Source organism: Proteus sp. G2675 (genome assembly GCF_963886535.1).
In the GTDB taxonomy this organism is placed as follows: domain Bacteria; phylum Pseudomonadota; class Gammaproteobacteria; order Enterobacterales; family Enterobacteriaceae; genus Proteus; species Proteus mirabilis.
In genome coordinates this window covers 1-57671 of record NZ_CAWPCB010000039.1, presented here as the reverse complement: position 1 = coordinate 57671, position 57671 = coordinate 1, and the positions used below count along the sequence as shown (strand labels likewise).

The window sequence follows — 57671 nt, the reverse complement described above, 5'->3', positions numbered from 1 at the left end:
TGCGGATGTAAACTTTGATATGAGCTTTAGCTTTATCTATTCAGCCCGTCCAGGAACCCCTGCGGCTGATTTACCTGATGATGTGAGCGAAGAAGAGAAGAAACAGCGTTTATATCTGTTACAACAGCGCATTAATCAGCAAGCAATGAACTACAGCCGTGCCATGCTTAACAGCGTACAACGTATTCTTGTGGAAGGCCCTTCACGTAAAAATGTGATGGAACTTTCAGGTCGTACCGAAAATAACCGCGTGGTTAACTTCGAAGGTACACCGGATATGATTGGTAAATTCGTTGATGTCGAAATTGTTGACGTTTACGCTAACTCATTGCGTGGTAAAGTGGTCAGAACGGAAGATCAAATGGATTTACGTATCCATGAATCACCAGAATCCGTTATTGCCCGTACTCGTAAAGAAGATGAATTAGGTGTAGGTGTTTACCAACCTTAATTGATCAGACTTAACAAAAGGATACTCAGTGACAGTAATAGCCCATACACAGGTAGCGACCCAAGAGATTTTCTTAGAGCCCGCAGATAATGACCGTTTAATGAGTTTATGTGGCCCATTTGACGACAATATTAAGCAACTTGAACGCCGTTTAGGTATCGAGATCAATCACCGTGATAACCGTTTTAAACTAACGGGTAAATCACTGAATGTGAATGCAGCTGCAGGAATTTTGCGACATCTGTATGTGGAAACCTCACCTATTAAAGGTGTGATACCCGACATCGACCCTGAGCAAATTCACCTTGCCATCAAAGAGAGCCGAGTGCTTGAGCAAAGTGATGAGCATGTGCCTGAATTTGGGAAATCGACCAATATTCGCACTAAACGCGGCGTGATAAAACCACGTACGCCTAACCAAGCGCAATATATTGCCAATATCCAAACTCACGATATTACTTTTGGTATCGGGCCTGCAGGTACAGGGAAAACCTATCTGGCTGTTGCTGCCGCTGTCGATGCCCTTGAGCGTCAAGAAGTACGCCGTATTTTACTGACTCGCCCTGCGGTAGAGGCGGGTGAAAAGCTCGGTTTTTTACCCGGCGATTTAAGCCAAAAAGTCGATCCGTATTTACGACCACTTTATGATGCGTTATTCGAGATGTTAGGTTTTGAAAAAGTTGAGAAACTGATAGAGCGTAATGTGATTGAAGTGGCCCCTTTAGCTTATATGCGAGGTCGTACACTCAATGACGCATTTATTATTCTCGATGAAAGTCAAAACACCACAATCGAACAGATGAAGATGTTTTTAACGCGTATCGGTTTTAACTCTAAAGCGGTCATCACAGGTGATATCACGCAAATCGACCTTCCTCGAGGCCATAAATCCGGATTGCGTCATGCCATAGAAGTGCTATCTAATGTCGATGATTTAAGCTTTAACTTCTTCCATAGTGAAGACGTGGTTCGCCATCCTGTGGTTGCTAAGATTGTTGTCGCATATGAAGCTTGGGAAGTTGAAGATCAAAAACGCCGCCAAGCAATTAAAGCAGAAAAAGAGAGACTGCAGAGAGAAAATCATGAGTGAAGTGATTCTTGATTTACAAGTTGCCACTGAAAATACACAAGGGCTTCCGAGTGAAGCCCAATTTATCACTTGGCTGGAAGCCGTACTACCGCAATTTCAGCCTATTAGTGAAGTGACTATCCGTATCGTTGATGAAGCGGAAAGCCATGAGTTAAACCTAACTTATCGTGGAAAAGATAGGCCAACTAATGTACTTTCTTTTCCTTTTGAAGCACCGCCTGAAGTGGAATTACCTTTACTGGGTGATTTAATTATCTGTCGTCAGGTCGTTGAAAAAGAAGCCGATGAGCAAAATAAAACTGTTGAAGAGCACTGGGCACACATGGTTATCCATGGTTGTCTGCACCTTTTAGGCTATGATCATATTGAAGATGATGAAGCTGAAGAAATGGAAGGTTTAGAGACAGAAATCTTACAAAAATTAGGTTATGAAGATCCCTATTTGATTGAAAAAGAGTAACAGTTCTCTTTATTTTATGATAAATACTATATCTAATAACCATTCAATGAGGAAAAATAGTTAAAACGCCATGAGCGACGACCAATCTTCGAGTAACGATAACCCTGGTCCTAAAAAGGGGTTTCTCACATTGCTTAATCAGTTATTCCACGGTGAACCTAAAAATCGTGATGATCTGATGGAGCTTATCCGCGATTCTGAACAGAAAGAATTAATCGATCCTGATACCCGTGATATGTTAGAGGGGGTAATGGATATCGCTGAACAGCGTGTACGGGATATTATGATCCCCCGCTCGCAAATCGTCACATTAAAACGCAATCAAACCCTTGATGAGTGCCTTGATGTGATTATTGATTCAGCGCACTCTCGCTTTCCTGTCATCAGTGAAGACAAAGATCATATTGAAGGCTTATTAATGGCAAAAGATTTATTGCCATTTATGCGTACTGGTGCTGAGCCATTTAGTATAGACAAAGTTTTACGTTCTGCTGTCGTTGTACCAGAAAGTAAACGCGTTGACCGCTTACTAAAAGAGTTCCGTTCGCAACGCTATCATATGGCTATTGTCATTGATGAATTTGGTGGTGTTTCTGGTTTGGTCACGATTGAAGATATTCTTGAACTTATCGTCGGCGAAATTGAAGATGAGTATGATGATGAGGATGATATTGATATTCGTCCATTAAGTCGCCATACCTACTCAGTGAGAGCATTAACCCAAATAGAAGATTTTAATGAGGCATTTGGTACTCACTTTAGTGATGAAGAAGTCGATACGATTGGTGGTTTAGTTATGCAAGCCTTCGGTCATCTTCCTGCTAGAGGTGAAACTATTACCATTGATAATTACCAATTTAAAGTTGTTATGGCTGATAGCCGTAAAATTATTCAGGTTTATGTGCACATTCCTGACGATGCGCCTGTACCTGAACTAGGTAATGATGTGTAGGATATTAATGAATAATTTCTCTTTATTAAACCGCCAGTGGGTTCGCACCCTACTGGCGGTTTTTTTCGGTGCCAGTGGCACACTCGCGTTTTCTCCCTTTGATTTCTGGCCTGCAGCGTTAATTTCTTTATCAGGTTTGCTACTGATAATAACGCAACGAACCACACGACAAGGGGCATGGCTTGGTTTTGCCTGGGGATTTGGATTATTTGGTAGTGGTGTAAACTGGGTATATGTCAGCATTGCTGATTTTGGGGGAATGCCATTTGCTATCAATATTTTCTTAGTCATATTGTTAGCCCTTTACCTATCGCTTTATACCGCCCTATTTGCCGGATTATTAAACAAGTTCTTCCCTAAACCTACCTTTTGGCGTTTTGTCTTTGCGGCTCCCGCTGTATGGCAACTCACTGAATTTTTAAGGGGCTGGGTGTTATCAGGGTTTCCGTGGTTACAATTTGGTTATAGCCAAATTGATGGCCCATTAAAAGGTATTGCACCTATTTTTGGTGTCACCATGATAACCTTTTTGCTGACCATAATTAGTGGACTTATTGCTGTCGCTATCTATCGTAAATCACTATATAGTGCGGTGATCGGAGCAATATTATTACTCTTACCTATCAGCTTTAAATCTTATCAATGGTATCAACCTTTAACTGATGAAACACAAGAAATTGCCTTAATTCAAGGCAATATCGCGCAATCATTAAAATGGCAACCCGGTACTTTAGAAAGTACGTTAAACACCTATCTCACCTTAAGTCGCCCTTTTATCGGTAAAGCAAACTTAATTATTTGGCCTGAGTCAGCTATCCCTGATGTTGAAATTCAGCAACAAGGCTTTTTAGCGCAATTGGATAAACAATTAAGAGCACAAGACACGCATCTAATGACAGGAATTATTGATGCGCGTCCCACCTTAGAAGGCTATCGTTTTTATAATAGTGTTATTACATTAGGTGAACACTATGCTTACCAATATCCGGCAACAGATCGCTATAACAAACATCATCTTGTGCCTTTTGGTGAGTATGTCCCTTTAGAGTCCTTATTGCGCCCATTAGCGCCATTTTTTAATTTACCTATGTCATCATTAAGCCAAGGTGAATACATACAACCTCAACTGACGGTAAATGATGCTAAAATAACCGCCGCCATCTGTTATGAAATTATTCTTGGAGAACAAGTTCGCGCTAACTTTAAGCCGGATACACGTTTCTTATTAACTATTTCAAATGATGCTTGGTTTGGTAATTCAATTGGTCCATGGCAACATTTTCAAATGGCTAGAATGCGTTCATTAGAGTTAGGACGCCCATTATTACGTTCAACTAATAACGGCATTACCGCCTTTATTGCTGCTAATGGTGATGTTATTGCCCAGCTTCCACAATTTGAAGCCGGTGCATTAGCTGAAAAAATGACACCCACGACAGGATCAACACCTTATTATAAAATGGGGAGTTATCCAGTGTGGATTTTAGCAGGGGTATTTTTAATTCTTGCTTTTATTAAGCGTCGTTCTTAATGTTAAATAAAGCCCTGCTCAATTAATCTTAAAACAATTAATTAAGTAAGGGCTTTTCTAATAAAAGGACTTTTCAATGATCCATTACCCTGAATATATTCTTGATATTATTTGGCAAAGAGCGAAAAAAATATCTGCCGATAATGAAACAAAAGGATTTCGTAAAGATAAAGAAACTAAATGGATCAAGCGCCAACTGTTTAATCAACAAAATGAATTTGGCTGGGTATTATCAAAACAACCTAGTTCGATTCATCAACTTATTGAAGATGAAACAATTGTGCCTTTACATTGGCAAACAGCGAGAGCCTATGAGCAAAAACAAGAAGCAAGCTCTAAACGTCTCAATATGATCCCACTTGACCCACCAGCACTATCGCGACTCATTCAATCACCAACAGATGTTTTACCTTATTGGCAACATGCCCATCAGATTTCCAGCGATAATGAAGAAAAAGGTTTTCGTAAAGATTATTACGGTCGTATTATCCAGAAAAATGCGTTTGGAGATAAACAACATCAATATGGTTGGACATTAGCTCAATTAACACCGGCCAATAAGAATAATCAAATCGTTATTCCTATTAATATTGTACCAATACATATTAATACCTCAAAACGCACTTACAATGAAAAGGAATTAATTGTTCAAGGTAGCCAAGAAGCAAAAATAAAACGCAGACGTAAAAAACTTGTCTATGAGATAATAGATTTTATTATCAGCCTACCTGGCATTATTTTTTCTTCATTTAAACTCTGATAAACAAGTTAAATTGAAGCCCACCATAACCTAAGTTTTAATCCCCAAGAGGATGTCCAGCCACTTGTAAAGTGCACCATTTCACCTTTATAGAGAATAACAAAAGAAGGTGTAGCACTTATCCCCCAACGTTGAGAAATAGCCCCTCTATCATCATTAATAACCGGAAAAACTAGTTGCTTGGAGTTAATGCCACGTATTATTTTGGCATCATCACCAGAGCGGATAACTACAGACGTAACATTATAACCCTGTTGTGCTAAATCATTTACCGTCGGTGTAGTTAACTTACAAATGCCACACCAACTCGCCCAAAAATAGATCAGTAATGGTTTCTCTTGGCTAAGGGCAATCAATGAGACTGGTTTATCATCAACTGTATAAAGCGTAGATAAATCAGTAAGTTCTGGTGGCGTTGGTTGACGCCACCAGTCCATAGCAAATGAAATAGCCACAAAAATAAGGGCGAGAATAATTAATTCTTTACCCCATTTTCGTAAACGATTTGCCATTATTTTTTCACTTTCGCCAGTTGTTCTTTCACAATAATTTCTAACTGATCATAATCAACAGCACCCGGTAAAATAGTATCACCAATTACCGTCGCTGGCGTACCTTGAATACCCAGTTTACGAGAAAGCTCTAAGTTATTTTGCAACGTTTTTAAGCTGTCATCAGTTAACTTAATTTTGCTAGTATTAGTGCTCTTCATTGCATCTTCAATACTTGCATTATCTAGCATCGTTTTCTTCTGCATCAAACGTTGATGAAGTGCTAAGAATGCTTTTGGATCTTCTTTCCAGACAGAAAGCACCGCCTGAGAGGCTTTAGCAGAGCTTTCACCTTTAAATGGTAATGGTTTAATGATAACCGCCACATCAGGGTATTGTTCGGTGATCTTTTCTAATAATGGGTCAAAGCGTTTGCAATACGGGCAGTTATAATCAGTGAACGACACTAACACTAACTTAGCATCTTTAGCGCCAATACGTGGACTTGCCGCATCGTTGTATAATGCATCATGTTCAGAGGCCAATGCTTGACGGAACTGTGCTTGTTGCTCATCTGCCTTCTTAGTTTGCAATGCCATGATAGCTTCTTCCAAAATCTCAGGATTACTCACTAAAGTATCACGAACTAATGCACGTACTTCTTTTTCTTGAGCTGCATTCAAGGCAGCGGCTTGAACATTTGCACCAAAAAGTAACGAAGAGATAACCAGTACAGAAAGTGTTTTTTTCATTATTGGGCTCCTTTAGCCTCTGAAAGAATAGTTAACATTAGATCTTTATTTAAAAGAGGCGGTAGGATCTCCCCCTCCTTGTTACATGGTCCATAAATCTGGTTAAACGGCACGGCGACTTGACCGCGCTGTTTTAAAAATTGGGTGATCTGTTCTGACGGTTTCGTCCAATCCCCTCTTAATGCGACAACATCAGGCTCTGAAAGTGCCTTTTGCACATCATCGCGTAATAATACATTGTATTTATTTGCTTTGCAGGTAACACACCAATCTGCGGTAACATCAATAAACACCCGTTTATTTTCAGCTAACGCTTGATGAATAGCCTCTTCTGAGAGTGGTTGCCAATTCACATGATCTTGCCCCGCCAAGGTCTGAGTATCAGGCTGAGCAATAAATAGATAGCTTGTACCACCTAAAATAAGGGTGATCACCATTGAAGCAAATAGCGTTTTTTTGCCGTAATGTTTAGCAATAGCAAAAAGCAAGATCAGGGCGATAGCCACAAAAATAGCCGCAACAATGCCAATACCAAAATGGGGGATCAATAAAGTGATCAGCCAAATACAAGATAGCAACATCATAAAGCCTAAAACAACTCTTAGGCGATTCATCCATTTACCCGGTTTTGGCAATACTTTGGCAATTGATGGAAACATAGCAACCATGATCCATGGTAAACTCATTCCAAGACCTAATGTGGTGAAAATTAACCATAACTCACTTAATGGTGCTATCAATGCATAAGCAACCGCAGTCCCCAAGAAAGGGGCTGAACACGGTGTAGCAAGCAATGTAGCAAAAGCCCCTTCCCAGAAATGTCGACTATAACCTTGGCCTCCTGCTGTCGCTATTTTGGTATTCATATTACTTGATAAACGTAATTCAAATAGGCCAAATAAATTAGCGGTAAAAATAGCCGTGATCAGCACCATAAAGCCGATAAACCAAGGGCTTTGAAACTGTATGCCCCAACCTATTGCTTCTTGACTGTAGCGTAATACGGTCATAAACAGCGCTAAGGCCCAAAATGACACTAAAATTCCCACAACAGAAACAGAAAACTGTTTACGAATAGCCCCTGTATCACGTTTTTCGATATGAAGAATTGAGCCCAATTTCATTGCCAAAACAGGCAACACACAAGGCATTAAATTAAGAATTAAGCCCCCTAACAGCGCAAAGGCTAAAATACTCCATAATCCTACCCCCGAGTCAGCAGTAGGCAGAGATGCGCTATCGCCTTGGCCTATAGTGTCATTGACTTGACGTGAATAGCCATCGTCAGTCACAACAAAGGAGAGTGGTTTTCCTACAATGTCACCCGCAGCGTCTCCCCAATCATCGGTTACATCGACAGTAACAGATAAATGATCACCTTTTGCTGTTAACTGTGGAATGCCATATAGCATTCCTTGTGGTGGATCGAGATAAATATTAGGTTGATGCCAGTCACCTTGTTCTCGTTGTAATGAGAGGGTTAATTGACTATTTCGATAATCAGATGAAACAGCAGAAATTAATCCACTTGTCACAGGTACTTTGGCCATGGCTTGATTATATTGCCATTCAAAGTCAGCGGGAACAGGCTCGTTTAAATCCAGATTTAATGAGTAATCAGTTAAAATACAGACATTACTACAGGTTGAAAGTGTTAATACCCCATTTAAGTTATTGCTATCGACAGATTTTAGTTCAATGGGGAAGACGACTTCTTTATCGTAACCTTGGGTATGAATACCTGCGACATCAAAAGCGGAAGGTGATGGCCAATGCCATATCATATCAGACACAGATTGCGTCCAATTAATTTCAGGTGCTACGCCACCTTCTCCGGGAGAGCGCCAATATGTTTTCCAGCCCGGCGCTAATTGCACCTCAAGCAATATTTTAACATCGCCTGTCGATGACTTGTCAGCCGTAGCCCTAACCTGAGCATGATCATTGTCTGGCATAGTTAGCCAACCTGTATCGGCGGCTAATGAAGATAATGAAAATAGCATCAACATCAATGCTATTAAAAAAGAACGAACCATAGCAACTCCCTAAAAAATCCTCTAACGCTACACATAAAACAACGCCTCAATATAAGACGTATTATTGAGTTAAAGCGCTACTAATCCCTTAGAATACAGTAATGAAGGTGAAGCCTTATTCGTGGAGGTGGGTGATGTTGTTTTTTCTGGCTACGTTGACGAGAAACATAAATGGCAGCCATACCAAATAAAAGTAATACCGCCCAAGTATAAAAAAGCGGTTCAATCGCTAAAGGAGGAATCGATAAGAGTGATTTAGCACTTAATTCGCAGGTTGAAAGTGAATATTTCCCTTCACTTGCATTTTGTTGCTCTGCAATTGGCGTCGAGAATGAGGACTGTGTTTGCGAAACAGCAGATGCTAAGCGCTCACTAATCACATGAGCCCCCATAGAGCGCTGAACAATACAACACAAGATCAGCAATACTGTTATCAACACTAGCCAGCGACCTGACCGCCAATTATGCATAGATTTCCTCATTTGTTGACCTGCTATCTTAACGGTAATCTACAGACAAACAACTCCTTAAGATAAACTTTACAAATTCTTTTCTTTTTTAGATTAACGCCTTTTTCTTCTTTGTTCTTTTTAACCTTTAACTTCTCATGGTTATTACCATAATAATTTTAAATATTGAAAATCACTTCCAAAAAACATTGAACAATTTTTTATTTCATCCTTTTATTGAGAGATAGCTCTCGTATTTGGAATATTGCACTTCCCAACCGTATGTTATTTGTTCTATTTATTAACATTATCAAAACAAATTAAAACAAAAAAGTAACACAAAGCAACACATCAATATCACCACGACAGGAGTTATTATGCGCATGCGTAAACTAGCATTATCATTAATGATTTTAGGGGCTGCAGGAGCTGTGCAAGCAGAAGAACTCACTGGTACCTTAAAAAAAATCAACGATAACGATATTATTATTGTTGGTCATCGTGAATCCTCTGTCCCTTTTTCATACTACGATAATCAACAAAAAGTGGTCGGATACTCTCAAGACTATTCCAACCTGATTGTTGAGGCAGTAAAAGAAAAATTAGGCAAACCTAACCTACAAGTTCGCCTTATCCCTATCACTTCTCAGAATCGAATTCCACTATTACAAAATGGTACATTTGACTTTGAGTGTGGCTCAACGACCAATAATCTCGCTCGCCAACAACAAGCTGATTTCTCGAATACTATTTTTATTGTTGGTACACGTTTACTTGCGAAAAAAGACAGTGGAATTAAAGATTTTGCTGATCTTGCGGGCAAAAATGTGGTTGTCACGTCAGGCACCACATCTGAAATGTTACTTAACAAGCTCAATGATGAGAAAAAAATGAATATGCGCATTATTAGCGCAAAAGATCATGGCGACTCATTCCGTACACTTGAATCAGGGCGTGCTGTTGCTTTTATGATGGATGACGCCTTATTAGCGGGTGAACGTGCTAAAGCGAAAAAACCTGCGTTATGGGAAATTGTGGGAACACCTCAATCAGAAGAAGCTTATGGCTGTATGTTACGCAAAGGTGATACACAATTTAAGTCATTAATTGATGAAACCATTGCTAATGCGCAAAAATCTGGCGCAGCAGAAAAATCGTTCAATCGTTGGTTTAATGCCCCAATTCCACCGAAAAACCTCAATTTAGAATTCACTATCTCGGATGAAATGAAAGCACTCTTTGCATCACCAAATGATAAAGCATTGAACTAACAATGCATATAAGTAATTGATGCAAAATTAATAATTATAAAGTATCTGTTGGACAGACAGATCAGTGAAGTTTGGGGCAGCCGTTCCCTGCCCCATTTTTTTCACCGGAGGTGAAATCATGTCGATTGATTGGGATTGGGGGATATTCTTCCAAGAAGCCCCTTTTGGAAATACAACTTACTTAGGTTGGCTTATTTCAGGCTTTCAAGTTACTGTCGCTTTATCTCTTTGTGCTTGGATCATCGCTTTTATTGTCGGCTCTTTTTTTGGTATTTTACGAACCGTACCTAATCGCTTGCTCTCTAGTTTAGGGGCTATCTATGTTGAACTATTTCGTAACGTCCCCCTGATTGTACAATTCTTCACATGGTATTTAGTGATCCCTGAACTCTTACCACAAGCTATTGGTGATTGGTTCAAAATGGACTTAACGCCGAATATCCAATTCTTTGTCTCTTCAGCACTCTGTTTAGGTTTGTTTACCGCAGCGCGCATGTGTGAACAGGTGCGGGCGGCAATCAATTCATTACCAAGAGGACAAAAAGCAGCAGGCTTAGCACTAGGCTTAACACTGCCACAAACCTACCGCTATGTTTTATTACCTAATGCTTATCGCGTCATTATTCCGCCAATGACCTCTGAAATGCTGAACTTAGTCAAAAACTCTGCAATCGCCTCAACGATTGGCCTGATTGATATGGCTGCGCAAGCGAATAAATTATTAGATTATTCAGCTAAAGCTTATGAATCCTTTACCGCTATCACGCTAGCCTATGTCTTTATTAACGTCATTATTATGTTGATTATGCACTGGTTAGAAAAACGGGTGCGTTTACCTGGCACAGCAGGAGGTCAATAATGTACGAGTTTGACTGGAGTTCTGTTGTTCCTAGCCTACCTTTTTTAATGGATGGCATGGTGATTACCTTAAAAATTACCATAACAGCAATTGTTATCGGTATTTTATGGGGAACAATACTTGCAGTGATGCGCTTATCTACTTTTAAGCCCATCAGTTGGTTTGCGGCCGCTTACGTTAATACCTTTCGTTCTATTCCTTTAGTGATGGTATTACTGTGGTTCTATTTAATTGTGCCTAACATATTACAAAATGTTCTAGGCCTTTCACCAAAAAGTGATATCCGTTTAATTTCAGCAATGGTAGCGTTCTCTCTATTTGAAGCTGCTTATTACTCTGAAATCATCAGAGCAGGTATACAAAGCATCAGTAAAGGCCAGTTTTCAGCATCCTTAGCTTTAGGAATGACAAAATCACAAACGATGCGTTTAGTGATTTTACCTCAAGCATTTCGTGCCATGATCCCTTTATTGCTCACACAAGGTATCGTTTTATTTCAAGATACCTCACTCGTGTATGTATTAAGTCTGACCGACTTTTTCCGAACAGCGGCAAATATTGGTGAGCGTGATGGCACACAGGTTGAAATGATCCTTTTTGCTGGTTTTGTCTACTTTATAATTAGTTTCTCCGCTTCAATGTTAGTGAACTTTCTTAAAAAAAGGACTACTTAGATGATTTCCCTAAAAGATGTATCCAAATGGTATGGTCAGTTTCAAGTGCTGACAGATTGTTCCACTGAAGTGAAAAAGGGGGAAGTTGTTGTTGTCTGTGGACCTTCAGGCTCAGGTAAATCGACGCTTATCAAAACCGTTAATGGTTTAGAGCCTATACAACAAGGTGAAATCCTAGTAAATGATATAAAAGTCAATGATAAACGAACTGATTTAGCTAAGTTACGAGCCAAAGTTGGTATGGTGTTTCAACACTTTGAATTATTTCCTCACCTTTCCATTATTGAAAATCTTACACTAGCGCAAGTGAAAGTCCTTAATAGAGAGAAAGGTGCAGCAAAAGAGAAAGGGCTAAAATTATTAGAACGCGTAGGCTTAGCCAACCACGCTAATAAATACCCTGCTCAACTTTCTGGTGGTCAACAACAACGCGTTGCTATTGCTCGTGCTTTATGTATGGATCCTATTGCGATGCTATTTGATGAACCCACCTCCGCACTTGATCCTGAAATGATTAATGAAGTTCTTGATGTTATGGTTGAGCTGGCGAATGAAGGCATGACCATGATGGTGGTTACACACGAAATGGGCTTTGCTAAAAAAGTTGCTGACCGTATTATTTTTATGGATGAAGGTCGTATTGTCGAAGATAGCCCGAAAAATGACTTCTTTGATAATCCTAAATCAGAAAGGGCTAAAGATTTCCTAGCTAAAATCTTACATTAATCTTCAATTTTCTTTTTCATCCCACTCACTTTTCCCCTTTGCTGGCATGAATTATTACATGCCAGCAAAATATCGCTAAAAATAATCATCAACCTTTGATGACGCAACACAGTAGCAATTAATTCATTTTTATTGCAATAATTAGGCTAAACGCTTGAAAATCTCGCATTTATCATTAACAAAAAAATGCTGTTTTCGTGCTATCTCGCCATTATGGCAAAAAAGTTATGCAAACAATGGCTTTCATTGAGATCAATAGTTGTGGCTATTAGACAAAATCAGCTATGCTATGCAAGTCTTAATTCATCATAGCGGTTACCCTTCGGTAGCCATTAATTCACCATAGGATTATCGGTGCCATGCAAGAACAATATCGTCCCGAAGATATAGAGCAAACTATCCAGGAACACTGGGAAAAGAACAATACATTTAAAGTGACAGAAGATAATAACAAAGAAAAATATTACTGCCTGTCAATGCTACCTTATCCTTCTGGTCGACTACACATGGGACACGTCCGTAACTACACCATTGGTGACGTGATTTCCCGTTATCAACGTATGTTGGGTAAAAACGTCTTACAACCTATTGGTTGGGATGCGTTTGGTTTACCCGCAGAAGGTGCTGCCGTAAAAAATAACACCGCACCTGCACCGTGGACTTATGAAAATATCAATTATATGAAAGGCCAGTTAAAAAAACTGGGCTTTGGTTATGATTGGGATCGTGAAGTCACCACCTGTACACCAGAATATTATCGTTGGGAACAGTGGTTTTTCACTAAGCTGTATGAAAAAGGTTTAGTGTATAAAAAAACCTCTGCTGTAAACTGGTGCCCACACGACTTAACCGTACTGGCTAACGAACAAGTCATCGATGGTTGTTGCTGGCGTTGCGACACCCCTGTCGAGCGCAAAGAAATTCCACAGTGGTTTATTAAAATCACCGATTATGCTGAAGAGCTGTTAAACGACTTAGATACGTTAGATGAATGGCCAGAACAAGTTAAAACCATGCAACGTAACTGGATTGGCCGGTCTGAAGGTATTGAAATTACCTTTGATGTCGCAGATAGCGACGATACTATGACCGTATATACCACACGTCCAGATACCTTTATGGGTGTCACTTATGTTGCTGTGGCCGCCGGTCATCCATTAGCTCAAAAAGCCGCTCAAAATAATCCTGAAATTCAGCACTTCATTGATGAATGCCGTAACATGAAGATGGCAGAAGCTGAAATGGCAACCATGGAGAAAAAAGGTATTGCTACAGGTCTGTATGCTATTCATCCATTAACCCAAGAGAAAGTCGCTATTTGGGTCGCTAACTTTGTCTTAATGGAATACGGTACAGGTGCGGTTATGGCCGTTCCAGGTCACGATGAACGCGACTGGGAATTTGCCACTAAATATGGTTTGCCGATTAAAGCGGTTATTGCTGATGCAGAAGGTAACCAACCTGACTTATCAACAGGCGCTCTGACTGAGAAAAATAGCCTGATTAACTCTGGTGAATTCTCAGGACTTGATAACCAAGCTGGTTTTAATGCTATTGCAGATAAACTTACTGCAATGGGTGTGGGTGAACGTAAAGTGAATTACCGTTTACGTGACTGGGGTGTTTCTCGTCAACGTTATTGGGGTGCGCCAATTCCAATGGCAACCTTAGAAGATGGTAGCGTTGTTCCAGTTCCTGATGACCAATTACCGGTTATTTTACCAGAAGATGTGAAAATGGACGGCATTACCAGTCCAATTAAAGCGGATCCTGAGTGGGCTAAAACAACGATTAATGGTCAACCAGCGCTACGTGAAACAGATACTTTTGATACCTTTATGGAATCTTCTTGGTATTACGCACGTTATACCTGCCCTGATTACGACAAGGGAATGTTAGATCCAAAAGCTGCTAACTATTGGTTACCGGTTGACTGGTACATTGGTGGTATTGAACACGCTATCATGCACCTGATGTATTTCCGTTTCTTCCATAAATTGATGCGTGATGCTGGTTTAGTTAATTCTGATGAACCTGCTAAACGCTTACTGTGCCAAGGCATGGTATTAGCAGATGCATTTTATTATACCGGTGAAGATGGCGCTCGCCATTGGGTCTCTCCAGCAGAAGCGATTGTTGAACGCGATGAAAAAAATCGCATCATCAAAGCAACTGACAGTGCAGGCCATGAACTGACTTACGCTGGTATGAGCAAAATGTCTAAATCAAAAAATAACGGCATCGACCCACAAACCATGGTTGAGCGTTATGGTGCTGATACCGTACGTCTATTTATGATGTTTGCTGCACCACCAGAATTAACACTTGAGTGGCAAGAATCAAGTGTTGAAGGTGCGAACCGTTTCTTACGTCGTTTATGGCGTTTAGTTCATGAGCATACCGAAAAAGGAACGACTCAATCACTTGATTTGGCAACATTAACCACAGAGCAGAAAGACTTACGTCGCGATTTACACAAAACTATCGCCAAAGTTTCTGATGATGTAGGTCGCCGCTTAGCATTCAATACGGCTATTGCTGCGATTATGGAGTTAATGAATAAATTAACACGTGCACCACAAGAGACTGAGCAAGATCGTGCTTTAATGCAAGAAGCATTAGAAGCGGTGGTACGTATGCTTTCTCCTATCATTCCACATGCTTGTTTTGTTATGTGGCAAGCGTTAGGTGGTAAAGAAGATATTGATGTTGCACCATGGCCTGTTGCTGATGAAGAAGCGATGGTCGATGACACGAAACTTATTATTGTTCAAGTTAATGGTAAAGTACGTGGTCGTATCACTGTTCCTGCTAATTCAGAAAAAGATTATGTTCAGGAAATGGCAACAAAAGAGTACAGTGTTGCTAAATATTTAGAAAATGTCACCGTACGTAAAGTGATTTATGTACCGGGCAAATTACTGAACATCGTTGTTGGCTGATAAGGAGGCTTAGTGCGATATCTATTTTCGCTGTTTTTTGCGTTAGCGGTGTTGGTCACCGCTGGCTGCGGTTTTCACCTACAAGGTAAAACCCAAGTTCCAGCTGAATTAAAAACGCTTTACCTAAGCTCTGGTGACCCATACGGGCCACTGTCTCGTGTAATGCGTCAACAATTGAGATTAAGTGGAGTTCAACTGGTTGAAACGCCAAAAGCAGATATTCCTGTTCTCAAAATTGTTGGATCTTCAGAAAATAAAGAGACTGTCTCTGTGTATCAAGACGGTAAATCGGCTGAACGTCAGCTCACTTTTGTCCTAGATGCACAAGTGATTATGCCTGATGGAACCATCTACCCTATTTCATCACAGGTTTCACGTCCATTCTTTGATAACCCATTAGAAGCATTAGCTAAAGATGCCGAAAATGATATTATCAAACAGGAAATGCGTGAACAGGCTACCGCTATCTTAGTACGTAAATTATTGGTGGTTCACAATGCTGAACGCCAAAAAGCGTCAGAGGCAGCTAAAGCGAAACAGATAATCTCACCAGCCAAATGATCCGCCTTTATCCAGAACAACTTAATGCGCAACTCCAAGAGGGGTTGCGCCAAAGTTACCTACTTTGGGGTAATGAACCGCTATTACTCCAAGAATCTCAAGATGCCATTCAAACAGTGGCAAAATCACAAGGCTTTACGGAACATTATCAATTTACCCTTGATAACAGCACTGATTGGAATGAAATATATTCACTCTGTCAGTCACTGAGTCTTTTTTCACAAAAGCAATCTATCTTACTCCATCTTCCTGAAAATGGTCCTAATGCGACAATGTCAGAAAAGCTCTTACGCTTATCTCACGAATTGCATGAAGATCTCTTGTTAATTTTACGTGGACATAAATTAACCAAGGCACAGGAAAATAGCGAATGGTTTAAAACACTCAGCCAGCAAGGTATTTATGTGACTTGCTTAACCCCTGAGTTAGATAAATTACCAAATTGGGTAGCGAGACGCGCCAAGCAAAAAGGCCTTGAGCTTGATGAACAAGGTAATCAATTACTGTGTTACTGCTATGAAGGAAATTTACTCGCTTTAGCTCAAGCAATTGAACGCCTCTGTTTGCTCTATCCTGATGGTAAATTAACCCTGCCAAGAGTTGAAGCGGCTGTCAATGATGCCTCTCATTTTACTGCTTATCATTGGATTGATGCATTATTAGCAGGCAAAACCCAACGGGCATGGCATATCTTGCAGCAACTAAAAAGAGAGGATACTGAACCCGTTATTCTGCTTAGAACATTGCAACGCGAATTAATGCAATTAATTACCTTACATCGTAGCGCTAAAACGGCCTCCTTAAAATCCGTTTTCGATCAACATCGGATATGGCAAAACCGACGTCCGATATTTACCGCCGCGTTACAACGTTTGTCAGAGCATCAATTACTCACTGCCATGCGATTACTTACCCAGATTGAAATAACCCTTAAACAGGATCACGGACAAAACGTTTGGCCTGAACTTCATGCCCTTGGCTTATTATTATGTGGAAAAGCATTACCGGAAGGATTTATTCGCCATGGCTAGCACCAATAATAACCCCCCTTTAATTCATCAAGCCATTGCTCTATATGGTGGTACTTTTGATCCGATCCATTATGGGCATTTACGTCCTGTAGAAGCCCTTTCTGGCTTGATAGGGCTAAAAGAAGTGATTTGGTTGCCTAATAATATTCCCCCTCATCGCCCCCAACCAGAAGCCTCTTCACAACAGCGATTAGCCATGGTGCGGCTCGCATTACAACCTTTTAGTGCTTTCAAAGTCGACACTCGAGAGTTAGAGAAACCGACTCCCTCTTATACCATTGAGACATTAAAAGCGTTTAGACAAGAAATTGGTGAGAAACAGCCATTAGCCTTTATTATTGGACAAGATTCATTACTTTCAATTGATACTTGGCATAAATGGGAAGAGTTGTTAGATGTGTGTCACTTATTGGTTTGCGCTCGCCCAGGTTACCAAACCACATTTACATCACCACAAATGCAAACCTGGCTTGAACAACATCAAACCAAACAGCAAGCAGATATTCACTGTTTACCCGCCGGGAAAATTTTTCTTGCTGATACTCCTTTATACAATATTTCAGCTACCGATATTAGGGCTAGACATAAAGCAGGATTAGATTGTCATGATCTTCTGCCTGAGTCTGTTGAAAACTATATCAAACAGCATCAGTTGTATCGATAACAGATCTTAGAGATTAAAATTGCGCTCTTAAGTCATCAAATACAGCTGGATAAGGTGAAAAATAGCGTTGAGAAAGTAGATAATTATCAGGATAAAACGCCAAGTAGTTTTTCAACCGTGACAAAGGAGCCGAAAGACTCGTTTTTCCTTGCCGATAAGATAAAATCTCTTGTGTTAACAACTGTTTTTGCTCTGCGCTAAGTGCTCGCTTAAAATATCCCGCCATATGCATTAATGCATTGGTATGCCCTTCTCGAGTTGCTGGTATTGATAGTGCTTTCATTAAGGCCTTTTGATACTGCTCGGCAAATTGTAACAGCGGTAGCGAATTAGGGATATTGGCCATATAACGCCCCAATTCTCGATAAGCGACTTGAGAATAAGCCATTAACAAATATTTATATCGACTATGAAATTGGATCAGTGCTTTTTTGCTCAACTTAGCATTTACCTGCTGTTGATAATCAATTAAGGCAAAAAACTGTGTCAGAAAATGTTCCAATCCACTAGGTTGAGAAAATTGTTCAAGGGTTAATTGTAACTCTCCTCCCCCCAAAATCTGCGTGAATAAGGTTGATGAATAGTCCCCTTTCATTTTAACCCGACAAATCACTGCCTTATTTTGTCGTTTTTGATCATTATTTTGTTTAATTTCAATGCCTTCATAGCATAACAATTGACAAAATCGTTGCCAATCTGCCTGTAACAATGCGTTTTTGTTACTCGCTATTTCTGAAGTTTGCTCCAAATAATAATAATTTTCTTTCATTCGTCTGTTTCTCTTAGTCACTATCTCAACATTACACCGTATAATGATACAATCATTGACGTGATGATACCGTTATCAGGTATTTCACGAGCATTGACAGACATTGTTTTACTGTTATTCTCACCCTCGGCTCCCATTAAGGGAACTGTGGAGTAAAACTGTCGTCTAATTGGAAAGTTCTTATCTGCCGGCTTTTATTATTTATTATGGCGCAATAAATAGGCATATATGAATTTTTCTAAATCAAGCGTCGAATAGCAACCATACTTGATAGATGTTTTTGCTATCGACAACTGGAATAAATCATCGAGTAAAATAGATTTATTGGTATAAATTCCTTTAAAATAGCGCTTTGTTATTTTCTCGATTGAGTTAACTAAATAGAAAAAGGTGACCCTTTTGCAAGGCTCAGAATTACAGCAATTTATTATTGATAAACTTGAGGATTCTAAAGCTCAAGACATTATCGCATTAGATGTTCGTGGAAAATCAAGTGTCACTGATTACATGATCATCTGTACGGGAACTTCAAACAGACACTTAATGTCTGTCGCCGATAATCTGGTTGATGACTGTCGTGAAGCAGGATTACAACCTTTAGGCATCGAAGGACAAGGCGTTTCTGATTGGATTGTTGTTGACCTTGGTGAAGCCATGGTACACGTAATGCAAGAAGACAGTCGCCGTATGTACGAACTCGAAAAACTCTGGAGCTGAGTTTGAAATTACAGCTCATCGCCGTTGGTACAAAAATGCCGGACTGGATCCAGACCGGCTTTATGGATTATCTTAACCGCTTTCCCAAAGATATGCCCTTAGAACTCATCGAGATCCCCGCGGGTAAACGAGGGAAAAATGCTGATATTAAGCGTATTCTCGAAAAAGAAGGCGAACAGATGTTAGCAGCGGTAGGTAAAGGAAATCGTATCGTCACCCTTGATATTCCTGGCGCCCGTTGGGATACCCCAAAACTTGCCGAGCAACTCGATCGCTGGAAGTTAGATGGAAGAAATGTCAGCTTATTAATTGGTGGCCCTGAAGGTTTAGCCCCCGCTTGTAAAGCAGCTGCAGAACAAAGTTGGTCTTTATCTCCATTAACTATGCCACATCCGCTAGTACGTGTAGTGGTAGCAGAAAGCCTTTACCGTGCATGGAGTATTACCACAAACCATCCTTATCATCGGGAATAATAAATTGGCGGGTAAGTAAGTGAAATCAACTAATGGGATGAAGAAAAGAAAACGCACCCCGTTTCGAGATTATACAGCGGAGTCAAAACTCTTTATCCGCCGTGTTATTGTCGCATTTTCAGGGATCTTAGTTTTAACGGGCATCTTAGTTTTTAACTTGTATCACTTACAAGTCGCTCGCCACGATGATTATCAAACTCGCTCGAATGATAACCGGATCAAATTAGTTCCCATCCCACCGAGCCGAGGCATTATTTACGATCGTAATGGGGTTCCACTTGCCCTAAATCGTACTATCTATCAATTAGAAATCGTACCGGAGAAAGTGGCTAATATCCAAGAAACATTGGAGAGTTTACGAGAGGTCGTTGATTTAACTGACGACGATATTGCTGCATTTGAAAAAGAGCGAAAACGCTCTCGTCGTTTTAGTTCTATTCCGCTTAAAACGTCACTTGACCAAGTGCAAGTGGCACGTTTTGCCATTAATCAATATCGCTATCCCGGATTAGAAATCAAAGGCTATCAACGTCGCTATTACCCTTATGGTTCAGCCCTTACTCATGTTATTGGTTATGTTGCAAAAATTAACGATAAAGATGTAGAACGTCTTGAAAAAGAAGGGCTCTATCCTAATTACGCAGCAACCCGAGATATCGGTAAATTAGGTATTGAACGCTATTATGAATCTGTTTTGCATGGTAAAACCGGTTATGAAGAGGTCGAAGTTAATAGCCGTGGCCGTGTGATCCGCCAATTGCATGAGCAACCACCACAAGCCGGTAAAGATATCTACCTAACTATTGATCTTGAATTACAAACCTATATTGAAACGCTACTAACCACCAGCCGAGCGGCTGTGGTCGTCACAGATCCTCGTAACGGCGAGATATTAGCACTGGTTTCTAATCCAAGTTATGACCCTAACCTATTTGTTGGGGGAATATCTAATACAGACTATCAAGGCCTACTTAATAATCCCGATAGACCATTAATAAACCGGGCAACCCAAGGGCTCTATCCTCCTGCATCAACGGTTAAACCCTTTATGTCTGTTGCAGCCCTAAGTGAAGGGGTTATTACTCCTAACACAACTATCCATGATCCGGGCTGGTGGCAACTGCCCGGCTCTGAAAAACGCTATCGTGACTGGAAACGTTGGGGTCATGGAAAACTCAATGTTACTAAATCCATTATTGAGTCAGCAGATACTTTCTTCTATCAAGTTGCCTATGATATGGGTATTGATCGTATTTCCACATGGATGTCCCGCTTTGGCTATGGTGAATACACGGGGATTGACCTTTCTGAAGAGCGTAATGGCATTATGCCAACCCGAGAATGGAAACAAAAACGATATAAAAAACCTTGGTATCAAGGGGATACCATCCCTGTTGGTATAGGTCAAGGTTACTGGACGGCGACCCCAATCCAAATGTCAAAAGCGTTAATGACCTTAATTAACGATGGTCAGGTTAAAACCCCTCACTTACTTTATGGCACCAAGTTAGGTAATGAAATGCTACCTTACGTGGATAAAGAGACACGCCAAATTGGCGATATCAACTCCGGTTATTGGGAGTTAGCGAAGTACGGTATGTATGGTGTTGCCAATCTACCCAATGGTACAGGGCGACGTAGCTTTGCTGATGCTCCTTATAAGATTGCCGCAAAATCAGGTACAGCACAGGTATTTAGTTATGAAACCTATAATGCTAGCCAATTAGCAGAACATCTTCGTGATCATAAATTAATGATTGCTTTTGCGCCTTATGAAAACCCTACCGTTGCCGTCTCTATAATTTTAGAAAATGGTGGTGCTGGCCCATCTGTTGGGGATATTACTCGCCAAATACTTGATCACATTATACTTGGAGACAACAACACCGAGTTGCCTATTTCCCCGCCTTCACCGCGTGGCTCAGAGGAATAACCCAATGACAGAAAATAACAAGAAAAAATCACTCTGGACGCGTTTACATATCGATCCATTCTTTATGCTCTGTATTATTGCCTTATTATGCTATAGCGCATTTATTATGTGGACAGCAAGTGGGCAAGATCCCGATATGATGGAACGCAAGCTGGGACAAATTGCTACGGGTTTTATCGTTATGATTATCATGGCGCAGATCCCTCCACGGGTGTATGAAAATTGGGCTCCTCACCTTTACGTATTTTGTGTTGTATTACTTATTTTTGTTGATGTCTTTGGGCAAATTAGTAAAGGTGCACAACGCTGGCTTGATTTAGGTATCATACGTTTTCAGCCTTCTGAAATTGCCAAAATTGCCGTTCCTCTAATGGTCGCTCGCTTTATGAACCGTGATGTTTGCCCGCCAACATTACGTAACACAGCAATAGCCTTAGTGTTGATCTTCGTTCCAACCCTTTTAGTGGCAGCACAACCTGATTTGGGTACCTCTATTTTAATTGCTGCTTCAGGAATTTTTGTTATCTTCCTTGCCGGTATGAGTTGGCGTTTGATTACTGTCGCAACACTATTAATTGCTGGATTTATTCCGATACTCTGGTTTTTCTTGATGCATGATTACCAACGAACACGGGTCATGATGTTACTTGATCCTGAAATTGACCCCTTAGGAGCCGGATATCACATTATCCAATCTAAAATTGCTATCGGTTCTGGTGGATTACATGGCAAAGGTTGGTTACAAGGGACTCAGTCTCAACTTGAATTTTTACCAGAGCGCCATACCGACTTTATTTTTGCCGTACTCGCAGAAGAATTAGGACTGATTGGTGTTTTAATCCTACTAACGCTCTATATACTCTTAATTGCTCGAGGTCTTTATCTCGCGACAAAAGCACAAAATACATTTGGCAGAGTCATGATTGGTGGATTAATGCTGATCTTCTTTGTTTATGTTTTCGTCAATATTGGTATGGTGAGTGGGATCCTCCCAGTAGTCGGCGTGCCATTACCACTGGTAAGCTATGGGGGATCGGCATTAATTGTACTAATGGCAGGATTTGGCATTGTTATGTCAATTCATACACACCGAAAACTATTATCAAAAAGTTTATAATGAGGTTTCTATGCGTTTGCAATGGGTTTTGATGGGTGTCAGTGCATTGCTACTTGCAGGATGTGTTGCTGATAAACCTGTGAATAATAATCAGCCAACCACAAGGTTGCCAAATGTACCTACACAACCCGTATTAGGTATAGAGCCTCGTTATGAGCCTTATCACCCGACTGCGAATCAAGATTATCGTAAAAATGGGGTAATTTATCGCATAGTCAAAGATCCGGCGAACTTTAGTGAACGAGGACAAGCGATTGTTTACGACAGCTTAGCAATGAGTCGCTTAACAACCATAGGTGAACGAGTCAATCCTTATGAGTTTGCTGCGGCACACCCGACATTGCCTATTCCAAGTTATGCAAAAATAACAAACTTAATCAATGGACGCACAATGATTGTGCGAATTAACGATCGTGGTCCTTACGTTGAAGGCAAACAAATACAGGTTACACCTGCTGTTTATAACAGTTTGCAGTTAATGCCAACAACCCCTATTCAAATTGAAGGTATTGTCGTTGATCAAAATGGCCAAATAAGTGGTATTGGTACCCAAGGTGCACAAATAGAGAAAAGAGCCACTACATTACCTGAGCGTCCTAACTTTAATACTCAGTCATCGACAATGGCTCCCCAACCCTCTGTAACAGCACCGTCTCCCATAACTGTGACTCAACCAGCTCCAGCTCCAGCTCCAGCTCCAGCTCCAGCTCCAGCTCCAGCTCCAGCTCCAGCTCCAGCTCCAGCTCCAGCTCCACAGCCAGTATCTTCATCTAGCGCAATAGCGCAAGGCTACTATGTACAAGTAGGTGCTTTAAGTAATCAAACTAATGCACAAACATGGTTAACTGAATTAACCAATGCTTTAAATACCCAAGGTGTCATTAATACAACTGATGGACTACATAAAGTGCAATTAGGCCCCTACTCATCAAAAGCGCAAGCCGAAACAATAAAAAGTGCTTTGAAACAAAGTAAAAATATCGATGGGTTTATTGTTAGCCAATAAAGGGTAATAATTCGTAAAAACTCTTTTTCTAAAAGCAAATTCAGGCATAGAATCACCTGAGTTTGCTGATATTTTTCTTATCAACTTTTATTTATTTTCCCTGAATTTCCGGAACAGACAAACAGAATGAAACAGACACGCCCAGTGAAATTACTAAGAACACGTCTATTTAGTGCAACCTTTATATTATTAGCTATTAGCCATCATGCTATTGCTGATGACACATTAAAAACAATGATACCCGCTGTTCCTAATATCGAAGCCGAATCCTATATTCTTATCGACTATAATTCTGGGAAAGTCCTCGCGGAAAAAAACGCAGATGTCCGTCGTGATCCAGCCAGTTTAACCAAAATGATGACCAGTTATGTTATAGGTCAAGCCATTCGTGCAGGAAAAATATCGAACAACGATATTGTTCCTATTGGTGAAGAAGCATGGGCAACGGGCAACCCTGTATTTCGCGGCTCATCATTAATGTTTTTAAAACCCGGTGATAAAGTCACCGTTTCACAATTAACACGCGGTATCAATCTACAATCAGGTAATGATGCCTGTGTAGCAATGGCCTCTTATGTTGCGGGAAGCCAAGATACCTTTGTCACTATGATGAATGACTATGTTAAGCGTCTAGGTTTACAAAACACACAATTTCAAACTGTACATGGTTTAGATGCACCTGGGCAATACAGTAGTGCACGAGATATGGCATTGATTGGCGCCGCATTAATTCGTGATGTTCCAGAAGAATATGCCATTTATAAAGAAAAAGAGTTTACCTACAATAATATCCGTCAAACTAACCGTAATGGTTTACTTTGGGATACTAGCCTCAATGTTGATGGTATTAAAACAGGTCATACTGAAGCTGCGGGTTATAATCTTGTTGCCTCTGCAACAGAAGGAAATATGCGCTTGATTTCTGCTGTGATGGGGGGACACTCATCTAAAGGCCGTGATGCTGAAAGTAAAAAACTACTTACTTGGGGTTTTCGCTTCTTTGAAACGGTAAAACCGCTGCAAGTGGGTAAAGAATTTGCCGCTGAACCTATCTGGTATGGTGATACTGATAAAGTGCAATTAGGGGTTGATAAAGATGTTTATCTCACGATCCCCCGTGGCCGACTCAAAGATCTAAAGGCCAGTTATGTATTAGATAATGTTGAATTACATGCGCCAGTCAGTAAAAACCAAGTGGTTGGCACCATTAATTTCCAACTTGATGGGCAAGTCATTGAACAACGTCCACTTGTTGTTATGAATGAAGTGAAAGAAGGTGGCATTTTCAGCCGCTTGATTGATTACATCAAATTATTATTTTCACGTTGGTTTGGTTAAGGCTTGAAAAGGATAAATGTGTCCATATATAAAGATTATATCGATATTGGAATAAACACATTTACCCATTCTATATTTACCCTAACTATCAGTATCGCATTCCTCATCATAGGAGGAATGCGCTTTTTATTTGTGCTGATGAGGTGTAAAAGAGATTATTAAAACAACATCGCCTGTTGTCTTAAGGATTACATTATGATGAAAACAAAATTAAACGAACTATTAGAGTTCCCTTGCTCATTTACTTACAAAGTCATGGGTCATGCTAAACCCGAATTAGTTGACCAAGTCGTTGAAGTGATCCAGCGTCATGCACCCGGTGATTATACACCTTCAGTAAAACCAAGTAGCAAAGGTAACTATCACTCAGTCTCTGTGACTATCAACGCAACGCATATTGAACAAGTAGAAACCCTCTATAAAGAGTTAGGTGAATTAGAGCTTGTTCGCATGGTGTTATAATTGTTTTCTATTTGCCCCCTTACCCTATTAGGGGGCATTAGACGTACTTAAGAAGCAATATTACGCAGTATCTTCTCTTTATCTTTCTCTTTCTCTTTCTCTTTCACCTTACTTCTTATATTAATTCTTATTATTTCGTTATTGATTTGTCACCTAGATTTAGCAAGTCTCACTTAAATAAAAGCCTAATTGGGGTTAATCGCCAATTAAGCACTGCTTGGTTAATCACATCTATCTCCCCTTCCTCCCCTTCTCACTACGTCGTTTTTTTATCAATATTCCTTTATCAAACACAAACTGAAGCAATAATCTCATCTCATTCTGGTAGTTCATTTGTTGGAGCGTTATACTGCCTTTCACAATTACGCTACAAATGAAGATTTTCACGGTGCAAGATAAAACAATCATTATTCGCCAATTGGGTATGAAACCCTATTTACCGGTTTCTGATTCTATGCATCAGTTTACGGAAAAACGGGAAAGTCATACACCTGATGAAATTTGGCTGGTTCAACATGAACAGGTTTTTACCCAAGGTCAAGCGGGTAAAGCAGAACACCTTTTAAACACAGGCTCTATACCGGTGATCCAATCTGACCGCGGTGGACAAGTGACCTACCACGGCCCTGGCCAACAAGTGATGTATGTTTTGCTTGATCTAAAACGTAACCATATTGGCGTTCGCCAATTAGTCACTGTTTTAGAGAATACTGTGATCAACACACTCGCAGAATTTAATGTAGACGCATATGCTCGTGCAGATGCACCGGGCGTGTATGTTAATGGTGATAAAATTTGCTCTTTGGGATTACGTATACGCAAAGGTTGCTCTTTTCACGGTCTAGCACTTAATGTTGATATGGACTTATCTCCTTTTACGCGAATAAATCCTTGTGGTTATCCTGATCTAAAAATGACACAACTGGTTGATTTAGCGCCTAATGCAACATCGGAACAAGTGGCATCATTATTAATCAACCATTTTTGTACACAACTGGGATTCCAACCACAGCAATAAAAATGCTATAATTTTTTTAACATTTATCATTTTTTTTTAAAACCCTGATTACCTCAGTCACATCGTGTTAATCACCCTAGATAACTGGAACTGGCACAATTATGAGTAAACCTATTCAGATGGAACGCGGCGTAAAATATCGTGACGCCGATAAAATGGCACTTATTCCTGTTAAAACAATCGTTACAGAACGTGAAGAACTGCTACGCAAACCTGAGTGGATGAAAATAAAGTTGCCCGCAGATTCAAGTAAAATTCAAGGTATTAAAGCGGCCATGCGTAAAAATGGCCTGCATTCTGTTTGTGAAGAGGCTTCATGCCCTAATCTTGCAGAATGTTTTAACCACGGTACCGCAACCTTTATGATCTTAGGGGCAATCTGTACGCGTCGTTGCCCATTTTGCGACGTTGCTCATGGTCGTCCTAACGCACCCGATCCCCAAGAGCCAATTAAATTAGCCCAAACGATAAAAGATATGGGATTACGTTATGTTGTTATCACCTCAGTAGATCGCGATGACCTACGCGATGGTGGTGCACAACATTTTGCCGATTGTATTACCGCTATCCGTGAAAAAAATCCTAATATTCGCATCGAAACTTTAGTCCCTGATTTCCGTGGTCGTATGGATAAAGCATTAGAGATCCTCACTGACACACCACCAGACGTCTTTAACCACAATTTAGAAAACGTACCTCGTGTTTATCGTCAAGTGCGTCCTGGTGCGAACTATCAATGGTCTCTAACGTTACTAGAACGCTTTAAACAAGCCCACCCAAATATTCCAACTAAATCGGGGTTAATGGTCGGTTTAGGTGAAACAAATGAAGAAATTATTGACGTGATGCGCGATCTGCGTAAACATGGTGTAACGATGCTGACATTAGGGCAATATTTACAACCCAGTCGTCACCATCTTCCTGTTCAACGCTACGTCAGTCCTGACGAGTTTGAATATATGAAAGAGCAAGCATTAGCAATGGGCTTTACCCACGCCGCTTGTGGACCATTTGTTCGTTCGTCTTATCATGCTGATCTTCAAGCTCAAGGGATTGAGGTTAAATAACGATTAATCTCTCTTATGCTTAACATTGCAATAGCTGTATTTATCGGCGGTGGTTTAGGTAGCGTACTACGCTGGCTAATTAGCTACCGCCTCAATTCTCTTTTTCCCCATTTTGCAACGGGGACCTTGGTCGCTAACTGTATTGGTGCCTTTATTATCGCCTTTGGCATTGCTTGGTTTAGTAAGGCTCCCAATATTGATCCTATTTGGAAAATCATGCTTACCACAGGTTTTTGTGGTGGCTTAACCACCTTTTCTACTTTTTCCGTTGAGGTGGTCGCCTTATTTAATGAAGGACGAATAGGCTGGGCATTAGGCACCATGGGGGCAAACTTAGCGGGCTCGTTTCTGATGACGGCATTCGCATTCTGGCTACTCCGTGAAATGTAGTCTCTTTAACAAGATAAAAACCGTTAATCATAAAGTTGTACTCTTTTAGTTAAGCGATTTATAAGGCCTGAACTTAATATTCAACCAATGTCAGGCCTTTTAATTTGATTTTGTTCCCGGTGGTATTACTCAATAAATTAGCCAATTTTATCAATACATTCATTGATATTTTGAAATGATAGCTATGATGTATTCTTGATTTTAATAATTTAAAAAACTTTCAACCACGGTATTTATCCCGCAGCTAGATACGCAAGCTCCTCTTTAAATTTCTCAAGTCTTTTTTCATCATCAAAACGAGCGAGAGTTATGCAGTGTGGCAAGCATAGTCACCCTAAGTAGCAATGATGATGTTTAAATCCCCCCTGTATTTGACATAAAAAGACCCCCAATAATTGGTTGTCCAACTATTGGGGGTCATTTCAAAAACGTTTTTTACTTTTGGAGAAGTCGTTAATTAGATAGCGACAACGTTTGCAGCAGATGGCCCTTTCGCGCCGTCAGTAACTTCAAACTCTACCTTTTGACCTTCAGCAAGTGTTTTAAAACCTTCTGAAACAATAGCGGAAAAGTGGACGAACACATCTTTACTGCCATCTTCTGGAGTGATAAAACCAAAACCTTTAGTTTCGTTAAACCACTTAACGTTACCTTTTAATTTAGACATCAAGTTTACCTTTAAAATAGAAAATAAACGCAAGCGTTTTGCGTTGGCTATAGTAAAACAAAAATGATGATTCGCTGTCCACAGTCTAGATCACGAAACGCGTATTTTTTTTCTGTTAAACGATTATTATTCAGACAAATCCCATAACTTAAGCCATTAATCACTTAAGAAATAGTGCTTAATACTTACAATATGAACTATTCGTCAATATCCACTTTTTCATAGTGTAATAGCCAACGTTTGATATCAAGTCCCCCAGTATAGCCTACTAACTTACCATTATGACCAATGACGCGATGGCAAGGAATAATTAACGAGATTGGGTTACGTGAATTTGCCATTCCTACCGCTCTGCAATAGTTGACGGAACCTAATGTAAGTGCCAACTTTTTATAACTCCAAATTTCACCATAAGGAATAGACTGTAAAGTCTGCCAAACGCGTATTTGAAATTCGGTTCCTTTTGGCGCTAGTGGCACTGAAAATAGGGTTCGTTTACCCGAAAAATACTCTTTTAACTGTTTTATACACAGGTCAATTATGGCATTTGAATTAACTAACGCCTCTTTTTCACTAACAAAGTTAAGGCTGGTGATGCCATCATCATCTGCGGTAATGGATATATAAGGCTTTGGAAAACCTTTCGGCGTATTGAGATAATCTTGGTACATAATGTGTTCTCTATTGATTTGTCTGTATCATCAAGATTAAAACATGCTTTGTAAGTAAATCAATCATCTAATTTTCTACTATACCTAATAAAAATTGCTCAAATGAGCGATAAGAAAATAAAATAAATCTGCTAACTGCTTAATTTTAATAATAATCATTATCAAAAATAAAAAACACCATATCTAGTGTGGTTGAAAAAGAATAAACCTATATATAGTATTTAAGCACTTTTCATTGTGACTGTGAGCAGACACATTCACATTTTTATAAGGGTTATTCTATGTCTGTGATCCTCTATACCAAACCAAATTGTGTTCAATGCAGTGCAACCGAGCGCGCATTACAACAACAAAAAATTCCTTTCACTGCGGTTGATCTCACCCAAGACACTCAAGCATTAGCAAAAATAGTTTCTATGGGATATCGCCAAGTACCGGTTGTCGTTAATGGTGACGAACATTGGTCTGGCTTTTGCCCAGATAAAATTCGTCAAATAGCGCGCTAAAGGAGCAACTTATGCAATCGACTGCCCCTTTAATTTATTTCTCTAGTCGCTCAGAAAATTGTCACCGCTTCGTACAAAAACTTAATCTACAAGCGACAAGGATAAAAGAGGATGAACCACTACAAGCCACACAACCTTTTGTGTTGCTCTGCCCAACTTATGGTGGCGGTGGCGTTAAAGGCGCAGTGCCTAAAGCGGTGATCCAGTTTTTAAATATTCCTGAAAATCGCCAATTAATACGCGGTGTTATTGCTTCAGGAAATACCAATTTTGGCTCTGCTTACGGCTTAGCAGGTGACATTATTGCACAAAAATGCCAAGTCCCTTTTCTCTATCGTTTTGAGTTACTTGGTACGCCTGAAGATGTTAAACGTGTAAAAACCGGATTAAGCACATTTTGGTCAGCTAGCAAATAATGACTAAAAAGTGAATGAGATAAAAAATATGACCCACTCTATAGAACAACTCGATTATCACGCCTTAAATGCCATGCTCAATCTCTATGATGAGCAAGGCAATATCCAGTTTGATAAAGACAAATTAGCCACCCACCATTTTTTTCGTCAACACGTTAATCAAAATACGGTGTTTTTTCATGATCTAAAAGAAAAGCTCGATTTTCTGGTGCAACAACACTACTACGAAGCACAAGTATTAGAGCAATATGATTTCCCGTTTATCAAACAGCTTTTTAAGCATGCCTATAGCAAAAAATTTCGCTTTCAATCGTTCCTAGGTGCATTTAAATACTACACCAGTTACACCTTAAAAACCTTTGATGGTGAGCGTTATCTCGAACGCTATGAAGATCGTGTTTGTATGGTTGCCTTAACCCTAGCACAAGGGAATACCAAACTCGCCACTCACCTTGTCGATGAGATAATTAGTGGCCGTTTCCAGCCTGCAACCCCTACTTTCTTAAATTGTGGAAAAAAACAGCGTGGCGAATTGGTCTCTTGTTTTTTATTACGTATCGAAGACAACATGGAGTCCATTGGCCGAGCAGTCAATTCTGCGTTGCAATTGTCGAAACGTGGCGGAGGTGTTGCTTTCTTACTGACTAATTTACGAGAAGCAGGAGCTCCCATAAAACGCATTGAAAACCAATCGTCTGGCGTAGTACCGGTAATGAAAATGCTTGAAGATGCCTTCTCATATGCCAATCAATTAGGCGCAAGACAAGGAGCTGGAGCGGTTTATCTCCATGCTCATCATCCTGATATCTATCATTTTCTAGATACAAAACGAGAAAATGCTGATGAAAAAATACGTATTAAGACGCTTTCATTAGGTGTCGTTATTCCCGACATTACCTTTGAATTAGCTAAACGCAACGAAGATATGTATCTATTTTCACCTTATGATGTAGAACGAGTATATGGCGTTCCTATGTCAGAAATCAGTATTAGCGAAAAATATACTGAAATGGTCAACAATGCAGAGATACGTAAGAAAAAAATTAAAGCACGGGCATTTTTTCAAACTTTAGCTGAAATTCAATTTGAATCAGGTTATCCCTATATTATGTTTGAAGATACCGTCAATCGCGCAAATCCGATTGCGGGCCGAATTAATATGAGCAATTTATGCTCAGAAATCTTACAAGTAAATAGTGCCAGTGAATACAATCCTGATTTAAGTTATCGACAAATTGGTCATGATATTAGCTGTAATCTCGGATCAATGAATATCGCCATGGCGATGGACTCACCAGATTTTGCGCATACCGTAAATGTTGCCATCAGAGCACTGACGAGTGTGGCACAAATGACTAAAATAGAATCAGTACCTTCTATTGAAAAAGGCAACCAAGCATCTCATGCCATTGGTTTAGGGCAAATGAACTTACATGGTTATTTAGCCCGTGAAGGGATTTATTACGGTTCAGAAGAAGGGCTTGATTTTACCAATATCTATTTCTATACCGTAACATACTATGCCCTTTTGGCCTCTAACCAATTAGCGATAGAGACTAAACAGCGCTTTAAAGGGTTTGAACAGTCAAAATATGCCACTGGGGAGTATTTTGATAAATATTTATCAAAACAGTGGTTACCTAAAACCCAAAAAGTCCACCAGCTATTTAGCCAATCCAATATTCATATTCCAACCCAAGAAGATTGGCAAAAACTTAAGCTCTCGATTATGACTCACGGTATTTATAATCAAAACTTACAAGCAATACCGCCAACAGGATCAATCTCTTATATCAATCACTCTACATCGAGTATTCACCCCATTGTGGCACCGATTGAAATAAGAAAAGAAGGTAAAATTGGTCGGGTTTATTACCCCGCCCCTTTTATGACCAATGAAAACCGTCATTTTTATCAAGATGCTTATGAAATTGGCGCAGAAAAAATTATCGATACCTATGCACAAGCATCACAACATATCGACCAAGGATTGTCGCTAACATTATTCTTTTCTGATGAAGCAACCACAAGGGATGTTAATAAAGCACAAATTTATGCATGGCGTAAAGGTATAAAGACCTTGTATTACATTCGTATTAGACAAACAGCATTAGCCGGCACAGAAATAAAAGGCTGTGTTTCATGCGCCCTTTAATAATAATGATAAGGAAAGTGTTACTATGTCTGCATCTTATTTAAGTCGTGTTAATGCGATAAATTGGAATCGTATTGAAGATGAAAAAGATTTAGAAGTTTGGAACCGTTTAACCATGAATTTTTGGTTACCCGAAAAAATTCCACTTTCTAATGATATACCTTCATGGAATACCTTAACCCAAGCTGAAAAACAGTTGACTATCCGTGTATTTACAGGGCTTACACTGCTCGATACGATACAAAATACGGTCGGGGCACCAACCTTAATGCCTGATGCTCAGACTCCTCATGAAGAGGCGGTATTATCGAATATCTGTTTTATGGAAGCGGTACATGCTCGCTCTTATAGCTCGATATTTTCGACACTCTGCTTAACAACAGATGTTGATGATGCTTATCGTTGGAGTGAAGAAAATACCTATTTGCAAAAGAAATCAGATATTATTCTGCGTTATTATCAAGATAGTGATCCATTAAAGAAAAAAATTGCCAGTGTATTTTTAGAGTCTTTTTTATTCTATTCTGGATTTTATTTACCAATGTATTGGTCAAGTCGAGGGAAATTAACCAATACAGCTGACTTAATTCGTTTAATTATTCGTGACGAAGCTGTGCATGGTTATTATATTGGCTATAAATTCCAAAATCAGTTATTAAATAAATCATCATTAGAGAAACAAGATATTAAAGACTTTGCTTTCTCATTATTATTAGATTTATATGATAATGAAGTTAAATATACAGAAGATCTCTACGACTCTGTCGGTTGGACAGAAGATGTAAAAAAATTCCTTCATTATAATGCGAATAAAGCGCTGATGAATTTAGGTTATGAAGCACTATTTCCAGATGAAATAACTAATGTTAGTCCAGCAATACTTTCATCACTATCGCCAGATGCAAATGAAAATCATGATTTCTTTTCTGGCTCAGGCTCTTCTTATGTTATTGGTAAAACGATCAATACCGAAGATGATGACTGGGATTTCTAGCTAACCCTCTACAGCAAAAAACAGAATACATTCATATTAATTATGAATTAATCAATTAATATAATGCACTGAAAAATAAAACTTATTTTTTAGTGCCTTTTTATTTGTTTGAAAAATAACCTGATTGTGTAATTTTTACCGTCCCATTAACCAGAATTATCAATTTTTTACGAATGATTTTTATGACTAGTTATCGATAACTTAAGATCACCCCTCAAAAAACATAAGATTTTTTAATATTAATGCATTTTTTTCTATTTTTATTTTATCAGTATCTTTTTACATTTTTTTATTTTGTTGTTATTTCTATTGTGATGATAATTAAAATTAACATCTGAATAAAAATAATGTTATTTCATACAGTTAGTATGATTTTCTTGACTTCTTTCTTTTCTATAATTTTACTTTATTTAATTATTAATCATCAAAAAAAACCTGAAAAAATTACAAAATTATTTGTTTAATTATAATTAACATAGGGTTGTCAGGCTTGTTCATTATGATAGGGTAATTCCCCTACTAAAAATCTCAATTTAGGAAAAACAACAAACTAATTTATTAACATTTAATTTATTCCTTTCATATTTAAATAGGAAAATAGATATTGCATGGCAATTAAACTCGAAGTAAAAAACCTATATAAAATATTTGGTGAGCACCCTAAACGTGCCTTTGAATTATTAGGATCTGGTATGAACAAAGACCAGATCTTTGATAAAACAGGGTTAACCGTTGGTGTGCAAAATGCCAATCTGGCCATTGAAGAAGGCGAAATATTTGTCATCATGGGATTATCAGGCTCTGGTAAATCTACATTAGTGCGCCTTCTCAATCGTCTGATAGATCCCACTAAAGGCGAAGTCCTTATTGATGGTGAAAACATCACCACCATGTCTGATAAAGATTTACGACAAGTTCGACGTAAAAAAATCAGTATGGTGTTTCAATCATTCGCTTTAATGCCTCATATGAATGTACTCGATAATACAGCATTTGGTATGGAGCTTGCAGGCATTAGCAAAGAAGAGCGCTATGAAAAAGCCATGGCAGCATTAGAGCAAGTTAACTTAAGCTCTCATGCTCAATCTTGGCCGGATGAGTTATCCGGTGGGATGCGACAACGTATTGGGCTTGCTCGTGCACTGGCCAATGATCCTGATATCTTATTAATGGATGAGGCATTCTCCGCACTTGACCCATTAATCCGAACAGAAATGCAAGATGAGTTATTGAGCTTACAAGGTGATAAACAACGCACCATTGTGTTTATTTCTCATGATCTGGATGAAGCCATGCGTATTGGCGATCGTATCGCGATTATGCAAGGTGGTGTGGTGGTACAAATCGGTACCCCTGATGAAATTCTTAATAATCCAGCCAATGATTATGTACGTACCTTCTTCCGTGGCGTTGATATCAGTCATGTATTTAGCGCTAAAGATATTGCTAAACGTCGCCCAGAAACACTACTGCATATTGCGCCAGGTTTTGGTCCCCGTTCAGCATTAAAAGTACTGGAAGATGAAGATAGAAACTTTGGTTATTTAATTGAGCGAGGACGGAAATTTGCAGGTATTGTTTCTGTCACTTCTCTTGAAGAAGCATTAAAAGCGAACCAACCTATTGGATCCGCTATTTTAACTGAACCTTGTGCGATTAATGGTGATACACCATTAAATGAACTGATTTCTACTGTTGCGCAATCTCCCTGTGCGATCCCTGTTATTGATGAAAAAAACCGTTATATCGGCTTAATTTCGAAAGGAATGTTGTTACAAGCACTGGATAAGGAGACACCAAATGAGTAAGACAAATAACCAAGCCAATCCTTGGGAAACGGACACTCAAGAAGCGGCAACAGAAAACGCCAATACAACACAAAATTCAGCGCAAGAAACGCATAACAACACAGATACAGACAATGATCCTTGGGCAACCACGGATAGCAACACTACTGATACCGACCCTTGGAGTAGTAGCGCTGGCGGTGATACCGGTGGAGCTGATGCTGATCCTTGGGGTACAGGGAGTGGCGCTGAAGGCAGTGATCTCTCTTCTGGTACTGATTGGCTAGATGCCATGCCAACAGAAAGCACACCTGATCACTTTAATATTATGGATCCATTTAATCATACACTGATCCCGCTAGATTCTTGGGTGACGGAAGGTATTGACTGGGTTGTTCTGCATTTTCGTCCTATTTTCCAAGGGATACGCGTTCCAGTCGATTTAGTATTAGGTGGCTTTGAAAACTTTCTTACCTCAATGCCTGCACCTGTTGCGATTATTTTATTTTCACTGATTGCATGGCAACTTTCAGGTAAGGTGATGGGAATAAGCGCTTTTATTTCACTGATCTTAATCGGTGCTATTGGTGCATGGTCTGAAGCGATGATAACCCTTGCATTAGTGCTGACCTCATTACTATTCTGCCTGATTATTGGTCTCCCCTTAGGGATATGGCTTGCACATAGTGACAGAGCATCAAAAATTGTCAGACCACTTTTAGATGCCATGCAAACAACACCCGCTTTCGTTTACTTAGTACCTATCGTGATGTTATTCGGGATTGGTAACGTACCCGGTGTAGTTGTCACGATTATTTTCGCCTTACCACCGATAGTGCGATTAACTATTTTAGGTATCAAACAAGTACCGGAAGATCTCATTGAAGCGGCTCAATCATTTGGGGCAAATCCTCGACAAATGTTGTTTAAAGTACAATTACCGCTGGCAATGCCAACGATTATGGCTGGGGTAAACCAAACCTTAATGTTAGCACTGTCAATGGTTGTTATCGCATCAATGATAGCCGTTGGTGGTTTAGGTCAAATGGTATTACGTGGTATTGGTCGCCTAGATATGGGATTAGCGGCTGTAGGTGGTGCCGGTATTGTGATCCTCGCGATTATTCTTGACCGCTTAACTCAATCTTTAGGCCAAAATAGTCGCCTGAAAGGTAATAGACGCTGGTATATGACAGGCCCGATTGGTTTGATCTGCCGCCTGTTTGGTAAAAAAGCCGCATAACTCATACTGACAATAAGATTAACTAACAATCAAACATATTTATTCAATTAAGATAAGAGATAACAGTAGCACGACACAGCGACTATTATCTCTTACCCATCACAACAGAAGGAAAAACTATGCGTAATCCAGTTCTCTGGGCAACAGTATTGTCCGCCACACTGATAAGCACTCAGTTATCCGCTGCTGATTTACCCGGTAAAGGGGTTTCGGTTCAACCGGTACAAAGTACTATTTCTGAAGAAACTTTTCAGACACTCATTGTCAATAAAGCACTCGAAAAACTCGGCTACACAGTGCAACCCATTAAAGAAGTTGACTACAACGTAGCTTATTCTTCTATTGCTAATGGTGATGCCACTTTTATGGCGGTTAGTTGGGTACCTTTGCATAACTCACAATATGAAGCCGCAGGTGGCGATAACACATTTTATCGTAAAGGTGATTATGTGGTTAATGCAGCCCAAGGTTACTTAATCGATAAAAAAACGGCTGAAAAATATAACATCACTAATATAGAGCAATTTAAAGATCCGAAAATTGCCAAATTATTTGATGCCAATGGTGATGGAAAAGCAGATTTAACCGGTTGTAACCCTGGCTGGGGTTGTGAAGAAGCTATTAATAATCACTTAAAAGCCTATGATTTAGAGAAATCAGTCACCCATAATCAGGGTAACTATGCGGCAATGATGGCAGATACCATTACTCGTTACAAAGAAGGTAAACCTATCTTCTATTATACTTGGACACCGTACTGGATAAGTGATGTATTAAAGCCGGGTAAAGATGTCGTTTGGCTACAAGTTCCCTTCTCTTCATTACCGGGAGATGACAAAACCGATACAACCTTACCAAACGGTAAAAACTACGGTTTCCCACCGAGTACAATGCATATCGCAGCAAATAAAAAATGGGCCGAAGCCAACCCTGCTGCTGCTAAGTTATTTGAAATAATGAAAGTTTCAGTGGCTGATATCAACGCCCAAAACTTACGTATGCATAATGGTCAAAAATCACAAGCAGATATTGAACGTCATGCTAACGCGTGGATCAAAGCACATCAAAAAACCTTTGATGGCTGGGTAGAAGAAGCGCGTAAAGCGGCTAATTAATAGTGATAATCCTTAAATAACGTCAAAGCAGAGCATTATTAATATGCTCTGCTTTTTTTATCTTATGGCTGTTGTCCTGTTGTCTAACTAAAAACTTTTAACCACAGTAAAGCGATAATCTCGCCCAGTACCAGATACCGACTCACCTAAATAAGGGTAATAATCACGGTTAAATAAATTGGCGACAGTAAAACGTATCTCGGTATTATCGATAAAAGCAGGTTTCCAATTAGCGAATAGTCCATGAATGGCATAGCCTTTACTTTTTGGTAATGACCAATAAGTAGCAGCCGGATCAGCATCCATCGGTGAACGACGTTGAGCGCCAATAAAGTCCCCTGTCCACCCTGCAACCATATTTATTTGTGGGATTTTCATTCCAAGGGTGGCATGTAATGCATCCGGTTGAATTTCTGCAATCCATGTTTTTTGTCCAAACCACGGATCACGAGGAGATTGATCGCGTTTACCTTTCATTGTCGAATACGCTAAGCGACCAAAGAGATTAGCACTGTCATAAAATGCCTCTATTTCCATACCTTGAATATGGTAGCCAGGTAAATTGCGATAATTTCCAAGGGAAGGAGGACAACTTCCATTGTTTCCGGTTACTTTTCCGCTTTCACAATAGACACCGCGACGACGGAATATCTCATCTTTCCCACGGGTATCAAAAAATGTACTTCGAAGTTGCAGCTGATCTTCTTGTTGGAAAACATTTTCAAAATCAACAATGGCGCCAATCCGTGTTGCGGTAACGGTCTCTTTATCTAAATGGCGACTCGTGCCTGTCAAACTAGAGATACTGGCTTGCACTTCATATTGTTCATCAATTAACGGCGCACGCCATGTATGAGTTATATCACCAAAAAATCTAATATTGGGGCTCGCTTTCCATAAAATACCCAAATGAGGTGTAATGCCACGATAAGTTACATCACTATAATCATGACCGTAATAGGGATTAGGATCTTGATAAACCTTCGCTCGACTCCCTACTCCTTGATTTTTCACTATATCATAACGCACACCAGGCGTGAGGGTTAGTGTTCGATAACTAATTGAATCTTGAAGATAAAAACTCGTGGTTGTTTGCGTCCCTTCTGGCATATAAGGTGGTGCATAATAGCCATAATTATAATTTGGATTTTTCGCTTTATCCCGCGTAAACATTAACACATTACGATCATTACGGTGCCAACGCGCTCCTACTAAAATCACATGTTCGGTAGCTCCTTGCATCACGGTACTTTCATTTTTCACTTCAATTTGATGATTTTTATAGTTGACCCAACTTTGGTTACCCATACTACTACTTAGATAAGAACTCGCATTATCAGGGCGTTTATCATTCTGTTTGGTATTTGAATAACCATAAGTCAATGTGAAATTAATCAGGTCAGAATCAATTGGCTGAATATTCCATTTCACACTCACAGTGTCATCTTTTTGGTCACGATAAACTAACTTACGTTTCATCGCTCCATCAAAACCATATTTATCAACATCATATTGACTCGGTTTTGCCAGTTCATCTCGCTTCGCAGCCCAAGGCGTCCAGCCATCACTGACAGATCTTGATGCTGATAAAGTTAATGTTTGTGCGTCTGTTAAATAGACATTGGTTTTAATTAAAAACGAATCTTGATCTGATTGTGAATAACCAAATTTAGTGCCATCAGGACGACGTAAATCATCACTTTTACGACGATTAAAATAAAATAGACCGTCAGCCGTTCCATCCATTAACTTGCCATATATCGCACCACTATAACGATTTTGCCTATCATTAGTATGATGTCCATATTTTAAAAATATACCAATATGCTGATCAGGTAACAGTAAGTCATCCGGATCTTTCGTTTCAATCCGTACGGAGCCACCAAATCCTCCATTTCCTTGGGTGATATTATGTGGCCCTTTATCGACATCAAGGCGTTTAATTAATTCAGGATCGATAAATATGGAACCTTGACGATATTTTTCAAACGTCTTCGGTGTACCATCAAGAGTGATTTTCACATCTTCCGGATTGCCCATTCCCCAAATATTTAAAGTTTGCCCACCAGGTCTTGGCGAGCCAGATGAAGAAATCCCTGGTAATTTATCTACCAATTCAGCGATATTATTTGGCTGAATTCTATTGATATCTTTTAATGTCAAAGCCGTGCTTCCTGCTTCAACACTCGAATTTAATTTTCCGGAAACATAAATAGGATCAAGCACCACAGTTTCAGATTGTTGAGTTTGTGATGTTTTTTCTGTGCTTTGTGAAGCAACGCTATTAAACGAAGCAAGTGTAGTGAGTAATAAAAAAATCGCATGAGATGAAAATGAAACGGCCCCCATTCCCTGAAAATGAGGCTCATGCTTAATTAACAAAAAGTTCATAATAGTATCTTTTATATGGTTATTAATACGCAAATAAATAGCTAAAAATACATTTAACAACACAATCATGTTAATGATAATTATTATCATTACATAGCTTTTTTTGATCTAAACCATAAAAAAGTTAACTAAACTAAAAATGAGCTATATTTAAAACAGAATAACTAAATAATTTAATATTAATGATATAATTAACTAATAACATTGGTTACTATATGGATTAATACTTGTCTAATCAGGACAGTGAGGGAATGGGGCTATTCATCTATTTAGCATAATAAATAATGCAAATATTCGGTTATCTGCCGAGAATAAATCACATTTTACTTTTAATATTAATCTATTATAAAAATAGATTAAAAACTTTCATGCCCGATTGATTGAACATTGCTATCACAGTAATTCTTTCCGCAAAAAAATGACTCATGTTACTATCATTTACCTTACAAATAATTTGTGATCAGTATTATGGAAAACACAGCACCACAAACCTCTCTTAGTAAAGGCCTTATTTTACTTATGGCCGTTGCCACTGGCATGGTTGTCGCAAGTAACTATTATGCACAACCGCTACTTGATTCAATTGCAAATTATTTTCATATCTCTGCCACTTTAGCTGGCTTTATTGTCACTACAGCACAATTAAGTTATGCCTTAGGTTTAATGCTATTGGTTCCCCTTGGCGATATTTTTGAACGTCGTTCACTGATTGTTATCATGACGCTGATTTCAGCGAGCGGCTTATTAATTACGGCAATGGCACCTAATATTTGGCTTATGTTAATTGGTACTGCCCTATCAGGTATGTTCTCGGTCGTCGCCCAAATTCTGGTTCCTTTTGCCGCTACACTTGCTGCACCTCATCAACGAGGAAAAGCGGTAGGTACTATTATGAGTGGGCTTTTACTTGGTATTTTACTGGCAAGAACAGCGTCAGGGCTGATGGCTTCCTTTACTAATTGGCAGGGCATTTTCTGGCTAGCAAGTGTTTTTCTAGCTATTTTAGCTATTACACTATGGCGCTGTTTACCTACCTATAAAAGCCAAACAAATTTAAATTATTTTCAACTGCTCGGTTCTATTTTTAAATTGTTTGCCACGACCCCAGTATTACGTACCCGCTCACTGATTGGTGCGCTTATCTTTGCCCACTTTGGTTTACTGTGGACATCAATGGCTTTTTTACTCGCTTCTGATCCCTTTAATTATTCCGATGCAGTTATTGGCCTGTTTGGACTTGTCGGTGCTGCGGGAGCACTAATGGCGGGTAAAGCGGGTGTATGGGTTGATAAAGGCAAAGGTAAAAAAACGACTACTTCAGGTTTAATTCTTCTCTTCATTTGTTGGGGACTTATTGTTATCGCCCCTTATTATCAATGGATTGGACTGATTAGTTTTATTATTGGTGTGGTTTTATTAGATTTAGCCGTTCAAGGTGTTCATGTCACTAACCAAAGCACTATCTACCGTATTTTACCTGATGCCCGAAATCGGCTTACTGCCGCTTATATGACTAGCTATTTTATCGGGGGCGCCCTAGGCTCTTTATTATCGGGTTACGCTTATCACCAATATGGCTGGATTGGTGTTTCCAGCGCCGGCGCAATCATTGGCTTATTAGGTTTACTGGTTTGGTTATTTGGTTATAAAAATGATCCAGTGATCCAATCTGAATAATAAAACTTATCTCAAAAGGGGTATTTTATGTCAGCAATACCCCTCTAAACAGAACAAAACGTAAATGTTTTAACAGCGTGATTACTATTTATGTATATCATCATCTCATTCTTTATTAAGAAATACATATCAATTATATCAATATAGCATAAACGGCATAGTTTCTAAGTGGTATTATTAACAATAGAATCATTATAGTGTAAAATAAATTTATTACGTGTTTTATCGTAGAAATCGATCCATTTTTTCCTAAATAGACTATTATTCATAAGTAAATAAGGGATAAATTGATTTTTATAACTTATTGTAAATAGATAAGCACCTAGTGATTTTTTTATGTTATCATTCAAAAAATTTATGAATCAGGTAGCATAATCAAAAAAACATAGTGACTATAAATAATAAAAATTGCTAAATTGTGTGTTTAATATACCATTTAACATGTTGATAACAACGTTATCCTAATTATCGAAACTAACAAGGTGTCTAAAAATGGAAAGCTCATTTACGCCAACAGAAGAACTACTAAACACTCGCGCTACACAACAGAAATCGCTTAACAAAGATATTCCTTACCAAGAAATTTTGTTAACTCGCCTGTCTATGCACGTCCAGAGCAAACTTCTTGAAAGTCGTAATAATATGTTAAAGTCTCAGGGCATTAACGAGACATTATTTATGGCACTTATGATTTTAGATACAACGGAAAATCGTAGTATTCAACCATCAGAATTGAGTGCGGCGTTAGGCTCATCAAGAACAAATGCCACTCGTATTGCAGATGAATTAGAAAAACAAGGATGGATTGAGCGTCGTGAAAGTCATAATGACCGTCGCTGTCTACATCTTCATTTAACTGATGCTGGAGAAGAGTTTTTAAATAGCTTATTACCACCACAGCACGAATGTTTAAAGAAAATTTGGTCGGTATTAGATGAAGGTGAACAAAAACAACTGGAAACCCTAATGCGTAAATTATTACTACAACTTGATACATTAGCGGATAATCAGCAGGAATAACCATCACCATCAATAAACTTATTGATCTAATCTGTATTAGCTCAGATTTGACCTGACTAGCTATGGCACAGAGCTAACATAAATCTGACAGGTCGCTCTGTGCCAAAAGCCAATATTCCCCAGCCCTTGCACTCAATCATGTATGTCTGATATTTAATCTATCATACTACCGACAAGATCTATGTAACATTGGCTACTTAGGCTATTTATACCCAATATTTTGATATTTCAGATGAACTGGTTACAACAGCATGTTGAGACAAGATTTTCTCGAGTAAAAAAACATGTGTGTCATGATCAGGATCAGCACAACAATCACTTGCAATCACTAGACGATAATCTAGGTCAAATGCCTGACTAACTGTAGATAAGATCACGCCACTCGTCGTGACTCCTGCAAGGATCAAGGTTTCAATACCTTGTGTACGAAGAACCATCTCAAGCTCAGTAAATGAAAAAGCCCCCACTCTACGTTTAATAATAACGATTTCATTTTCCTGCGGAAAAATATCATCATGAATAGCGGAACTTTCACTATTGGTGATTAATATTCCATTGTCTTTAATCGATGAGAAAATTATGTTGTTTTCACTAACCTCAGGATACCCCTCACGAAACTCAACACTAACATAGATAATCGGTATGCCTGCTGCACGCGTAGCGGAAATTAATGATGATGTATTACGAATAACATCTTCAGCACGATCTTGTGGAAGGAAATTATTAAGAATGGTCGTCTGAAAATCCATTACCAGCAGAGCACTATTTTTATCGATATTATTATTGTTATTGTTGAATTGTGTTGTCATAAAATCTCCGAAATATACAGGTGAAGAAGAACGAAGTTCATCAGCGTATAACTGAATTACGATGTAATTTAAAATTCCAAGCGGCTCCCAACAATAAGACAACACTAGTTGCCAGAAAAACTGCGCGCATACCTATATGACCACCAATAACGCCACCTATTAACGGGCCGATGAACTGACCTGCAAACTGGGCTGCGACCGAATAGCCAAGGATACTGCCTATCATTCCTTCTGGAACGTGATGACGTATTACTGCCGCAATACAAGGCAACAATCCCCCCAATGCTAATCCCATAAGAAAACGTAAAATAATAAGTTGCCAACCAGAGGTAACAAAGGCCTGAGGGATCAGCAATAAACCGGCTATAGCTAGTGCCAGCGTGATAATACGCAAATGCCCTATCCTATCTGCTAATTTCCCAAGCCAAGAGGCTGAAATAATACTACCTAAGGCAGCAGCGGCCATGACATAACCTGCAACCCTAGTTATCTGAGCAGGATCATTAACGAGTGTACGCACATAGACTGTAATAATAGGTTCTATCGACATATTGGCCAGCATCAGCAACAACCCCGTGCAAAGCATGCTAACTATCACAAATCGTGCTGGTAACTGCGACCAACTCACTTGCATTTTTGTCGTAGTATTTATGTATTTCGGCGTATCTTCACGGATAAGCGTAAGGGTCATGATAAAAGATAAAAAGATCAGTGCACCGGCACAGAAAAACGTGTTTCGAATACCGAACAAGTCAGGTAACCACCCTCCAGCTAGAGGGCCAATAAGATTACCCGCCATTACACCACATGAAACAATGCCCAACGCCCAAGCAACACGCTCTCTTGGAGCTTGTACTGCAATAAGAATAGTTGCTCCAGATGAGTATCCCCCCGCCAAACCAACTAATAGCCTTAGACCGACAAGTTGCCAAATATTTGTTACCATTCCCATAAGTGAGACGGTCACCGCCATACCAAGACTGGCTCTTACGAGCATCGATTTACGTCCATATTTGTCACCGAGCTTTCCCCATACTGGAGCAATTAAGCCAGCAGTGATAAACGTTGCACTGAATGCCACGCCAGACCATTGGACAATGGCGGCGTGACCTTGAACACCAAGCTCTTCAACATATAGGGGGAGGAACGGTAACATCAAGGTCATTGCAAAAACAGTTGAAAAAGAACCAATAAAGCAAACGAGCAGATTTCGACGCCAAAAGCTGTTATATAATTGAGTCATAGAAATATTCTTTTCTGGTATACCAAGTTGGTATACCATATAGATAATTTATTTTACTGTCAATTTTTAGGAGAGTATTGCCGTTATGAGCCAAGTATTAGAGGTTGAAAAACAATTAAGAAAACTGATACTCAACATGGAACTAGGCCCAGGAGAACGGTTAACTGAACGCTGGGCTGAAGCGAAATTTAACGCATCGAGAACTCCCGTTCGAGCCGCATTACAAAAGTTGGAATCAGAGGGACTTATATGTCGTGATGGTATACGTTGGTTAGTGGCACCAATCGATGCCGATGAAATCGAACAATTATGTATTTACCGAGAAATACTGGAGGTAGCAGCATTAAAACTTTCAGTCAGCCAGATCACCGAAGAACAGTTGAACAATTTGGAACGCCTGCTTAAAGAAACCACGGTAGATTCACCAGAAGAGAGCATGGAAAATGCTGGAACACGATTCCATAGAGAGTTGGCACGCCTTTGTAATAACGCATTTATTATTGAAGGGATAAATGATGCCCTACGTAGGCTTTCGCGAGCACGATGGCTTGATAGAGCGCCGTCTAATCCAGCGTGGGATGAGCATCGTGAAATATTTGTCGCACTTCGTTCGAGAGATACGGACAAAGCCGTAGAACTACTCGCCACTCATTTGTGCGAAAGTAGACTCCGTTTACTAGATACCATTACATCTAGTAAACGTAGCCTAAGAGCAAGAGGCATTGCGATATCCTGACCAAATACCGCCAGCCTCATTTACAACATGAATTGATAAACAAATATATTCATTCACATTTATAATTGGCCTTTCGTGCTAATTATTATTCTAATATAAGCCCAATATATATGTTTCCGGATTTTATTCTGGAAACATATATAATGCTTTTTTCTGGTTTATGGAGATCTTCTAAATGAGTGTAAATGAGGAAAAAAATCCACCTCAGGCTCCCATTCGCAATAAAAAACGAACTCGCCGAAATGTTTTATTGCTACTGACTTTTATCTTTATTCTCGCGGGGCTCGCTTATACCGCTTACTGGTTTATGGTTCTTAGACATCATGAAACCACAGATAATGCCTACGTTACAGGCAATCAAATTATGGTTATGCCACAAATTTCAGGCTCGGTAACGACTGTCTATGTGGACAATACAGACTACGTAAAAGCAGGTGAACCTCTAGTCCAATTAGATGATAGCGATGAAATACTTGCATTAGATAAAGCAAAAACCGCTTTAGCCAATAGTGTCCGTCAAATGCATCAGCAAATCATCAATGGTCGTCAATTAAAAGCGAATATTGTTTTACGTGAAACTGAATTGGCAAAATTGCAAAATGATCTGCGTCGTAGAGAAGTATTAGGCGAGCGAAATGTCATTGGAAAAGAAGAACTCCAACATGCAAGAGAAGCTGTTGCCACGGCAAAAGCGGCATTAGATGTAGCAAAAGAGCAATATAATGCTAATCAAGCCATTATCTTAACCACGCCTATTGCACAACAACCGTCTGTATTACAAGCTGCAACAGAAGTGCGTAATGCATGGCTAGCTTTACAACGAACAAAAATACTAAGTCCTGCTGAAGGTTATGTCTCACGTCGTAGCGTTCAAGTTGGTGCACAAGTTGCACCGGGTAAACCGTTAATGGCCGTCGTACCTGTCACAGGTATGTGGATAGACGCTAACTTTAAAGAGACGCAACTGGCCAATATGCGTATCGGACAGCCCGCGAAAATAACTACTGATTTTTATGGTAAAAAAGTTATTTACCATGGTCGTGTACAGGGATTAGATATGGGAACAGGCAGTGCATTCTCACTATTACCGGCACAAAATGCCAGTGGTAACTGGATAAAAGTAGTTCAGCGCTTGCCGGTACGTATTTCCCTTGATGAAAAAGAAGTTGCAGAAAAACCGCTACGTATCGGTTTATCCACTGAAGTGACTGTGGATACCGTTAATCTTGATGGAAAAGTATTATCACAGAGCGAACGTCAAGCACCGGCTTATCATACTGATGCACTCACTATTGATATGTCAGAAATCAATTCATTGATTAATGAAATCATTGAACAAAATGCAGGATGATAAAGCGAGGTGTAAAGGTGATTAAAGAACCCTTACAAGGAGGAAAACTTGCTATAATGACCATCGCACTTGCGCTGGCCACTTTTATGCAAGTTCTCGATTCAACAATCGCTAACGTAGCCATCCCGACAATAGCGGGTAACTTAGGTGCATCAAATTCTCAAGGCACTTGGGTTATTACCTCATTTGGTGTTGCAAATGCTATCTCAATTCCTATTACTGGCTGGCTGGCAAAACGTATTGGTGAAGTACGCCTCTTTATGTGGTCAACAGCACTATTTGCCTTAACATCATGGCTGTGTGGTATTTCTCAAAGTTTAGAAATGCTGATCTTTTTCCGTGTACTTCAAGGTTTAGTCGCAGGCCCCTTAATTCCGTTATCACAAAGTTTGCTATTGAATAACTATCCACCAGCAAAACGCAATATGGCATTAGCGTTATGGTCGGTTACCATTGTCGTTGCACCTATTTTAGGCCCTATTTTAGGTGGCTATATCAGTGATAATTACCATTGGGGATGGATCTTCTTTATTAACGTACCTTTTGGTGTGTTAATTATTATGTGCATCTCAAATACATTAGCGGGTCGCGAAACCAAAACGGAAATTAAACCAATAGATACCATTGGTCTCGTACTATTGGTTGTCGGTGTTGGTGCACTACAGATCATGCTTGATCAAGGTAAAGAGCTGGATTGGTTTAATTCAACTGAAATTATTGTACTTACTATTATTGCTGTAGTGGCGTTAAGTTTCTTAATTGTGTGGGAGTTAACTGACGAACACCCTGTTATTGATCTTTCTCTGTTTAAAAGTCGCAATTTCACTATTGGCTGTTTAACCCTTAGTCTCGCTTATATGATCTATTTCGGTACTATTGTGTTACTCCCTCTCCTGTTGCAAGAAGTCTTTGGTTATACCGCAACATGGGCGGGTTTAGCTGCAGCCTCTGTTGGTTTATTACCGCTGATCATTACACCAATCATCGGAAAATTTGGTGGAAAAGTCGACTTACGCTATATCATTAGCTTTAGCTTTATTATGTTTGCGGTATGTTTTTATTGGCGAGCTTATACTTTTGAACCCGGAATGGATTTTGCCACAGTTGCTTGGCCACAATTCTGGCAAGGTTTAGGTGTAGCATGTTTCTTTATGCCATTAACCACGATGACTTTATCGGGATTACCTCCGGAGAAAATGGCCTCGGCATCCAGTTTATCTAATTTTTTAAGAACCTTAGCGGGTGCAATTGGCGCATCATTAACGACAACCATTTGGACACAAAGGGAGTCATTACATCATGAAACCTTTGTTGAAAAAATTAATCCACTCGATCCCGATGCACAATTGGCTTTTCAACAGATGAGAGAATTGGGGCTTTCTGATGAACAAACCTCCGCTTATTTAGCTAAAACAATCACTGAACAAGGTCTGATTATTTCAGCGAATGAAATTTTCTGGCTAGCGGCAGGAATATTCATTTTAATGCTGGTGGTTGTTTGGTTTGCTAAACCGCCATTCTCACCGGGTAAATAACCATTAATGAATTGATTAGTTAATTAAAGAAAAATCCCGCTGAACATGGTGAACTGACTGCAGTTCATTATTCAGCGGGATTTTTAAATCATCTAACAATTAAATAATTAGCCGTGATGTTGACGCCACCATTCAGCCAATAACACGCCAGAAGCCACAGAGACATTTAAGCTTTCAATATGGCCTGTACCACCAATGTAAATGCTCATATCCCCTTGTTTTAACGTGCTATCACTTAAGCCATCCTTCTCTTGACCTAAGATTAATACCATTTTTTCAGGTAATTGAGCTTTTGCTAGCGGCACACTTCCTTTGTGACTTGAGGTTGTCACTAAGGTATAGCCAGCCTGTTTAAACTGCTCTAATGTCTGAGCAAAATTATCAGCATCAATTCCTTGAATATACTCGGCACCACCTTCTGCGGTACGCACTGCTGCACCAGATTCTAACACTGATGAGTCGGGAGAAATGACACCTTTCACACCAAAATGAGCACAGCTACGCATAATAGCACCGACATTATGTGGATTACCCACATCTTCAAGCGCTAAGACACAATCTTTTGTTGGTGCATCTTTTAAATAGGTTTGTGCATCATGACCAACACGTTTTTTGATTAAGAAACAAACGCCACCATGATGATCAGTACGCGCCGCTTTAACCATCTCTTCTTCTTCAACAACATGGTAAGCTTTACGATTTGCCGCCATCCATTTTAACGCTTCACGAAAACGAGGTGTTACTTCTTGTAAGAACCAAGCTCGAACAATGGCTTCTGGACGGTTTTTAAACATAGCCTGACAAGCATTTTCACCATAGATACGCGTCTCTTCTAAACGCTGACGGCGAAGCTGTTCGGGATCTATTTGGCTTTTACCAGTAATTCCATCATGCTCTTTTAATGGCTCATCTCCCGGACGAGAAATCGTTTTCCATGGAGAATAATTACCACCTTCACTATCGTTATCACGTAAGGAGCTTGATCCACTGCGTGATGGATTACGTCCTGAAGACTTACCTGCACCACGTTCATCACGACGAGAAAATTTGTTATCACCGCGTTTATCATCACGACGATGACTACGGTCAGTATCACCACGAGCATTATTAGGGCGGCGGGATGGTTTTTTAGGTTTATTATCGGCACTGTCCTCACTGCGGACATACATCACTTTTACTTTGCCGTTTTTACCTTCATAAGAATCGTTCATTAGTCTCTCCAACTGCAATAGGGGCGCAGATTACATGATAGTTTAGCAACTGTCACCGAGAGAATCACGCAGAGTAAGAGATAAACCTATATCAAAAAACACTCTCTTTAAAAATAAAATTAGATTTAGCTTTTTATTAATAAAAAATAGCTTTTATATCAATAACTAATGGAGCTATTCATCATTAGATTTAACAATACAAAAAAGTGTATCCATAATCAATTTTTTCCTAACATCATGATTAAATGTGGTTTGCTCACCACAACTTAGGTTTAGAAAGTCTTTTCCTGTTTTTTGTAATACTGTTTCTATTGTGGATATTAAATCATCTTCTTTTTCATGATTAAATTTATTCCATTCATTATGTAAACTATCAATATAATTAAGCGCCAAAAGACCACATCCATTAGGTACATTTTCTTGTAGATTATATTCTATATTGATAGTATTAAATCCTTTTTTTTCTAGTTCAATTAATAAGTTATGACGTTCATCTTTTTTGCTTGAGGGCAATGAATCACATAAAAAACAGCTATCTTTATAAGTCAATAACGCAACCCAATGGTTATTATTGACTAAAACCACATAATTTTTTAACTCCGCGGATCCTTTGCTATTTTCTATTTTTTTAAGTATTGATTCATAGGAACCAATATCACACTGATAGGGTTGAAATGACGCCCAAGACTCTAATTCAGATGAAGATATATATCGATTATTATTACTTACGCTTTCATTACTATTGGCCAATACGCTATCATTACATTTTATATTTAAATAATTATCAACCGCTAAGATAAAAACATTCTCCCCTTTTCCCTTTTGTCTAGCAATCGCTTCCTCACAAGCCATTGCACTTAATAAAGGTCGTTCTTTAAAATACTCTTGATCCTCTTTTATTTTTATTTCATAGAGTAATTTGACTAATTCTTTAATATCTTCTCTTATCGAGTTGTTTAATTTTGGATAAATTAAGTAGAGCTGATTAGTTGCATATAAGCTTATTTTTATATCATCATGAAACATGATATTTACTAAATAATCTAAATCTATTGAGCTTCCATTCCTAACTGCATCAGCGAGTTTATTTATTTGATTTTTGGCAGTCTCAAGATTAACATCCACTCTACTATTATTAATGACCTGAGTATCAAAGATATTAAATAGGTTTTTTATTTCATTATCTGTAATACTATTTTCATTATTACAAAAAAGGATTTGTGTTACCTTCATAAGTCACCAAAATTTATTAAATAATAATAATCCTACCACTATACGGTAAATAAACTTTCATAAAAAACAACTGATAGTAGACCTTTGGGAATCATGGTAATATTCATTCCTTTATTTATGATTGTGGTCTTTCTGTTATGCATGACAATGCGGTTTCTCGACTTCGTCAATATCGAGTTTCTATCTCTACACGCCCATATAAAGCCAGAGGCTTTCGTGTTAAACGATGCACTTTTTGTTTATTACCTGAAAAACAGTGTCTGTGTGACACCATCATTCATCAAACCGCGAAAAGCCGTTTTTGTTTAATGATGTACGATACAGAAGTGATGAAACCAAGTAATACAGGAAAATTAATTGCCGATGTTTTACCCGATACACTTGCCTTTTTATGGTCACGTACCGAGCCTGAAAAAGCCTTACTTGATGCAATTAATGATCCGCATCGACAAGCTTATGTCGTCTTCCCAGACAGCTATGCTTCTCCTTCGCGAAAAGTTTATCACCAGTTACCTGCAAACAGTAAGCCACCGCTATTTATCTTACTAGACGGCACTTGGACAGAGGCGAGAAAAATGTTTCGTAAAAGCCCCTACCTTGATGCATTACCACTGTTTTCAATTAATGAAGCCAGTAAATGTGACTACATGCTCCGTCAAGCAGCAAGAGAAGAGCAACATTGTACCGCTGAAGTTGCCGCTTCTATTTTAGCCAATGTCGGCGATGATTTAGCGTCACAACAGCTTTTTTCTCATTTTAGTTACTTTCGTCAACAATATTTAATTGGAAAACCAGACAGACGTCAGGCAAAAGAAGAGTAAATCAGCTACATTGAATACAGTTTATCATAAACTTAGGAGTTGATATGAGCCAGCGAGGCCTTGAAGCACTATTACGTCCTAAATCAATTGCGGTGATTGGCGCCTCTGACAAAGTAGGCAGAGCAGGCACCACAATGATGAAAAACTTACTCAGTGGTGGGTTTAATGGGCCAGTCTTTCCAGTCAATCCGACTCGCAATTCTGTTTCTGGTGTTTTTACTTATCCTTCTATTGATAAACTCCCCCAAGTACCAGACTTGGCAATTATCTGTACTCATCATCGCCGCAATCTTGAACTTCTTGAGCAATTAGGTCAATCAGGCTGTAAAGCCGTGATTGTTCTTTCAGCACAATCAGAACAATTTCAAGCTATTAAGACACTCTGCCAGCAATACCATATTCGCTTGTTAGGTCCAAATAGTTTAGGTTTATTAGCCCCTTGGCAAGGCTTAAATGCCAGCTTTTCACCCCTTCCTGTAAAAAAAGGCAAATTGGCATTTATCTCACAATCAGCAGCAGTAGCTAACACCATCCTAGATTGGGCGTATTACCGCAATATTGGCTTTTCCTATTTTATTGCATTAGGTGATAACCAAGATATCCAAGTTGATGATTTACTGGATTTTCTAGCAAGAGATAGTAAAACCAGTGCAATATTACTGCATTTAGAGCATATTCATGATGCAAGGCGCTTTATGTCTGCCTCACGTAGTGCATCACGCAATAAGCCAATACTAGTTATAAAAAGTGGTCGAACACAAAAAGCCCAATTACTCTTAGGCGATACGCCAAGTTATGATGTAGCTTATGATGCAGCCTTCCAACGCGCAGGACTGTTACGCGTACAAGATACTCATGAGATGTTTTCAGCGGTTGAAACCCTCAGTTATATGACGCCATTAAAAGGCGAGAAACTGATGATCATCAGCAATGGTTCCGCTCCTGCGGCAATGGCCGTAGATGAATTATTTTTACAGTCAGGCAAATTAGCACAATTATCTGCTGATACTCAGCAACAATTGCAAGCCATTGTGCAAGACACATCTGCTATTCGTAATCCGCTTAATTTAGGTGATGATACCACGGTAGAGCGCTATATTAGGGCAGTGAATTGTCTATTAGATAGCCATGATCATGATGCATTACTCTTAATTCATACACCAAGTGCTATTGCACCAAGTATTGAAACAGCACAAAAAGTTATTGAAGCAATTAATAAGCACCCCAGAAGAAAATGGCTCACTCTATTTACTAATTGGGGAGGCGAATATTCATCTCAACAATCACGTAAATTATTTAGTGAAGCGGGTATTCCCACTTATCGCACTCCTGAAGGCGCAATTACCGCTTTTATGCATATGGTGGAGTACCGCCGAAACCAAAAACAACTAAAGGAAACGCCGGCATTACCTTTAGAAATAAAAATGAACACCCAGCAAGCCCATCGCTGTATTGAAGACGCTCTCGACAAAAAACAGTATCGCCTTGATACACACCAAGTCCAGCCCATTATGGAAGCCTATGGCTTTAATACTTTACCGACTTGGATTGCTCATAATGCACAAGAAGCGGTCAGTATTGCAGAAAAAATAGGCTATCCGGTCGCGCTAAAATTACGCTCTCCTGATATACCTCATAAATCGGAAGTTCAGGGGGTTATGTTATATTTAAGAGACAGCAATGAAGTTGAATCGGCTGCACATGCCATTATCGAGCGGGTAAGCGAGCTTTACCCACAAGCGAAAATTCAAGGACTATTAGTACAAAGTATGGCAAACCGTGCAGGCTCCCAAGAGCTACGTGTTGCGATTGAACAAGACCCCATCTTTGGCCCACTAATTCTATTAGGAGAAGGAGGCGTTGAGTGGCAAATCGAAACAAAAGCTGCCGTTGCTTTGCCACCACTTAATATGGCGCTAGCTCGTTATCTGGTCATTAATGCAATAAAAAGTGGCAAGCTCCAACCTAGAAGTGCATTACAACCACTGAATATCCTAAGCTTAAGCCATTTTTTGGTGCAAGTTTCACACTTACTATTAGATTGTCCACAAATTGTCAGGCTCGACATACATCCGTTGTTAGTATCGGGTAATGATTTCACTTTGTTAGACGTGGCTATGGAGCTGTCACCAATCGAAGGCGATCCTCATCAAAAACTTTCTATTCGCCCGTATCCCAATGAATTAGAAGAAACTTTCTTTTTAAGAGATAGCAAACCTTGTTTTATTCGACCTATTTTGCCTGAAGATGAACCTCTACTAAAAACCTTTATTAATCAAGTGACCAAAGAAGATCTCTATTATCGCTATTTTAGTGAGATCAGCGAATTTACCCATGACGATCTCGCTAATATGACACAAATTGATTACGATCGTGAGATGGCTTTTGTCGCCATTCGCCACCCTCACGATGATCCAGAAATTATTGGTGTTGCTCGAGCTATGGCAGATCCTGATAATCAACAGGCTGAATTTGCTATTCTGGTACGCTCTGATTTAAAAGGTAATACACTGGGTCACCAATTAATGATGAAATTAATCAACTATACTAAGGCGCATGGCATCAAACGGTTAACTGCCATTACCATGCCTGAAAATCGTAATATGATAAGTCTTGCTAAAAAATTAGGGTTTTCTGTGGAAGTACAGTTTGATGAAGGAATAGTCAATCTCAACTTGCTTCTTGATCCTCTCAGTGATGTATAGTGATAAAATCGCGAATAGAAAATTTCTGAATGTGATTATTCACACATCCTAAGAGAAATTCACTCTATAAGATGATTTTATGCGTACATCCTATATAACTAATGTTATGATCAGAAGATCGGTTACAGAATTTTTTACATAGAAGATGACTCTTTTAGTCATCATAAACAAGAGAAATAAGCACTGTGATGTTGTCTAAACTAAAACTTGCTAAGCATCAACAACACCTTGCACAACTGCCTAAATTAGCTCAGTCAGTTGCTGATGTTGAAACGCTTTATCAGACATCCGCGTTTCGCAGCACCTTATTGAAATATATCGCGCAAGCTCAAAACGAGATTTTTATTACCGCACTCTATCTAGAACATGATGAAGCGGGCGAGGAGATCCTTGAAGCACTTTATACCGCAAAACAACAACGTCCTGAACTTTCCATCACCGTTATTGTTGATTGGCATCGTGCTCAACGCGGTCGTATAGGTGTCTCTGCTGATGCAACAAATGCAGATTGGTATCATAAAGTTGCACAACAGCATCCTGATGTTGACGTCCCTATTTATGGTATTCCTGTTAATACACGTGAAGCATTAGGCGTATTACATCTAAAAGGGTTTATCTTTGATGATACGGTTATTTACAGTGGTGCAAGTATTAATAACGTCTATTTGCATAAACTTGATAAATACCGTTATGACAGATATCACATCATTCATAATGCTGAACTCGCAAACACAATGAAGCAATTCATTGTCGATAGCCTTTTGCAATCAGATGCTATTCAACGTCTTGATTCAGAAGAGAGAGTGCGTTGTGCAGAAATTAAAAATTGTATCCGTCAATTCCGCTTTAATTTACGCACACATGATGGTTACGATATTAAAGGAAATGCCTCAAATAATCAGTTAACAGTGACTCCATTGGTCGGCTTAGGCAAGAAAAATATCTTGAATAAGACTATTTCCCACCTCATGGCCGTGACTGAAGAAAAATTGGTTATTTGTACACCTTATTTTAATTTACCTGCTATTTTGGTGCGCCAAATTAGTCATTTACTGAGAAATGGTAAACAGGTTGAGATTATTATTGGTGATAAAACGGCAAATGACTTTTATATTCCGCCAGAAGAGCCCTTTAAAATAATAGGTGCTTTACCTTATTTATATGAGATTAATCTTCGTAAATTCACCCAACGTTTTCAACGTTTTATTGATAATGACCAATTAACAGTAAGGCTTTGGAAAGACGGTGATAATACCTATCATTTAAAAGGCATGTGGGTTGATGATGAGTGGCAATTAATTACAGGTAATAATCTAAACCCTCGAGCTTGGGGATTAGATCTTGAAAATGCCATCTTAATTCACGATCCACATCATGAATTACATGAACAACGCCATAAAGAGTTAGCTTGTATCAGAGAAAAAACACTGATTGTTAAAAGCTATCAACAATTAGAGAGTATTAAATTTTACCCTCTAAAAGTGAAAAAATTAATTAAACGCTTACGGCGTATCCGTGTTGATAGACTAATTAGTCGTATACTCTAATTTAACTATACTGCTAAGCTCTATTTATAAGCCTTACTTAAAATAAGTAAGGCTTTTTTGTCGCTATAATCCACTATACTTCAACTTATTAAGATTTAAGCTCAACTATCTAACGATCAAGATATAGTAATAAGGCGTGGATATTATATGAAACTAAAGCGTAATGGCTTCTATCTGATAGTTTTACTTTCACTCGTCACGTTAAATGGTTGTCAATCCTTTCATGTTGCCAATGATAATTGGCAAGGAAAAGATAAAGCACAGCATTTTTTATTTTCTATGGTAGCCTCCGCAGGAGCTAATGCTTACGCAGCTCATCAGAACTATTCTTATCGAGAAGGATTAGTTATTGGCTTATCCTTTTCAATAAGTTTAGGCGTCGCTAAAGAGCTTTATGATAGTCGACCACAAGGTACGGGATGGAGCTGGCATGATTTTGCTTATGATGTGGCAGGAGCCGCTGCTGGCAGTTTACTCTATCAGCAATTGAAATAACTCTTTTCCTTAGTTAAAGGATAAAATTGAGAATAAAAAATATCAAACGCAAAAAAGCCAACCCATTGGGTTGGCTTTCTCGTCTTATTTAATGCTTGGCAGTTCCCTACTCTCACATGGGGAGACCCCACACTACCATCGGCGCTACGGCGTTTCACTTCTGAGTTCGGCATGGGATCAGGTGGGACCACCGCGCTATGGCCGCCAAGCAAATTCTTGTCTATTACTCGCTTCCTTCCTTTCGGTAAGTCGCCAGTAATTTAATCTTGAACAAGCTGACTTCATCGTTTCGTCTCTCTGACAAAACACTTTCGGTGTTGTCAGGTTAAGCCTCACGGTTCATTAGTACTGGTTAGCTCAACGTATCGCTACGCTTACACACCCAGCCTATCAACGTCTTAGTCTTAAACGTTCCTTTAGGTCGCTTAAAGCGACAGGGAAGACTCATCTCGAGGCAAGTTTCCCGCTTAGATGCTTTCAGCGGTTATCTCTTCCGCACTTAGCTACCGGGCAATGCCATTGGCATGACAACCCGAACACCAGTGGTGCGTTCACTCCGGTCCTCTCGTACTAGGAGCAACCCCTCTCAATCTTCCAACGCCCACGGCAGATAGGGACCGAACTGTCTCACGACGTTCTAAACCCAGCTCGCGTACCACTTTAAATGGCGAACAGCCATACCCTTGGGACCTACTTCAGCCCCAGGATGTGATGAGCCGACATCGAGGTGCCAAACACCGCCGTCGATATGAACTCTTGGGCGGTATCAGCCTGTTATCCCCGGAGTACCTTTTATCCGTTGAGCGATGGCCCTTCCATTCAGAACCACCGGATCACTAAGACCTACTTTCGTACCTGCTCGAGCCGTCACTCTCGCAGTCAAGCTGGCTTATGCCTTTGCACTAACCGCATGATGTCCGACCATGCTTAGCCAACCTTCGTGCTCCTCCGTTACTCTTTAGGAGGAGACCGCCCCAGTCAAACTACCCACCAGACACGGTCCCCGACCCAGTTTATGGGCCTAGGTTAGAACATCAAACGTTAAAGGGTGGTATTTCAAGGTTGGCTCCATGCAGACTGGCGTCCACACTTCAAAGCCTCCCACCTATCCTACACATCAAGGCTCAATGTTCAGTGTCAAGCTATAGTAAAGGTTCACGGGGTCTTTCCGTCTTGCCGCGGGTACACTGCATCTTCACAGCGAGTTCAATTTCACTGAGTCTCGGGTGGAGACAGCCTGGCCATCATTACGCCATTCGTGCAGGTCGGAACTTACCCGACAAGGAATTTCGCTACCTTAGGACCGTTATAGTTACGGCCGCCGTTTACTGGGGCTTCGATCAGGAGCTTCGC

52 protein-coding genes and 2 rRNA genes (1 of these 54 running past the window's edge) are annotated in these 57671 nt (G+C 39.5%); 40 read left to right on the top strand and 14 right to left on the bottom strand.

Features of this window, described 5'->3' with window-relative positions:
* The 6 genes from miaB to AACQ49_RS14505 form a co-directional block, all read left to right on the top strand.
* Positions 1-451: the 3' end of a tRNA (N6-isopentenyl adenosine(37)-C2)-methylthiotransferase MiaB gene (miaB, locus tag AACQ49_RS14530; protein ID WP_004246028.1), read on the top strand. Its footprint begins 980 nt before the window's first position; only the last 451 of its 1431 coding nucleotides appear in the window; its start codon lies beyond the left edge, outside the window; the stop codon is at positions 449-451.
* A gap of 28 nt (positions 452-479) precedes the next feature.
* Entirely contained in the window at positions 480-1541 is a 1062-nt protein-coding gene (locus AACQ49_RS14525) for a PhoH family protein (RefSeq protein ID WP_004246031.1), read from the top strand.
* A complete protein-coding gene (ybeY, locus tag AACQ49_RS14520) occupies positions 1534-2001 on the top strand; it encodes an rRNA maturation RNase YbeY (protein WP_004246032.1) in 468 nt (155 codons plus the stop codon). Before AACQ49_RS14525 ends, ybeY begins: the two co-directional genes overlap by 8 nt.
* A gap of 70 nt (positions 2002-2071) precedes the next feature.
* The gene (gene corC, locus AACQ49_RS14515; protein ID WP_004246033.1) at positions 2072-2953 is read left to right on the top strand and encodes a CNNM family magnesium/cobalt transport protein CorC; all 882 of its coding nucleotides are present in this window, start codon (positions 2072-2074) and stop codon (positions 2951-2953) included.
* A gap of 7 nt (positions 2954-2960) precedes the next feature.
* On the top strand, positions 2961-4484 hold the full coding sequence (lnt, locus tag AACQ49_RS14510) for an apolipoprotein N-acyltransferase (RefSeq protein WP_004247445.1): 1524 nt from the start codon (positions 2961-2963) through the stop codon (positions 4482-4484).
* A 76-nt stretch (positions 4485-4560) separates the two neighbouring features.
* Entirely contained in the window at positions 4561-5244 is a 684-nt protein-coding gene (locus tag AACQ49_RS14505) for a hypothetical protein (RefSeq protein WP_012367589.1), read from the top strand.
* 8 nt (positions 5245-5252) lie between these two features.
* On the opposite strand, the gene AACQ49_RS14500 is transcribed toward AACQ49_RS14505, so the two are convergent.
* The 4 genes from AACQ49_RS14500 to AACQ49_RS14485 all read right to left on the bottom strand — a co-directional run bounded on the left by AACQ49_RS14500 (position 5253) and on the right by AACQ49_RS14485 (position 8993).
* A complete protein-coding gene (locus AACQ49_RS14500; RefSeq protein ID WP_004252236.1) occupies positions 5253-5756 on the bottom strand; it encodes a protein disulfide oxidoreductase in 504 nt (167 codons plus the stop codon).
* Positions 5756-6487, bottom strand: a complete 732-nt coding sequence (locus AACQ49_RS14495; RefSeq protein WP_004247442.1) for a DsbA family protein — start codon at positions 6485-6487, stop codon at positions 5756-5758. The genes AACQ49_RS14500 and AACQ49_RS14495 overlap by 1 nt, the downstream gene beginning before the upstream one ends.
* Positions 6487-8523: a protein-disulfide reductase DsbD family protein gene (locus AACQ49_RS14490; RefSeq protein WP_161779135.1), complete on the bottom strand. Its 2037-nt coding sequence runs from the start codon at positions 8521-8523 to the stop codon at positions 6487-6489. The genes AACQ49_RS14495 and AACQ49_RS14490 overlap by 1 nt, the downstream gene beginning before the upstream one ends.
* 80 nt (positions 8524-8603) lie before the next feature.
* A complete protein-coding gene (locus AACQ49_RS14485) occupies positions 8604-8993 on the bottom strand; it encodes a hypothetical protein (protein WP_004246039.1) in 390 nt (129 codons plus the stop codon).
* A 356-nt stretch (positions 8994-9349) separates the two neighbouring features.
* Here AACQ49_RS14485 and AACQ49_RS14480 point away from each other — a divergent pair, with 356 nt between their 5' ends.
* From AACQ49_RS14480 to nadD, 8 genes are all read left to right on the top strand, one after another.
* Entirely contained in the window at positions 9350-10243 is an 894-nt protein-coding gene (locus AACQ49_RS14480) for an amino acid ABC transporter substrate-binding protein (RefSeq protein WP_004246040.1), read from the top strand.
* Positions 10244-10361: 118 nt separating this feature from the next.
* Positions 10362-11102, top strand: coding sequence for an amino acid ABC transporter permease (locus AACQ49_RS14475; protein ID WP_004247440.1), 741 nt, complete (start codon positions 10362-10364; stop codon positions 11100-11102).
* Positions 11102-11776, top strand: a complete 675-nt coding sequence (gltK, locus tag AACQ49_RS14470; protein ID WP_004246042.1) for a glutamate/aspartate ABC transporter permease GltK — start codon at positions 11102-11104, stop codon at positions 11774-11776. Before AACQ49_RS14475 ends, gltK begins: the two co-directional genes overlap by 1 nt.
* Complete coding sequence (locus tag AACQ49_RS14465) at positions 11777-12502, top strand: amino acid ABC transporter ATP-binding protein (RefSeq protein ID WP_004246043.1); 726 nt, start codon at positions 11777-11779, stop codon at positions 12500-12502.
* A gap of 359 nt (positions 12503-12861) precedes the next feature.
* A complete protein-coding gene (gene leuS, locus AACQ49_RS14460; RefSeq protein WP_088206767.1) occupies positions 12862-15444 on the top strand; it encodes a leucine--tRNA ligase in 2583 nt (860 codons plus the stop codon).
* A gap of 12 nt (positions 15445-15456) precedes the next feature.
* Positions 15457-16005, top strand: coding sequence for an LPS assembly lipoprotein LptE (gene lptE, locus AACQ49_RS14455; protein ID WP_004246045.1), 549 nt, complete (start codon positions 15457-15459; stop codon positions 16003-16005).
* Entirely contained in the window at positions 16002-17036 is a 1035-nt protein-coding gene (gene holA, locus AACQ49_RS14450) for a DNA polymerase III subunit delta (RefSeq protein WP_088206768.1), read from the top strand. Before lptE ends, holA begins: the two co-directional genes overlap by 4 nt.
* Positions 17029-17700, top strand: coding sequence for a nicotinate-nucleotide adenylyltransferase (gene nadD / locus AACQ49_RS14445; RefSeq protein ID WP_004252240.1), 672 nt, complete (start codon positions 17029-17031; stop codon positions 17698-17700). Before holA ends, nadD begins: the two co-directional genes overlap by 8 nt.
* A gap of 13 nt (positions 17701-17713) precedes the next feature.
* Here the strand turns inward: nadD and AACQ49_RS14440 are convergent, their stop codons facing one another.
* On the bottom strand, positions 17714-18469 hold the full coding sequence (locus tag AACQ49_RS14440) for a YbgA family protein (RefSeq protein WP_020945337.1): 756 nt from the start codon (positions 18467-18469) through the stop codon (positions 17714-17716).
* Between the two features lie 390 nt (positions 18470-18859).
* Between AACQ49_RS14440 and rsfS the strand changes: the two genes are divergently transcribed.
* The 10 genes from rsfS to crcB all read left to right on the top strand — a co-directional run bounded on the left by rsfS (position 18860) and on the right by crcB (position 27990).
* The gene (gene rsfS / locus AACQ49_RS14435; RefSeq protein ID WP_004246049.1) at positions 18860-19186 is read left to right on the top strand and encodes a ribosome silencing factor; all 327 of its coding nucleotides are present in this window, start codon (positions 18860-18862) and stop codon (positions 19184-19186) included.
* 2 nt (positions 19187-19188) lie between these two features.
* Entirely contained in the window at positions 19189-19659 is a 471-nt protein-coding gene (gene rlmH, locus AACQ49_RS14430) for a 23S rRNA (pseudouridine(1915)-N(3))-methyltransferase RlmH (RefSeq protein WP_004246050.1), read from the top strand.
* A 37-nt stretch (positions 19660-19696) separates the two neighbouring features.
* On the top strand, positions 19697-21592 hold the full coding sequence (gene mrdA, locus AACQ49_RS14425; RefSeq protein WP_161779137.1) for a peptidoglycan DD-transpeptidase MrdA: 1896 nt from the start codon (positions 19697-19699) through the stop codon (positions 21590-21592).
* 4 nt (positions 21593-21596) lie between these two features.
* Positions 21597-22709, top strand: a complete 1113-nt coding sequence (gene mrdB, locus AACQ49_RS14420) for a peptidoglycan glycosyltransferase MrdB (protein ID WP_004246052.1) — start codon at positions 21597-21599, stop codon at positions 22707-22709.
* Positions 22710-22719: 10 nt separating this feature from the next.
* Positions 22720-23715: an endolytic peptidoglycan transglycosylase RlpA gene (rlpA, locus tag AACQ49_RS14415; protein WP_161779134.1), complete on the top strand. Its 996-nt coding sequence runs from the start codon at positions 22720-22722 to the stop codon at positions 23713-23715.
* A gap of 126 nt (positions 23716-23841) precedes the next feature.
* Positions 23842-25053 (top strand): D-alanyl-D-alanine carboxypeptidase DacA, encoded by a 1212-nt coding sequence (gene dacA, locus AACQ49_RS14410; protein WP_004246054.1) that lies wholly within the window; start codon positions 23842-23844, stop codon positions 25051-25053.
* 198 nt (positions 25054-25251) lie between these two features.
* Positions 25252-25515: a DUF493 family protein YbeD gene (gene ybeD, locus AACQ49_RS14405; RefSeq protein ID WP_026090527.1), complete on the top strand. Its 264-nt coding sequence runs from the start codon at positions 25252-25254 to the stop codon at positions 25513-25515.
* 373 nt (positions 25516-25888) lie between these two features.
* Positions 25889-26533, top strand: coding sequence for a lipoyl(octanoyl) transferase LipB (gene lipB / locus AACQ49_RS14400; protein ID WP_004246056.1), 645 nt, complete (start codon positions 25889-25891; stop codon positions 26531-26533).
* Between the two features lie 101 nt (positions 26534-26634).
* The gene (gene lipA / locus AACQ49_RS14395) at positions 26635-27600 is read left to right on the top strand and encodes a lipoyl synthase (protein ID WP_004246057.1); all 966 of its coding nucleotides are present in this window, start codon (positions 26635-26637) and stop codon (positions 27598-27600) included.
* A 15-nt stretch (positions 27601-27615) separates the two neighbouring features.
* Positions 27616-27990 (top strand): fluoride efflux transporter CrcB, encoded by a 375-nt coding sequence (crcB, locus tag AACQ49_RS14390; protein WP_004246058.1) that lies wholly within the window; start codon positions 27616-27618, stop codon positions 27988-27990.
* Positions 27991-28447: 457 nt separating this feature from the next.
* Here the strand turns inward: crcB and cspE are convergent, their stop codons facing one another.
* A complete protein-coding gene (cspE, locus tag AACQ49_RS14385) occupies positions 28448-28657 on the bottom strand; it encodes a transcription antiterminator/RNA stability regulator CspE (RefSeq protein ID WP_004246068.1) in 210 nt (69 codons plus the stop codon).
* Positions 28658-28854: 197 nt separating this feature from the next.
* Entirely contained in the window at positions 28855-29328 is a 474-nt protein-coding gene (locus AACQ49_RS14380) for a methylated-DNA--[protein]-cysteine S-methyltransferase (protein ID WP_004246069.1), read from the bottom strand.
* Between the two features lie 281 nt (positions 29329-29609).
* Here AACQ49_RS14380 and nrdH point away from each other — a divergent pair, with 281 nt between their 5' ends.
* The 7 genes from nrdH (at position 29610) to proX (ending at position 37544) form a co-directional block, all read left to right on the top strand.
* On the top strand, positions 29610-29834 hold the full coding sequence (gene nrdH / locus AACQ49_RS14375; RefSeq protein WP_004246071.1) for a glutaredoxin-like protein NrdH: 225 nt from the start codon (positions 29610-29612) through the stop codon (positions 29832-29834).
* 11 nt (positions 29835-29845) lie between these two features.
* A complete protein-coding gene (gene nrdI, locus AACQ49_RS14370) occupies positions 29846-30250 on the top strand; it encodes a class Ib ribonucleoside-diphosphate reductase assembly flavoprotein NrdI (RefSeq protein ID WP_004246072.1) in 405 nt (134 codons plus the stop codon).
* Positions 30251-30278: 28 nt separating this feature from the next.
* A complete protein-coding gene (gene nrdE, locus AACQ49_RS14365; RefSeq protein WP_004252248.1) occupies positions 30279-32405 on the top strand; it encodes a class 1b ribonucleoside-diphosphate reductase subunit alpha in 2127 nt (708 codons plus the stop codon).
* A 25-nt stretch (positions 32406-32430) separates the two neighbouring features.
* The gene (nrdF, locus tag AACQ49_RS14360; protein ID WP_004247427.1) at positions 32431-33399 is read left to right on the top strand and encodes a class 1b ribonucleoside-diphosphate reductase subunit beta; all 969 of its coding nucleotides are present in this window, start codon (positions 32431-32433) and stop codon (positions 33397-33399) included.
* A 608-nt stretch (positions 33400-34007) separates the two neighbouring features.
* A complete protein-coding gene (gene proV, locus AACQ49_RS14355; protein WP_049203612.1) occupies positions 34008-35207 on the top strand; it encodes a glycine betaine/L-proline ABC transporter ATP-binding protein ProV in 1200 nt (399 codons plus the stop codon).
* A complete protein-coding gene (proW, locus tag AACQ49_RS14350; protein WP_049196551.1) occupies positions 35200-36429 on the top strand; it encodes a glycine betaine/L-proline ABC transporter permease ProW in 1230 nt (409 codons plus the stop codon). Before proV ends, proW begins: the two co-directional genes overlap by 8 nt.
* A gap of 119 nt (positions 36430-36548) precedes the next feature.
* Positions 36549-37544 (top strand): glycine betaine/L-proline ABC transporter substrate-binding protein ProX, encoded by a 996-nt coding sequence (gene proX / locus AACQ49_RS14345; RefSeq protein WP_004247424.1) that lies wholly within the window; start codon positions 36549-36551, stop codon positions 37542-37544.
* Positions 37545-37631: 87 nt separating this feature from the next.
* Here the strand turns inward: proX and AACQ49_RS14340 are convergent, their stop codons facing one another.
* Positions 37632-40025 carry a TonB-dependent hemoglobin/transferrin/lactoferrin family receptor gene (locus tag AACQ49_RS14340; RefSeq protein ID WP_161779133.1) on the bottom strand — a complete coding sequence of 798 codons (2394 nt, stop codon included), beginning with the start codon at positions 40023-40025 and terminating at the stop codon, positions 37632-37634.
* A 378-nt stretch (positions 40026-40403) separates the two neighbouring features.
* On the opposite strand from AACQ49_RS14340, the gene AACQ49_RS14335 reads away from it, so the two are divergent.
* Together AACQ49_RS14335 and mprA are read left to right on the top strand one after the other, a co-directional pair.
* On the top strand, positions 40404-41612 hold the full coding sequence (locus tag AACQ49_RS14335) for an MFS transporter (protein ID WP_004246079.1): 1209 nt from the start codon (positions 40404-40406) through the stop codon (positions 41610-41612).
* Positions 41613-42104: 492 nt separating this feature from the next.
* Positions 42105-42632, top strand: a complete 528-nt coding sequence (gene mprA, locus AACQ49_RS14330; protein ID WP_004246081.1) for a transcriptional repressor MprA — start codon at positions 42105-42107, stop codon at positions 42630-42632.
* Positions 42633-42838: 206 nt separating this feature from the next.
* Here the strand turns inward: mprA and AACQ49_RS14325 are convergent, their stop codons facing one another.
* Together AACQ49_RS14325 and AACQ49_RS14320 are read right to left on the bottom strand one after the other, a co-directional pair.
* Complete coding sequence (locus tag AACQ49_RS14325) at positions 42839-43441, bottom strand: cysteine hydrolase family protein (RefSeq protein ID WP_161779132.1); 603 nt, start codon at positions 43439-43441, stop codon at positions 42839-42841.
* A gap of 40 nt (positions 43442-43481) precedes the next feature.
* The gene (locus tag AACQ49_RS14320) at positions 43482-44684 is read right to left on the bottom strand and encodes an MFS transporter (protein WP_012367580.1); all 1203 of its coding nucleotides are present in this window, start codon (positions 44682-44684) and stop codon (positions 43482-43484) included.
* 85 nt (positions 44685-44769) lie between these two features.
* Between AACQ49_RS14320 and AACQ49_RS14315 the strand changes: the two genes are divergently transcribed.
* The 3 genes from AACQ49_RS14315 (at position 44770) to emrB (ending at position 48306) form a co-directional block, all read left to right on the top strand.
* The gene (locus AACQ49_RS14315) at positions 44770-45420 is read left to right on the top strand and encodes a GntR family transcriptional regulator (protein WP_012367579.1); all 651 of its coding nucleotides are present in this window, start codon (positions 44770-44772) and stop codon (positions 45418-45420) included.
* A gap of 175 nt (positions 45421-45595) precedes the next feature.
* On the top strand, positions 45596-46771 hold the full coding sequence (emrA, locus tag AACQ49_RS14310; protein WP_004252255.1) for a multidrug efflux MFS transporter periplasmic adaptor subunit EmrA: 1176 nt from the start codon (positions 45596-45598) through the stop codon (positions 46769-46771).
* Positions 46772-46788: 17 nt separating this feature from the next.
* Entirely contained in the window at positions 46789-48306 is a 1518-nt protein-coding gene (gene emrB, locus AACQ49_RS14305; protein ID WP_004247419.1) for a multidrug efflux MFS transporter permease subunit EmrB, read from the top strand.
* Positions 48307-48413: 107 nt separating this feature from the next.
* Here the strand turns inward: emrB and AACQ49_RS14300 are convergent, their stop codons facing one another.
* Positions 48414-49517: a tRNA/rRNA methyltransferase gene (locus AACQ49_RS14300; protein ID WP_004246089.1), complete on the bottom strand. Its 1104-nt coding sequence runs from the start codon at positions 49515-49517 to the stop codon at positions 48414-48416.
* 174 nt (positions 49518-49691) lie between these two features.
* Positions 49692-50750, bottom strand: coding sequence for a hypothetical protein (locus AACQ49_RS14295; RefSeq protein ID WP_161779131.1), 1059 nt, complete (start codon positions 50748-50750; stop codon positions 49692-49694).
* Between the two features lie 137 nt (positions 50751-50887).
* Between AACQ49_RS14295 and AACQ49_RS14290 the strand changes: the two genes are divergently transcribed.
* The 4 genes from AACQ49_RS14290 to AACQ49_RS14275 all read left to right on the top strand — a co-directional run bounded on the left by AACQ49_RS14290 (position 50888) and on the right by AACQ49_RS14275 (position 56318).
* Positions 50888-51571 (top strand): tRNA-uridine aminocarboxypropyltransferase, encoded by a 684-nt coding sequence (locus AACQ49_RS14290; RefSeq protein WP_004247414.1) that lies wholly within the window; start codon positions 50888-50890, stop codon positions 51569-51571.
* 44 nt (positions 51572-51615) lie between these two features.
* Entirely contained in the window at positions 51616-54276 is a 2661-nt protein-coding gene (locus tag AACQ49_RS14285; protein ID WP_004252258.1) for a bifunctional acetate--CoA ligase family protein/GNAT family N-acetyltransferase, read from the top strand.
* A 188-nt stretch (positions 54277-54464) separates the two neighbouring features.
* The gene (pssA, locus tag AACQ49_RS14280) at positions 54465-55823 is read left to right on the top strand and encodes a CDP-diacylglycerol--serine O-phosphatidyltransferase (RefSeq protein WP_049196562.1); all 1359 of its coding nucleotides are present in this window, start codon (positions 54465-54467) and stop codon (positions 55821-55823) included.
* Positions 55824-55970: 147 nt separating this feature from the next.
* Positions 55971-56318, top strand: a complete 348-nt coding sequence (locus AACQ49_RS14275) for a YfiM family lipoprotein (RefSeq protein ID WP_004247412.1) — start codon at positions 55971-55973, stop codon at positions 56316-56318.
* Between the two features lie 93 nt (positions 56319-56411).
* Here the strand turns inward: AACQ49_RS14275 and rrf are convergent.
* Together rrf and AACQ49_RS14265 are read right to left on the bottom strand one after the other, a co-directional pair.
* Positions 56412-56527: ribosomal RNA gene (rrf, locus tag AACQ49_RS14270) — 5S ribosomal RNA — on the bottom strand.
* 112 nt (positions 56528-56639) lie between these two features.
* Positions 56640-57671 (bottom strand): 23S ribosomal RNA (locus AACQ49_RS14265); the annotation flags it as partial.

Bases quoted from the DNA above. Each gene is read 5' to 3' on its own strand.
- ybeY (WP_004246032.1), top strand. From the start codon at position 1,534: ATGAGTGAAGTGATTCTTGATTTACAAGTTGCCACTGAAAATACACAA.
- corC (WP_004246033.1), top strand. From the start codon at position 2,072: ATGAGCGACGACCAATCTTCGAGTAACGATAACCCTGGTCCTAAAAAG.
- lnt (WP_004247445.1), top strand. From the start codon at position 2,961: ATGAATAATTTCTCTTTATTAAACCGCCAGTGGGTTCGCACCCTACTG.
- AACQ49_RS14505 (WP_012367589.1), top strand. From the start codon at position 4,561: ATGATCCATTACCCTGAATATATTCTTGATATTATTTGGCAAAGAGCG.
- AACQ49_RS14500 (WP_004252236.1), bottom strand. From the start codon at position 5,756: ATGGCAAATCGTTTACGAAAATGGGGTAAAGAATTAATTATTCTCGCC.
- AACQ49_RS14495 (WP_004247442.1), bottom strand. From the start codon at position 6,487: ATGAAAAAAACACTTTCTGTACTGGTTATCTCTTCGTTACTTTTTGGT.
- AACQ49_RS14490 (WP_161779135.1), bottom strand. From the start codon at position 8,523: ATGGTTCGTTCTTTTTTAATAGCATTGATGTTGATGCTATTTTCATTA.
- AACQ49_RS14485 (WP_004246039.1), bottom strand. From the start codon at position 8,993: ATGCATAATTGGCGGTCAGGTCGCTGGCTAGTGTTGATAACAGTATTG.
- AACQ49_RS14480 (WP_004246040.1), top strand. From the start codon at position 9,350: ATGCGCATGCGTAAACTAGCATTATCATTAATGATTTTAGGGGCTGCA.
- AACQ49_RS14475 (WP_004247440.1), top strand. From the start codon at position 10,362: ATGTCGATTGATTGGGATTGGGGGATATTCTTCCAAGAAGCCCCTTTT.
- gltK (WP_004246042.1), top strand. From the start codon at position 11,102: ATGTACGAGTTTGACTGGAGTTCTGTTGTTCCTAGCCTACCTTTTTTA.
- AACQ49_RS14465 (WP_004246043.1), top strand. From the start codon at position 11,777: ATGATTTCCCTAAAAGATGTATCCAAATGGTATGGTCAGTTTCAAGTG.
- leuS (WP_088206767.1), top strand. From the start codon at position 12,862: ATGCAAGAACAATATCGTCCCGAAGATATAGAGCAAACTATCCAGGAA.
- holA (WP_088206768.1), top strand. From the start codon at position 16,002: ATGATCCGCCTTTATCCAGAACAACTTAATGCGCAACTCCAAGAGGGG.
- nadD (WP_004252240.1), top strand. From the start codon at position 17,029: ATGGCTAGCACCAATAATAACCCCCCTTTAATTCATCAAGCCATTGCT.
- AACQ49_RS14440 (WP_020945337.1), bottom strand. From the start codon at position 18,469: ATGAAAGAAAATTATTATTATTTGGAGCAAACTTCAGAAATAGCGAGT.
- mrdA (WP_161779137.1), top strand. From the start codon at position 19,697: ATGAAGAAAAGAAAACGCACCCCGTTTCGAGATTATACAGCGGAGTCA.
- mrdB (WP_004246052.1), top strand. From the start codon at position 21,597: ATGACAGAAAATAACAAGAAAAAATCACTCTGGACGCGTTTACATATC.
- rlpA (WP_161779134.1), top strand. From the start codon at position 22,720: ATGCGTTTGCAATGGGTTTTGATGGGTGTCAGTGCATTGCTACTTGCA.
- dacA (WP_004246054.1), top strand. From the start codon at position 23,842: ATGAAACAGACACGCCCAGTGAAATTACTAAGAACACGTCTATTTAGT.
- ybeD (WP_026090527.1), top strand. From the start codon at position 25,252: ATGAAAACAAAATTAAACGAACTATTAGAGTTCCCTTGCTCATTTACT.
- lipB (WP_004246056.1), top strand. From the start codon at position 25,889: ATGAAGATTTTCACGGTGCAAGATAAAACAATCATTATTCGCCAATTG.
- lipA (WP_004246057.1), top strand. From the start codon at position 26,635: ATGAGTAAACCTATTCAGATGGAACGCGGCGTAAAATATCGTGACGCC.
- crcB (WP_004246058.1), top strand. From the start codon at position 27,616: ATGCTTAACATTGCAATAGCTGTATTTATCGGCGGTGGTTTAGGTAGC.
- cspE (WP_004246068.1), bottom strand. From the start codon at position 28,657: ATGTCTAAATTAAAAGGTAACGTTAAGTGGTTTAACGAAACTAAAGGT.
- AACQ49_RS14380 (WP_004246069.1), bottom strand. From the start codon at position 29,328: ATGTACCAAGATTATCTCAATACGCCGAAAGGTTTTCCAAAGCCTTAT.
- nrdH (WP_004246071.1), top strand. From the start codon at position 29,610: ATGTCTGTGATCCTCTATACCAAACCAAATTGTGTTCAATGCAGTGCA.
- nrdI (WP_004246072.1), top strand. From the start codon at position 29,846: ATGCAATCGACTGCCCCTTTAATTTATTTCTCTAGTCGCTCAGAAAAT.
- nrdE (WP_004252248.1), top strand. From the start codon at position 30,279: ATGACCCACTCTATAGAACAACTCGATTATCACGCCTTAAATGCCATG.
- nrdF (WP_004247427.1), top strand. From the start codon at position 32,431: ATGTCTGCATCTTATTTAAGTCGTGTTAATGCGATAAATTGGAATCGT.
- proV (WP_049203612.1), top strand. From the start codon at position 34,008: ATGGCAATTAAACTCGAAGTAAAAAACCTATATAAAATATTTGGTGAG.
- proW (WP_049196551.1), top strand. From the start codon at position 35,200: ATGAGTAAGACAAATAACCAAGCCAATCCTTGGGAAACGGACACTCAA.
- proX (WP_004247424.1), top strand. From the start codon at position 36,549: ATGCGTAATCCAGTTCTCTGGGCAACAGTATTGTCCGCCACACTGATA.
- AACQ49_RS14340 (WP_161779133.1), bottom strand. From the start codon at position 40,025: ATGATAATAATTATCATTAACATGATTGTGTTGTTAAATGTATTTTTA.
- AACQ49_RS14335 (WP_004246079.1), top strand. From the start codon at position 40,404: ATGGAAAACACAGCACCACAAACCTCTCTTAGTAAAGGCCTTATTTTA.
- mprA (WP_004246081.1), top strand. From the start codon at position 42,105: ATGGAAAGCTCATTTACGCCAACAGAAGAACTACTAAACACTCGCGCT.
- AACQ49_RS14325 (WP_161779132.1), bottom strand. From the start codon at position 43,441: ATGACAACACAATTCAACAATAACAATAATAATATCGATAAAAATAGT.
- AACQ49_RS14320 (WP_012367580.1), bottom strand. From the start codon at position 44,684: ATGACTCAATTATATAACAGCTTTTGGCGTCGAAATCTGCTCGTTTGC.
- AACQ49_RS14315 (WP_012367579.1), top strand. From the start codon at position 44,770: ATGAGCCAAGTATTAGAGGTTGAAAAACAATTAAGAAAACTGATACTC.
- emrA (WP_004252255.1), top strand. From the start codon at position 45,596: ATGAGTGTAAATGAGGAAAAAAATCCACCTCAGGCTCCCATTCGCAAT.
- AACQ49_RS14300 (WP_004246089.1), bottom strand. From the start codon at position 49,517: ATGAACGATTCTTATGAAGGTAAAAACGGCAAAGTAAAAGTGATGTAT.
- AACQ49_RS14295 (WP_161779131.1), bottom strand. From the start codon at position 50,750: ATGAAGGTAACACAAATCCTTTTTTGTAATAATGAAAATAGTATTACA.
- AACQ49_RS14290 (WP_004247414.1), top strand. From the start codon at position 50,888: ATGCATGACAATGCGGTTTCTCGACTTCGTCAATATCGAGTTTCTATC.
- AACQ49_RS14285 (WP_004252258.1), top strand. From the start codon at position 51,616: ATGAGCCAGCGAGGCCTTGAAGCACTATTACGTCCTAAATCAATTGCG.
- pssA (WP_049196562.1), top strand. From the start codon at position 54,465: ATGTTGTCTAAACTAAAACTTGCTAAGCATCAACAACACCTTGCACAA.
- AACQ49_RS14275 (WP_004247412.1), top strand. From the start codon at position 55,971: ATGAAACTAAAGCGTAATGGCTTCTATCTGATAGTTTTACTTTCACTC.